This is a genomic window from Stenotrophomonas sp. 24(2023) (assembly GCF_030913365.1).
GTDB lineage: Bacteria > Pseudomonadota > Gammaproteobacteria > Xanthomonadales > Xanthomonadaceae > Stenotrophomonas.
Genome location: NZ_CP133160.1, coordinates 2,053,067 through 2,108,920, shown reverse-complemented (window position 1 = coordinate 2,108,920; position 55,854 = coordinate 2,053,067). Strand labels below are relative to the sequence as shown.

The window sequence follows — 55,854 nt, the reverse complement described above, 5'->3', positions numbered from 1 at the left end:
GTGTGGAGCGCCCGCGCTTGACCTGCGCGCGCTCGCGTTTGGCGTCCAGACGACGCAGTTTCGACCCGAAGGTCGGCTTGGTGGCCTTGCGTGCCTTGGGCACGCTCAGCCCGGCCTGGATGATGGCCGCCAACCGCTCGCGCGCGTCCTCGCGGTTGCGGTCCTGGGTACGGAAACGCTGCGCGTCGATGACCAGCACGCCTTCGCTGGTCATGCGCCGGTCGCGCCGCGCCAGCAGGCGCGCGCGCAACGGCTCGGGCAGCGAAGGCGAGTTGGCCACGTCGAAACGCAGCTCCACCGCCGTTGCCACCTTGTTGACGTTCTGGCCACCGGCACCACTGGCACGCACGAACCGCTCCACGAGTTCATCATCGGGGATCACAAGATGCGCGTTGATGGTGACTGGTCCATTACCCATGGGCGCATTGTAGCCGCTGGCGCGGTTGTCATCGCGCCCCGTATGCCGCCGAACACGCGGCCAACACGCCGCCTTCGCCTTGGGGGGAGGTATGCTGCGGCTTCCATGTACCGCAGGATGCCCGCATGATCCGCCGTGTTCCCCGTTTGCCTGCCCTGCTGCGCCGCAGCGCGCTGCTGCTCGTGCTGGCCCTGGCCAGCGCCCCCGCCCTGGCCGCCCCGCCGACCGATGGCGACATCAACCGCCTGCTCTCGGCTTCGCGTGCGCAGAGCATGCTCGACACCATGCTGCCGCAGATCGAAGCCATGCAGCGCCAACAGTTCGAGCAGATCGCCGCCCAGCGCAAGCTCGACGCCCAGCAGCAGGAGCAGCTGCAGCGCATCCAGGCACGTACCAGCCAGACCCTGCGCCAGGCGCTGTCCTGGCAGCAGCTGCGGCCGATGTACGTGGACCTGTACAAGAAGACCTTCAGCAAGGAAGACGTGCTGGCCATGGCCGAGTTCTACGAGAGCTCGGCCGGGCAGAGCCTGCTGGACAAGACCCCGGCGCTGATGCAGAACGTGATGGTGGCCATCCAGGCGCGCATGCAGCCGCTGTTCGCCGACCTGCAGAAGGACCTGGACGTGATCGTCAACGAACCGGAAAAGAAGTAATCCGGCGGCGCCGGGCATCGCCCGGCGCCACCTCAGGCCACCTGCCAGCCGAACAGGTCCAGCGCCTTCTGGAATTCGGCGTCCACCGGCGCGCGCACGTCCACCGTGCCGCCGTCGGGGTGCGGGAAGCGCAGGCGCTCGGCATGCAGCAGCATGCGGTGCACGCCCTGCATGCGGAAGTTGCGGTTGTGGCGGCCATCGCCGTGGCTGGTGTCGCCGATCAGGTGGTGCGAGAGATGCTTGAGGTGCCGGCGGATCTGGCGGAAGCGGCCGGTCTGCGGCTGGCAGCGCAGCAGCGCATAGCGCGAGGTTTCAAATTCCCCCACCGGCACGGCCAGTTCGCCGGTGGCCAGGCGCTGGAAATCGGTCACCGCCGGCTTCTTCACCGGCTTGCCGGGGCCACCGTCCAGCTCATGGTCGACCTGCCAGGCGTCCTCGGCCGGCCAGCCGCGGCAGATGGCCAGGTAATCCTTGGCCACTTCGCCCCCCATCAGGGCCTTGCCCAGCGCGCTGGCGGTATCGCGGTCGAAGGCCAGCAGCAGACAGCCGCTGGTGGCGCGGTCCAGCCGGTGGACCAGGAAGATCGGCCGTCCCAGCTGCTCGCGCAGGCGGTCGGCCAGGAAATCATCCTCGCCACGGGCCAGCTTGCTGTCATGGACCATCAGGCCGGCCGGCTTGTCGACCACGGCCAGGCGTTCATCCAGATGCAGCAGCTGCAGGGGAGGCAGTTCAATGGCGCTGTCGGTGGGAAGCGCGGTGTCAGGTTCGGTACTCACGGCGCGATTATCGGTGCCCACCGGGCATCAGGGATAGGGGCCAGGCACGGCCCGGTGGTCAACCGTTGCGCACGGCCAGCAGTTCACCGTTGCCTACCGGCACCAGGCTGCTGCTGAAGGCCGCATCGGCGTCCAGCAACGCACGCAGCGGTGCCAGCTGGGCGGCATGGGACGTCGCGTTGTCCACCACCAGCAGGCCCCCGGGCCGCAGCACGCGGCGCAGCTGCGGCCACCAGCCGGCGTACTGTTCGCGGTCCGAATCCAGGAACAACAGGTCCACGCTGGCATTGCCGGCCTGCGCCAGCCACGCACCGGCATCGGCGTGGACCAGGGTGATGCGTTCCTCCAGGCCGCTGCGGGCGAAGGTCGCCCGGGCCATCGCGGCCTTGTCCGCAGCGTATTCCAGGGTGGTCACGTGGCCATCGATGGCCGCGGCCGCCTCGGCCAGCCACAGCGTGGAATAGCCGTTGGAGGTACCGATTTCCAGCACGCGCCGGGCCTTGCCGAAGCGCACCAGCACCGACAGCAGTTCGCCGGTGTCGGCCGTGATGTTGAGCATCCGGCGCCCACGCGCGGTTTCATGCGCGTCATTGTCGGCGCCGAACCGCGCCAGCTCGGCCTTCAGCGCGGCCAGCGCGTCACTCATCGCCACCACGCCCGCAGCAAGGCGGCCGCGCCGGCCACGGCGGCGACCAGGCTCCACACCGGGGCGTCGCCCAGGTACCAGCCCGGCGGCTGCAGCACGTACATCAGCGCGGCGATGGCCAGCAGGCCCACGCCGGTGATCGCCCCGACCGTGTGCTTCTGCAGGCGCTGCACGCTGGCATCCAGTGCCGCCAGGTCGCGCGAGCGCATCGACAGTTCATGGCGGCCTTCCACCTGCTGGCTCAGCCAGGCATGCACCAGGCGCGGCATGTCCGGGGCATGGGTCATGATTTCCGGCAGGCGCTTGCCGATCTCGCGCACCACCCGGCGCGGGCTGTAGCGCTCGCGCAGGATCCTGGCCAGCACCGGCTTGGCCACGGCCCAGATGTCGATCTGCGGGTCCAGCTGGCGGCCCACGCCTTCGATGTTGAGCAGGGTCTTCTGCAGCAGGATCAGCTGCGGCTGCAGGGTCAGCTGGTAGCGCTGGGCGACCCGGAACAGCTTCAGCAGCACCTCGGCCAGCGAGATCTGCGACAGCGGGCGGGTGAAGTACGGTTCGCACACCGAGCGCACCGCCGCTTCCAGCTCATCGATGCGCACGTTGTCCGGCATCCAGCGCGCCTGCACGTGCAGTTCGGCGATGCGGCGGTAATCGCGGTTGAAGATGGCCATGAAGTTCTCGGCCAGGTAGTACTGATCTTCCTGCGAGAGCTGGCCCATGATGCCGAAATCCAGCGCGATGAAACGCGGGTCGTCGCGGCGCGCCGGATCGGTGTCGACCCAGATGTTGCCCGCGTGCGCATCGGCATGGAAGAAGTTGTCGCGGAACACCTGGGTGTAGAACACCCGCACGCCCTTGGCCGCCAGCGCCTTGCGGTCAATGCCGGCACGGTCGAGCGCGGCGATGTCGTCGGAAGGAATACCCCAGACCCGTTCCAGGGTCAGCGCGCGTTCGGCGGTATGGCTCCAGATCACTTCCGGCACATACAGGTTGTCGGAATCTTCCCAGAACCGGCGCAGCACGCTGGCATTGGCACCTTCGCGCTGCAGGTCCAGTTCGGCCGACAGCGTGTTCTCCACTTCGGCCACCACTTCGCGTGGCCGGATCTTGTCCGCGCGCGGGTGGGTGCGCTCGACCAGGGCGGCCAGCGAATTGAGCAGGGCGATATCCGCATCGATCTGCTTCTCGATGCCCGGGCGCAGCACCTTGACCACCACCTGCCGCCCATCGGCCAGCGTGGCCGCGTGCACCTGGGCGATCGATGCGGAGGCCAGCGGTTCGGTATCGAAGCTGGCGAAGGCCTCGCTGACCGGCAGGACCAGCGCTTCTTCGACGATGCGCCGGGCGGTGTCACCGTCGAACGGCTTGACCCGGTCCTGCAGCAGGGTCAGTTCGTTGGCCACGTCCGGCGGTACCAGGTCGCGGCGGGTGGACAGGATCTGCCCGAACTTGACGAAGATCGGGCCCAGGTCCTGCAGGGCCAGGCGCAGGCGCGCACCGCGCGACTGCGCGGCGACATCGGCCGATGCACGCGGCACGAACGGCTTGGCCAGGCGCAGCCAGCGTTCGGCGGCGGTACCCTGCAGCAGGTCGTCCAGGCGATAGCGCAGGATCACCCGGCCGATGCGGCTGGCCCGCAGCAGCGCCTTCATGCCGCACCCCGCAGGCGCTGCACGCGCGCGGCCAGGCGTTCGACATCGTCGCGCAGCACGTCCACATCATCGTGGAAGGCATCCAGCTCGCCACGCGGCACCACGTCGCGCGATTCCTCGGTCAGGAACTCGGCGGCGCTGTGGGCCAGGTCGCGCGCACCCTGCCGGGCATGCTGCAGGGCATTGCGCAGGGTGTTGGCCACCTGCACGCCCAGCACTTCACCGAACACGCGCACGAAGGGCTGCTGCCAGTCCGGGTCGAAGCCCTTGGCCAGCTGCTGCAGGCGCCGGGCCAGTTCGGCGTCGCCGGCCACGCGTACGCGGCCCTTGCCGCCGCTGTCGCGCCGGGCGTTGGCCAGCAGCGGCAGCTGTGCCAGCACGCCGGCCAGGCTGCTGCGCACGGCCAGGTCGGCCTCCTGCGCGTCCACCGGACCGACCCGCAGCTGTTCGCCATCCACGCTGATGCGCATGGCCAGCGCCGGTGCTTCCAGGGTCAGGTCGATATGCCGGCCGTCGAGGCTGGCCAGGGCCAGGCGGGTGTCCGGATCCAGCGCCAGTGCGCGGTTCAGGGCGATCTGCAGGGCGCGGCCGGCGACCGGCTTGAGGGACGAGAGCAGGGAAAGAGCCATGTGCGCATTCTACCTGCGCCGGTGCGGGGCTTGGGCCGCCGATGCCGGGTGGGGGCGGAGGGGGTGAGGGCGCGAGGGGTTCATCCACGCCTCATCCGGTGGGCCGATGAAGGTGCATGCTGTACGGCCCATCCCCACAGGACATCGCACTTTCCATGGCACGGACCCGGGTCGGCATCATTTTCGGCGGCATGTCTTCCGAACACGAAGTTTCGCTGCAGTCGGCGAAGAACATCCTCGATGCGCTCGATCGCGAACGCTTCGAGCCGGTGCTGGTGGGCATCGACAAGCAGGGCCAATGGCATCTGGGCCAGCCGGACACGTTCCTGCTGCATGCCGACGATCCGGCGCGCATCGCCCTGCACCGCTCCGGCACGCTGCTGAGCGTGCGCCCGGGGGCCGCACAGGCGCAGCTGTACCCGGTCGATACCGCCACCGCGCTGGGCCAGATCGATGTGGTACTGCCGATCGTGCACGGGCCGCTGGGCGAGGATGGCGCGCTGCAGGGCCTGCTGCGCATGGCCAACCTGCCCTTCGTCGGTTCCGGTGTGCTCGGCTCGGCGGTCGCCATGGACAAGGATGTGGCCAAGCGCCTGCTGCGTGATGCCGGCCTGCCGGTGGCGCCATGGGTCTGCATCCGTCGCCACGAAGCGGCCAGCGTGGACGTGCAGGCATTGGTGGTCGCGCTAGGCCTGCCGCTGTTCGTCAAGCCGGCCAACCAGGGCTCATCGGTGGGCGTGAGCAAGGTCGAGCAGCCCGCCGGCATGGCCGCTGCGCTGGAACAGGCGCTGCGCTATGACCACAAGGTGCTGGTGGAATCAGCCGTGGTCGGCCGCGAGATCGAATGCGCGGTGCTGGGCAACGCCCACCCCCAGGCCAGCGTCTGCGGCGAGGTGGTGGTGCACGACACCTTCTATGCCTACGACACCAAGTACATCAACGCAGGCGGTGCCGACGTGGTGGTGCCGGCGGCCATCGATGCGGGCACGCAGGCGCGCATCCAGCAGATCGCGCTGCAGGCTTACCAGGTCCTGGAATGCGCCGGCATGGCGCGGGTGGATGTGTTCCTGACCGCCGATGGGCAGGTGGTCATCAACGAAGTGAACACGCTGCCGGGCTTCACCCGCATCAGCATGTACCCCAAGCTGTGGGGGGCCAGCGGGCTGGGCTACACCGCGCTGATCACGCGGCTGATCGAACTGGCGCTGGAGCGTCATGCGGCCGATCGCGGCCTGCAGACAACGGTGCGCTGAAAGCACCGGCGGGGGATGCCGGCCCAGGACCGGCATCCCCCGTGTACGTCAGGTCCGCTTGCGGAACATCGAGATCACCGCCAGCACCAGAAACACGATGAACAGGATCCAGGCGATGTTGCTGGCCGCGCCGGCGATGCCGGAAAAGCCGAGCACGGCCGCGATGATGGCGATGACGAAGAAAATGACGGCGTAATGCAGCATGGCGCTCCTCGCAGATGGTCCAGCCGTGGATGGCGTGGGTCCATCCTCCGCCACCGACCGGTGTGCAGGTGGTGACGGCGGAATCTGCATGCGATGAAGGCTTCAGCGCGGTGATGCCACCGTCATGATGCCGCCTTCAGCCGGCGCATCCCTTCTTCGATGCTTACCTGCGGCACATAGCCGAAATCACGCCGGGCCGGTTCCATGCTGTACCAGTGCGGCGTGCACAGCTGCTCGGCCAGGAAGCGGGTAAGCGGCGGCTCGCCGCGCAGGCGCAGCAGCGGCCACAGGCGCTCGCACGCCGCACCGATGCGATAGGCGGTCTTGAAGCTGAGTGTCTTGTCCACGGCCGGCGCGCCCACCGCTGCGAGCAGTCTGTTGAGCAGCTCGCGCATCGGCAGCGGTTCGCCGTTGGAGATGAAGTACGCCTTGCCCGCGCAGGCGGCGCCGGGGGCGAGCGCATCGAAGGCCAGGAAATGCGCCAGCGCGGCATTGTCGATGTAGGTGGTGTCGACCTTGTTGCTGCCATCGCCCACCAGGCGCAGGCGCCCCTGTCGCGCACGCTCGGCCAGACGCGGCACCAGCTGCTGGTCGCCCGGGCCCCAGATCAGGCGCGGGCGCAGGGCCACGGTCGCCAGCGTGGCATCGTTGGCGGCCAGCACGCGCTGTTCGGCAATGGCCTTGGTGGCTGCATAGGGCGCCTGGAAATCCTCGCCGTAGGGCACCTCGTCCGCGCCCAGCCCTTCCACCGGGTGGGTGGCGCGGTGGGTCACGCTGGGCGTGGAGGTATAGACCAGCCGGCCGATGCCGTGGGCACGGCAGGCTGCGATCACGTTGTCGGTGCCGACCACGTTGGCCTGGTGGTAGCTGTCATAGCTGCCCCACGCACCGGCCTTGGCGGCGTTGTGGAACACCGCATCGACGCCCGCCACCGCATGCAGCACGGCCTGCGCATCGGCCAGGTCGCCACGGATCTGGCCGACCCCCAGCGCCTGCAGCGCCGGGTAGTGGCTGCGGTTGAACGCCAGCACCTGGTGCCCGCGCTCGACCAGGCCACGGCACAGCGCCTGGCCAAGGAAGCCACCGCCCCCGGTAACAAGGATCTTCATGCGCGCTTCTCCAGTTCGGCGCGGGCCCAGACGGCGAGCTTCTCGCGGCCGATCTTGGCGTTGTGACGGATATCCACCGGGAACCGCGGATGGACCAGGAACTGCTGCAGCCCCGCCTCGGGCAGGCTTGCCGCCGCCTTGGCCTGCAGGGCCTGGCGCAGCGCCGGACTGTCGGACTGGCCGGGCGCCAGTTCCACGCACAGCACCGGCACCTGCGCGCCAGCGGCACCGACGCCGACCAGCGCACTGCGCGCGACGCCGGGCACGGTGTTGAACACCGGCTCGACCTGTTCGGTGTACAGCGGGCCGTGCGCGGTTTCAACGCGCTGGGTCTTGCGCCCGCAGAACCACAGCCGGCCCTGCGCATCGAAGTAACCGACATCGCCCATGCGATGCACCACCCGCGTGCTGCCGTCGGCCAGCGTCTCGCGGATCTTCGCCGCGGCGGTCGCCTGCGGGCGGTTGAAGTAACTGTCGGTGGCGGTCGGCCCGGCCACGGTGATCTCGCCCACCTCGCCGGTCGCCAGCACGCGCGCCTGCGACCAGTCGGGCAGCGGCGCATCGTCGATGGCGATGATGCGTACCTCGTTCGGTGCCACGACGCTGCCCACGCAGGTACCGGCGCCAGCCTCGGTGGCCGCGCGCGTGCGCTCCAGCTCACGGCCCTCGACCACGGCCACCGGCAGGCATTCGGTGGCACCGTACGGTGTCCAGAACTGCGCGTTGTCCGGCAGCAGGCGGCGGATGGTGGCGACCACGTCCGGGGGGACCGGCGCGCCGGCCGAGGTCACCCGGGTCACCGTGCGCAACGGCCGGCCATGGTTGGCCAGCACGCGCATCAGCGCCGGCGAACCGAACAGCTGGGTCACGCCGAAGCGCTCGATGGCATCGTGCAGGCGGCGCGGATCGGCCTGTGCCGGGCGGGTGGGGTCCATGTCCGGAATCACCGAGGTCAGCCCCAGTGCCGGGTCGAACAGCGCAAACGGCGGGAAGGTCGGCAGGTCCACGCCACCGGCTTCCATGCCGAAGGCACTGCCCAGCAGCTGGATCTGGCCGACGAAGTGGCGGTGGCGGTAGACCACGCCCTTGGGCACGCCGGTGGAGCCGCTGGTGAACAGGATCGCGGCCATGTCCTCGCCGTCGGTATCGGCCAGCATCGGGCCGCCCGTGGCCCCGGCACGCTCCAGGGCCGCCAGCGTGGTACCGCCCCACCCCAGCCGGCGGCCGACCGTGACCAGGCGCGTGGCCGAGGGCGCCCAGCGCAGCACCAGCCGTGCCACATGGGCCAGCGGAATGCCGATGAACGCCTCCGGCCGGGCCTCGTCCAGGCATTGCTTCAGCGCGCGCCGGTCGATGCCCGGGTCGACCAGCACCGGCACCGCGCCCAGCTTGAACAGGGCGAACATCAGCAGGAAGAACTCCGGCGAGGGCCGCACCATCACCACCGTACGCACCCCGCGGCCGATGCCATGGCCTGCCAGGCCAGCGGCCATGGCGTCACTGCGGGCATCCAGCTGGCGGTAATCCAGGGTCACGTCGTAGGCGGCCATGCCGTTGCCGGCGCCACGGCGGCCGGGGCAGCGGATGGCCACCTGGTCGGGGCGTTCACACGCCAGCTCAGGCAGCCGTGCGGCGATGTTGCAGGGTCGGTTCATCCGTTCATTGTCGCCGCTTACGGAATTTCTTGCGCGGCGGCCTGCTTCGTGGAAAATCCGCACCCTCGATCCGATTCCGACTGCCGCCCGAGGCGGCTTGCCCATGCAACACCCCTGCATGACCTGCGGCGCCTGCTGCACCCAGTACCGCGTGGCCTTCCACTGGATGGAATCAGACGAGGTCACCCCCGGCGGCGTGCCGCACCAGCTGACCGAAGTGCTCGACCCGCACCGGCTGTGCATGCGTGGCACCCATTCCAAACCGGTTCGCTGCGTGGCGCTGGATGCGCAGATCGGCGTGTACTCGCGCTGCACGATCCACCCCAACCGGCCCAGCGTGTGCCGCGAGGTGGATGCCTCGTGGGAATACGGCAAGGCCAGCCCGCAGTGCGACAAGGCCCGCATCGCCTATGGGCTGGACCCGCTGACGCCGGCGGACTGGAAAGACAACGGCAGCAACCCGGCCACAGCGTGACGGGCAGGGCCAGCGCCCTGCCTGCGGAACGGATCCGACCCCGGATACGACAACGCCAGGCATGGCCTGGCGCTACCGATGGATGAACCGCGCTGCCAGGACGGGCTGGCCTGGACCGGGTTACAGCGGGTTCGCTTCAAGGAACGCGCGGATCTCCGGCACCAGCACCTCGTGCTTGTCTTCCAGCACGTAGTGCCCGGCGTCTTCGAAGGCATGCACCTGCGCCTGCGGCAATGCGGCCTGGAAACCCTTCAGGAAGTGGTGGTCGAACACGAAGTCGCGCAGGCCCCAGCCGATGAAGGCCGGGCGGTCGGCGAACGACGGCAGCGCCTGGCCGGCACGCTCCAGCAGCGACCAGGCCTTGTCGGCCGGTGACAGCGGGATGTCCTGCATGAAGCGGATGGTGCTGATGCGGTTGGCATAGCTGTTGTAGGGCGACACGTAGGCGCGGCGCACGTCGGCCGGCATCTTCCGCTCCACGCCCAGCCACGAGGCGCCGGACGAGAACGCGTTGAAGGTGCGGATGATCCACTCGCCGATCGTCCAGTGCCGGCCCAGCGCGATCTGCCACGGCATCTTCTTCGCCGCCGGCATCGGGAAGGCGGCGGTGTTGAGCACCACCAGGCGCTTGACCTGGTCGTGGTGCGACAGCGCCCAGCCGAAGCCGATCATGCCGCCCCAGTCGTGCACGGCCAGGGTCACCGGGCCGGTGATGCCCAGGTGCCTGAGCAGCGTATCAAGGTCGTCCACGCGCGACTGCAGCGTGTACTCGTAGCGGTTGTCATCGGGCTTGTCCGACAGGCCCATGCCGATGTGGTCGGGCACGATGCAGCGGTATGTGTCCGACAGGCCGGCCACCAGCGTGCGCCAGTAATAGCTCCACGACGGATTGCCGTGCACCATCACCACCACGTCGCCGTCGCGCGGGCCCTCGTCGAGATAGTTCATCGACAGGCCGGGACGCACCTCGAAACGCTGCGGGTGAGCGGGGTAACCGGGGAGCTTGGACATCGGATCGCACCTGTAGAAAGGGCCGGTAAACCGGCCCTTGGACACTTGGAAAAATCATCGCTGTCCGTCGCGCGCGATTGGCGATCGCGCGGCAGGTCAGCGGTGACTTTTTTACCAGACCACTTCAGCCATCGAGCAGTTCAGGCCCGAGCCGATGCCCAGAAGCGCGATGCGGTCGCCCTTCTTCAGCTTGCCCAGCTGCTTGAGCTTGCTCAGCACGATCGGCACCGAGGCCGGGCCGATGTTGCCGTGCTCGCCGAAGATGGTCATGACCTTCTTCGGGTCGATGCCGAAGTTCTTGATGAACGCGGCGGTGTGCGGCTGGCTGACCTGGTGGATCACGAACTGGTCCAGCTCTTCCACGGCCCAGCCCAGGGCGATCTTGGCGGCGGAGAAGGTCTTCTGCGCCAGCTTGATGCCTTCGATCAGCAGCATGCGGGTGTCGGTGACCATGCGGTCCAGGTTGCCCAGGCACAGCTGGTTCCATTCGGTGGCCGAACGGGTCACGCCCCCCTTGTAGCGCGGGGCGTCGGGCACCAGCTCCGACCGTGCCATCACCATCGCCGCCGCGCCCGAACCGGTGGTCAGCGCCGCCAGTTCGTTGCGGAAATCGTCGGCGGTGACGTCCGGGGCGGTCATGCGCTCCAGGGTCTTTTCATACACCAGGTTGGCGGTCTCGCCATCCACCACCAGCGCGTAGTCGATGTCGCCACGCTCGATCATGCGCGCGGCGATATCCATGCCGTTGATGAAGGCCAGGCAGGCATTGGCGACATCGAAGGTCATGCACTCGTCGCTGACGCCCAGGTTGCCGGACACGATCGAGGCGGTGGACGGCTCCAGGTAGTCGCGGCTGACCGAGGTGTTGACCAGCAGGCCCACCTGGGTCGCGGCGATGCCGGCGTCTTCCAGCGCCTTGCGGCCGGCCATGGTGGCCGCGTCGGAGGCCAGCACGCCGTTATCCCACAGGCGGCGGGCGTGCACGCCGGCGATATCGCCGAGCACATCGGTGCGGATGCCCAGGCGATCCAGCGTCGGCTGCAGGCGTTCGTTGATTTCCTTGGTCGTCAGCGTGTGCGGCGCATCGACGTGTGCCAGGCCGGCGATCGAGACATTCTTGAAGAGCATCGAGGTTAGCGCCAAGGCTCAGGCAAAAGGGGGCGCTATTCTATAACCCCCGGGCTTTCACCGCATCTTTACGAATTCAGCCTTGGCCGTATGGTCGCCGTTCAGCGCGGCGGGCACTGGAAGGCGTTGAAGCGCTGGCTGCCATCGGCCACCGGGGCCGCGGACTGCACCGCATTGGCGCCGGCACTGGGGGCCTCGTTGCGGGCCAGGGTTTCCAGCTCTTCCTGAACACGCAGCGGGTTGCGGTTGTAGAAGCCGACCTTGCTCTTCACGGTCACCACGATCTCGCCCTTGGTGATGCAGCCCGACGGGGCCGGGCCGGCCGGCAGCACGCGCACGGTCTTGCCCACCGGTTCGATCGGCACCCAGGTACAGGCGGTGACGGACAGCAGCAGGGTGGAAAGCAGCAGAACGCGCATGGGCAGATCCTGGAAGGGTATGGGGACGATTCTGCCTGAATGGCGTGAATGAGGGATAGCCGGGGGCCGCGCGCACCGGGCAGGGCCCGGCGCTCCCCCGCAGCCACCGGCCCGCCCGGAGGCGGACCGGTGTTCCCACCTTACTTCTTGACCGGGTTGCCTTCGGCGTCGATCACGGTCACCTCGCCCAGCTTCAGGGCGCGCACCGGGGCTTCGGTCTGCTTCAGGTCGCCGACCACCACCCAGGTCAGGGCCCCGGGCTGCAGGCGCTTGGCCGCTTCCTGCACCTGTGCCGGGGTCATCGCCTCGATCTCGGCCTTGCGCTTGAACACGTAGTCGTCCGGGCGCTGGTACTGGACCATCGAAGCGATGGTGCTCATCACCGCGCTGGCGGTCTCGTAGGCGCCGGGCAGGCTCAGGGTCTGGATGTTGCGGATGCGGGACACCTCGGCCTCGGACGCCGGCTTGCTGCCGGTGGCGAAGGCGGTGATGTCCTTGCGCAGCTCATCCAGCGCCGGGCCGGTCTTGTCGATCTGCACCGGTGCGCTGACGATCCACGGGCGCTGGCCCAGGGCGTTGGGGGCCGAGGAGCCGACGCCATAGGACCAGTGCTTGTCCTCGCGCAGGTTCATGTTCAGGCGCGAGGTGAAGTCACCACCGAGCACGCCGTTGGCGATGTCGAAGCGGGTGCTGCCGGCATCCTCGGTCGGCGGCACCAGCTGGCCGGCGAACAGGTTGGCCTGGATCGCGCCGGGCTGGTCGATCAGGAACACGCGCGGGGCGCTCGGCAGGGCGACGGTGCTGGCGGCCTTCACCTGCGGTGCCGGGCCGGTGCTCTTCCAGTCACCGAACTGCTTGTCCAGCAGCGGCACCACTTCCTTCAGGGTGGTGTCGCCGACCACGATCAGCGTGCCCTGCTCCGGGCGCAGCCAGTCGCGGTGGAAGTCCACCAGGTCCTGCCGGGTCAGCGCGGCAATGGCGTCTTCATCGCCGGTGCCGCTGAAGGGAATGGCATAGGGGTGGCCCTTGCCGTACAGCAGCGGCGGCAGCACACGCAGCGCCACGCGGCCCGGGTTGGCCTTCTCCTGCTTGATGCCGGCGATCCAGCTGGCCTTGACCCGGTCGATCTCGCTCTGGTCGAAGCGCGGCTGGCGCAGCATCTGGCTGTACAGGGCCAGCGACGGGGCCAGGTTCTCCTTCAGCGCCGACAGGTAGCCACTGGCGCTGTCCAGGCTGGCCCCGGCACCGAGCTCGGCGCCCAGGGCGTCGGCGGCATCGGCGAAGGCCAGGGCATTGAGCGCACCCGCACCTTCGTCCAGCACGCCCAGGGTGAAGGCGGCGGTACCCGGCTTGCGGCCCTGATCGGCGCTGTAGCCACCCGGGAAGGTGTAGCTGAACTGCACGACCGGAATGTCATGGCGTTCAGCCAGGATCACCTGGGTGCCGTTCTTCAGGGTGGCGCGGTGCAGCTGCGGGAACTTCAGTTCCGGGAAGCTGGCGGTCCTGGGCACACCGGTGCTGCGGTCGACCTGCTGCGGCAGGGTGCGGAACGCCGGGTCCACCGCCGGTACGTTGAACGGCTTGGGCACAACGCTGGGCTCTTCCTGCAGCGCTACGCGGGCACCGGGCTCGACCACCACGGTGTGGCTGCCCACGCCCAGCCATTCACTGCCGGCCTTGCGCAGGTCGGCGCCGCTGGCGTTGTCGATGTTCGCCAGCGAAGTACGGAAGCACCCCGGGTCGCCCTCGAACACGGTGCATTCGGCCAGTGCATCGGCCTTGCCACCGAAGCCGCCGATACGCTCGATGCCGCGGATGAAGCCGGCACGGAAAGCGGTCTTGGCGCGCGCCAGTTCGTCGGCGGTCGGGCCGTCGGCCAGCAGGCGGCGCAGTTCCTCATCGATGATCGCTTCCACCTTGGCCGGGTCAACGCCCTGCTTGACGGTGGCGGCGACCACGAACTTGGAGCCCAGCTGCGAGGAGAAGACATCGGAGCTGACCCAGTCCACCAGCTTGTCGTCGTGCTGCAGGCGCTTGCCCAGGCGCGAGGACTTGGCCCCGCCCAGCACCTGCGCCAGCAGCTGCAGCTGGTCGACATCGGTGGTGCCCACCTGGGCGACGTTCCAGGCGCGGTAGATGCGCGGCTGCGGCACCTTGTCACTCATCACTTCGCGGGTGGTTTCGCTGCGCTTGGCAACGTCCACCTTGGGCTGGGCCATGCTCGGGCCGGCCGGGATGGAACCGAAGTAGCGGGCGACCTTTTCCTTGGCGGTGGCCACGTCGATATCACCGGCCAGCACCAGCACGGCGTTGTTCGGGCCGTACCACGTGCGGAACCAGGTCTTCACGTCCTCCAGCGATGCCGCGTTGAGGTCGTTCATCGAGCCGATGACGCTGTGGTGGTACGGATGGCCCTTCGGGTACAGCGCGCGGTTCATGACCTCCCAGACCTGGCCGTAGGGCTGGTTCTCGCCCTGGCGCTTCTCGTTCTGCACCACGCCGCGCTGCTCATCCAGCGCCGCCTGGTCGATCGCACCGAGCAAGTGGCCCATGCGGTCCGATTCCATCCACAGCGCCATGTCCAGCGCGGTGGTCGGCACATTCTCGAAGTAGTTGGTGCGGTCGGTGTTGGTGGTGCCGTTCTGCCCGGTCACACCCACCTGCTTGAACGGTTCGAAGTACTCGCCGTCGTGGTTTTCGCTGCGCTGGAACATCAGGTGCTCGAACAGGTGCGCGAAACCGGTGCGGCCGGCCGGTTCGTCCTTGCTGCCCACGTGGTACCAGATGTTCACCGCCACGATCGGCGCCTTGCGGTCGGTGTGCACCACCACGCGCAGGCCGTTGGGCAGGGTGAACTGCTCGAAGGGAATGTCGACCTTGGCCGGCGCGGTGGCCGGCCTGGCCAGCAGCGGCGTGGGGGCAACACCGGCCAGGGCGGTGCTGAGGGCAACCGCCAGCAGCGCGGTACGGGGGCGCAGGGTGGCACGCATATCCAGATCCTTGGTCACGTAGATGAAGGCCGATCCTAGCGCGTGGCCCGGCGGGCCGCCTATGCGCCAACAGTCACTGGGGGCGTTGCGGTGGACAGGACGCAGGACACGGTCACGCCGGGCGTGTTCTGCCGTCCGGACAGTGTCCGCTGCCCATGGATCGGACAGGTGTCCGCCCGGCGGACACGCCGAGCGTCATTGAAATCCCTTTCAAATCAACAACTAAAAGTTGGCACGGGGATTGCTTGGTACTTCCTGCGCCAGGAAGGGCTTCAGACAAAAGCTGACTGAAGAATGAACAAATGCAGGAAATCGAAAATTTTCCTTGCATGCCCAGAATTGGTGTACTACCTTACTACCACACCACTGATCACCAACACTAAACAGGCCCCGTCATGAACGCCAAGACCATTGCCATCGCCATCGCCCTGATTGCCGGCACCGCGGTTGTTTCGTCGGTGCAGGCCTCCGAATCCATCAAGACCCTGTCCACCGTGCAGGTCCGTCCGGCCGCCGACCAGCTGGCCCAGCAGGCCTGGGAACAGGCCAGCGGCATCCCGACCCTGGCCACCGTGGAAGTGCGCCCGAGCGCCGACCAGCTGGCCGAGCGCAGCGGCTACCTGGCCGCCCCGGTTGCTGCCGCGATGCCGATCACCACCCTGGCCTCGGTGGAAGTGCGCCCGAGCCTGGAACAGCGCGTGGCCCTGGCCGCCGAACTGGAAGCCCAGCGTTACGCCGCCACCCTAGCCGCTGCCGCCACCAGCGTCGCCAACCAGGTGATCACCAACCTGCCGGCCCTGCAGGTGCGCCCGAGCGCTGCCGACCTGCAGGCCCTGGCCACCGAAACCGCCCAGGTCCTGCTGCGCCCGTAACCGGCGTTCGCCCTGCCCCGTGCAGGGCGTGCGCCGTATAGGCGGCGGCCGTCGCAGGTACACTGCGCCGATGAATGCCGCGCCCTTGTTCCACGTGATCCTGTTCCAACCGGAAATCCCGCCCAACACGGGCAATGTGATCCGGCTCTGCGCCAACACCGGCGCGCAGCTGCACCTGGTCGAGCCGCTCGGCTTCGTACTGGAAGACAAGCAGCTCAAGCGTGCCGGGCTGGACTACCACGAGTATTCGCGCCTGCAGGTGCACCCCGACCTGGACACCGCGCTGGCGCGGATCGCTCCGAAACGGTTGTTCGCACTCAGTACCCGGGCCAGCGTGCGCTACGACAGCGTGGCCTTTGAAGATGGCGATGCGTTCCTGTTCGGCCCCGAGAGCCGCGGCCTGCCGCAGGACCTGCTCGATGCCCTGCCCGAAGGCCGCCGCCTGCGCCTGCCGATGCGGCCGGGCAACCGCAGCCTCAATCTGTCCAACACCGTGGCCGTGGTGATGTATGAAGCCTGGCGCCAGCACGCGTTTGCCGGCGGCGCGTAATCCGCGCGCAACCGTTGTGCCAACCAAGGTTGGCAGCTACCAGAAGCCGGTCCCGGACCGCAGCCCGGTAGATCCACGCCATGCGTGGATGCCGTTCGCGCACTTTCGCCGTGCCAACCAAGGTTGGCAGCTACCCCAGAAGCCGGCCCCGGACCGCAGCCCGGTAGATCCACGCCATGCGTGGATGCCGTTCGCGCGCCTTCGCCGTGCCAACCAAGGTTGGCAGCTACCAGAAGCCGGCCCCGGACCGCAGCCCGGTAGATCCACGCCATGCGTGGATGCCGTTCACGCGCCTTCGCCGTGCCAACCAAGGTTGGCAGCTACCAGAAGCCGGTCACGGGTCGTGGCCCCCCGTAGATCCACGCCATGCGTGGATGGGGGTTCCGTACGCCGGTCAGAACGCGTTGATGCCGGTCAGTTCGCGGCCGATCACCAGCTGGTGCACGGTCTCGGTGCCTTCATAGGTGATCACCGATTCCAGGTTCAGCGCATGGCGGATCGCCACGTGTTCGGTGGTGATGCCGGCACCACCGAGCAGATCACGACACTCGCGGGCGATGTCGATGGCCATGCGGCAGTTGTTCCACTTGGCCAGGCTGACCTGCTGCGGCTGCAGCTGGCCGGCTTCCTTCAGGCGCCCCAGCTGCAGGGCCAGCAGCTGCGCGGTGGTGATGCGGCGGGCCATCTCGGCCAGCTTGATCTGCGCGCTCTGGGTGGCGGCCAGCGGGCGGCCGAACAGCACGCGCTCCTTGGCATAGCCCAGCGCTTCATCCAGGCAGGCAATCGCCGCCCCGATCGGACCCCAGCTGATGCCGAAGCGGGCCTGGGTCAGGCAGCCCAGCGGGCCCTTGAGCCCCTTCACGTTCGGCAGGCGATGGCTGTCGGGCACGCGCACGTCATCGAAGAACAGCGCGCCGGTCAGCGAGGCACGCAGGCTCATCTTGTGCTTGATCTCCTGTGCGGTGAAGCCGGGCATGCCCTTTTCCAGCACGAAACCCTGGATGCCATCCTCGGTCTGCGCCCAGACGATGGCCAGGTCGGCCACCGGGCCGCTGGTGATCCACATCTTGCTGCCATTGATGCGCCAGTCGCTGCCGTCGCGCACGGCGCGGGTCTTCATGCTGGCCGGGTCGGAGCCGCCATGCGCTTCGGTCAGGCCGAAGCAGCCGATCAGTTCGCCGCGCGCCATCGGCGGCAGCCACTGGCGGCGCTGTTCTTCGCTGCCATAGGCGAAGATCGGGTACATGCACAGCGAGCTCTGCACCGACACGAAGCTGCGCAGGCCCGAATCGCCGCGCTCCAGCTCCTGGCAGATCAGACCGTAGCTGACCGCGCCCAGGCCACCGCCGCCGTACTCGGCCGGCAGGGTCGGGCCGAGCAGGCCCAGCGCGGCGATGTCCGGCACCAGTTCCTGCGGGAAGCGGGCCTGATCGAAGGCATCGCCGATGATCGGCAGCACCCGCTGGTCGACGAAGCGGGCCACGCTGTCCTGCACCGCGCGCTCGTCCTCGCTGAGCAGGGAACGGACATCGAACAGGTCGTACGGATGCAAAGCCATGGCACTCACACGCAGTCAGGACATGGCCATTGTCGGTCATCCAGACGGGGTTGGTGCACGGGTAGAGGCCGACCTTGGTCGGCGCTGGTATTTCTGCAGGCGCCAACCAAGGTTGGCGGCTGCCGAAGCCACGTACGCTGCAATGCAGCAATCGCGACGTGAACATCGGCGATCTAGCTGGATCCGGCGCGGAACGGTACCCTGACACATTCAAACAACCGTTTCGCCGTGGCTGCACGCGCGATTCCCAGGCAACCGCCGGCGGCCTCCTGGCCGGCACTACCCACGAGTCATGCAATCGATGAGCGCTGAAGCCAACGCCCTGCCCCCGCGTGAAGTAATGGAATTCGACGTGGTGATCGTCGGTGCCGGTCCGGCCGGCCTGGCCACCGCGATCCGCCTGCGCCAGCGCGCGATCGACGCCGGTCGCGAACTGTCGGTGTGCGTGCTGGAAAAGGGCTCCGAGCCGGGCGCGCACATCCTGTCCGGGGCGGTGATGGACCCGCGTGCGCTGACCGAACTGTTCCCGGACTGGGCCGAGCGCGGCGCACCGCTGAAGCAGAAGGTCACCCGCGACGAGTTCCTGTTCCTGAATGAAACCGGCGCGCGCCGCACCCCGCATGCCTTCCTGCCGGAATGCTTCCACAACGAAGGCAACTACATCATCAGCCTGGGCGAGGTCACCCGCTGGCTGGCTCAGCAGGCCGAAGCACTGGAAGTGGCTATCTTCCCCGGCTTCCCGGCCGCCGAGGTGCTGTACGGCACCGACGGCGCGGTGATCGGCGTGGCCACCGGCGACATGGGCATCGAGAAGGATGGCAGCCCGGGCCCGGCCTTCGAGCGCGGCATGGCCCTGCATGCGAAGTACACCGTGTTCGCCGAAGGCGCGCGTGGCCACCTGGGCCGCCAGCTGATCGCCAACTACGCGCTGGACGCCGGCAAGGACCCGCAGGCCTATGGCATCGGCATCAAGGAACTGTGGCAGATCGATCCGGCAAAGCACGAGCCGGGCCTGGTGGTGCACGCCGCCGGCTGGCCGCTGGACAATGACACCTACGGCGGCGCGTTCCTGTACCACGCCGACGGCGGCAAGGTCGCCATCGGCTATGTGGTCGGCCTGGACTACAAGAACCCGTGGCTGAGCCCGTTCGAGGAATTCCAGCGCTTCAAGACCCACCCGGAGATCCGCAAGCACCTGGAGGGCGGCACCCGCATCGGCTACGGTGCCCGCGCGATCACCGCCGGTGGCCTGATGTCGCTGCCGAAGACGGTGTTCCCCGGCGGCGCGCTGGTGGGCTGCGAAGCCGGCTACCTCAACGTCAGCCGCATCAAGGGCAGCCACGCCGCCATCAAGACCGGCATGCTGTGCGCCGATGCCGCCTTCGATGCGATCGCCGCCGGCCGCCAGCACGATGAACTGAGTGCCTACCCGCAGGCATTCGAGGCCAGCTGGCTGCACGCCGAACTGCAGCTGGCCAAGAACTTCAAGCAGTGGTTCAAGAAGGGCCAGGCCGTGGCCACGGTGATGACCGGCATCGAGCAGTGGCTGCTGCCGAAGCTGGGCGTGCGCAACCCGCCGTGGACCCTGCGCCACAGCACGCCGGACCATGCCTGCCTGGAACCGGCGGCCAAGCACACGCGCATCGCCTACCCCAAGCCCGATGGCGTGCTGACCTTCGACCGCCTCAGCTCGGTGTTCCTGAGCAGCACCAACCACGAGGAAGACCAGCCCAGCCACCTGACGCTGAAGGATGCCAGCATCCCGGTGCAGGTGAACCTGGCCGAATACGCGGGCCCGGAAGCGCGTTACTGCCCGGCCGGCGTGTACGAATTCGTCGGCGATGCCGGCGAGCAGCGGCTGCAGATCAACGCGCAGAACTGCGTGCACTGCAAGACCTGCGACATCAAGGACCCGACCCAGAACATCGTCTGGGTGACTCCGCAGGGCGGCGGCGGCCCGAACTACTCGGGCATGTAAGCACGCGCGCTGCGACCGGGTGTCGCAGCGCCTGCCCGGTGCGTGGGCGCTATGCTGCGCCGATGCCTCCGATGATGACCCCCGTGCTGCTGGCTGCCCTCGCGCTGGCCAGCGGCTGCCAGCGCGCGCCGGCCCCATCCAGCCCGGAACAGGCCCGCCAGCAGGCGATGGCGCAGGCGTTCGAGATCTGCGCTGGCTGCCACACCACCACGGCCGGCGGCATTCACCGCTTCGGGCCGAACCTGCACGGCGTGCTCGGCCGCCGCGCCGGCAGCCTGCCCGATTACGGCTACTCGCCGGCCATGCGCCGCGCCGACATCACCTGGAGCGCCCAGACACTGGATGCGTTCCTGCAGTCACCGACCCGGATGGTGCCCGGCACGCGCATGTACAACGCCTTTCCCAGCCCGGAACGACGCGCGCTGGTGATCGCCTACCTGCAGCAGCTGCAGCAGCCGGCCGCTGCTGCCGATCATTGATCCAACGCCCGCAGCATCTGCTGCAGGTCATCGGCGAAGGCACGCAGTTCCGCATCCGGCCAGTCCTGCTGTGCACGCAGCGCCTCGATCAATGCCGTGGCATGGGTGACCCGCGCGGTGGCACCGATCGCGCCCAGCGCGCCGGCCTGGCGATGCAGCAGGCCGGCAACGGCATCGCGGTCACGGCGATCGATCGCATCGCGCAGGGCGGGCAGGTCCTGCGCACCGCTCTGCTGCAGGCTGTCGCACAGCTGCAGCGCCACCTGTGGGCCGAAGCGCTGTTCCAGCTGCGCGCGCAGCCCTTCATCGCCGCCGGCATCGGCCGGCGACGGGGCCGCCGCCGGCGCGGCCTGCAGCGGCACGGCCGGCAGCCAGCGCAGCAGGGCATGGCGCAGCGTGGCCAGCGTCAGCGGCTTGGCCAGCACATCGTCCATGCCGGCTTCGCGGCAGCGGCGGGTATCCTCGTCAAGCACGCTGGCGGTCAGTGCCAGCACCGGCAGCCGGGGCTGCCCGCTGCGGCCCTCGCGCTCGCGCAGCACGCGGGTAAAGGCAAAACCATCGAGCACCGGCATGCGGCAATCGGTGATGACCAGGTCGAACGGCTCGCTGGCCAACAGGTCCAGGGCCTGCTGGCCATCCTCCACCAGCACGTGCGGCACGCCCAGCTGCTGCAGCCGCCAGGCCATCATCGCCTGGTTGGTGGGGTGGTCTTCGGCCACCAGCACGCGGGCCTGCCGCAACGCGGCAGGCAGCAGCACCGACTGCGCCTGCTCGGCGGCCAGCAGTGCCACGTCTTCGCTGCGTGCCACGCCCAGCACCAGCATCACCTCCACGCGGGTCCCCTCGCCCAGGGCACTGTGCAGGGCCAGTTCGCCCCCCATCATGGTCACCAGCCGCTGGCAGATGCTCAGGCCCAGGCCGGTGCCGCCGAAATCGCGCTGCGTATAGGCGCCGGCCTGCTGGAACGGTTCGAACAGGCGTTCCATCTGTTCCGGTGCGATGCCCACACCGGTGTCCGATACGGTCAACCGCAGTGACTGCGTGCCCTGCTCGTGGTCTTCCTCCAGCACGTCCACCTGCAGCCGCACGCTGCCCTTGGGCGTGAACTTGATGGCGTTGCCCAGCAGGTTGAACACCACCTGGCGCAGGCGCACGCCATCCACTTCATGGGCCGCCGCCAGCTGCGGGTCGATATCGACCTGCAGGTCCAGGCCGCGCGTGCTGGCCTGGGCCGACAGCAGCCGCACCACGCCTTCCAGCAAGGGCCGCAGCTGCAGCGGTACCGGCTCCAGCCGCAATGCGCCGGCTTCGATGCGCGAGTAGTCCAGGATGTCATCGAGGATCTGCCGCAGCATCTCGGCCGAATCGCCGATGGTGCGCAGGATGCCCTGCTGGTGGCCATCGAGCGGGGAATGGGCCAGGACTTCCAGCATGCCCAGCACGCCGCCCATCGGCGTGCGGATTTCATGGCTCATGGTCGCCAGGAAGCGCGAACGTGCATCGGCGGCCTGTTCCGCCTCGACCTTGGCGGCCGCCAGGGCATCGGCCTGCTGGCGGGCGTCGGTGACATCAACCCAGTAGCCGCTCCAGGTCACCGCACCTGCTTCGGCTGCATAAGGGTGGGCCTGGGTGCGTACCCAGCGCGCCTGCTCGCCACCGGCCACGCGGAACTCGAAGGCCAGTGAATCAAAGCCGCGTGCCGCGCTGTCGATGGCCTGTTCCACTGCCGCCCGGTCACGCGGGTCGATGCGTGCCAGCAGGGCCTGCGCATCGTCCATTGCCTGCTGGCGGTCGATGCCGAACAGGCCGCGCGTGTCACCGGCAATGAAGGGAAAGCGCAGCACGCCCTCGGCATCACGGTGGGCCTGGTAGACGATCGCCGGCAGGTTCAGGGTGACATCGGCCAGGCGCTGTTCCACATGCCGGCGGTGGGCGACTTCGCGGCGCAGCCGCCAATGGCCCCAGGCGAACACCAGCAGGGCCGTGGCCAGCACCAGCAGCACGGGCAGCCCCCAGCCACGCGGGCGCCAGCTGAAGGGTTCCCGGGGCGGCGGCGCCTCCAGCCACGTGGCCCGCAGCGCATCGCGCTGCTGCGGGCTCTGCTGCGCCAGCAGACGGTCGAAGGTGGTGGCCAGTGCGGCATGGCGGCCATCCACGGCCAGTGCCAGCGCATCGTTGAAGCCGGCCGGCGCGGCAACCTGCAGGCGATGGGCGAAGCGTTCACGGATCAGCCGGTCCACGACCGCCAGGTTGCCAACCATCGCGTCGGCCTCACCGTCGGCCAGCCGTTCCAGCGCCTGTTCGAAGCTGCGCGCGGCCACCAGCCGCGCCTGCGGTGCCTGCCGCAGCACATAGCCGCGCACCCGCTGCGGGTCCGATACCAGTACCCGGCGCCCCTGCAGGTCGGCCAGGCCCAGCATCGGCGGACTGCCACGCCGGGTGACGATGACGTTGGGCACCGTGATGAACGGTTGGCTGAACACCCAGTCCGGCCCCAGGTAGGAGGCGTCGTTGGGAATGCCCATCAATGCATCGAGTTCGCCACGGCGCAGCTTCTCGCGCACGTCGAACCAGTCCACGCTGGCCTGCGGCCGCAGGTGCGCGCCGGCATCCTCCAGCAGCCGCAGGTAGCCGCTGACCAGCCCTGACGGCGCACCGTCCGCGCCGGTAAACGCCAGCGGCGCAGCATTGGGGGCGAAACCGATCCGCAGGGGCTGCCGCAGCACCTGGCGCTCGGCATCGCTGAGCGCGGCACCGGCCGGCGTGGACCAGCGCGGGACCGGCAGCCAGCGCGCGGCCAACGCATCCCGGCTGGACTGGCTCTGTGCCGCCAGTGCGCGATCGAACGCATCGGCCAGCAGCGGCCTGCCGGTGGCGATACCCAGGTGCAGGCGTTCCAGTGGCAGGTCGCTGGCCCGCATCAGTTCCAGGCGGGTCAGTGCCTGGGTGGCGATCAGGCGGTCAGCCACATAGGCATTGCCGATGAAGACGTCCGCCTTGTCGTCTTCAACCAGTTTCAAGGCCTGCAGCGTCGACGCCGCCACCTGCTGCCGTGCCCGCGGATACCGCGCCCGTACCTGGGGACCGGTAAGGAAATTCTGTTCGACCACCACGCGCAAGCCGTCAAGATCCGGATTCCGTGCGGCCTTCAGGTCACCGATGCGGCCGACAATGGCCAACGGCGACTGGACGTACGGCGCCGTATAGATCAGGCAACGGTTGCGCTCGCTGTTCTGCGACACATTCATCACCACGTCGATCTCGCCACGGCAGGCGGCATTGAGCACCTCGGCCCAGCTGTCCAGCCGCCGCAGGCGCAGCTGCAGCCCCAACCGATCTGCCAATTGCGACAGAATTTCCGGCCCCATGCCCTCCACGCGCTCCCCGCGCACCGCCTCGAACGGCGGCCAGCCGCTGTCGTAATAGCCGACAACGATGGTAGGGTGGGCCAGGAGGTATTCGCGCTGTGCACTGGTCAGGGGCAGCGGCCCGGCTGCCGGCTGGGCAGCGGCCGGCAGCACCAGGAAAGCCAGCAGCAGCAGCCAGGACAACGACCCGCTCCGCATTCGTCCAATCTCCCAGTAATGCCAGGAACGCAACCGTCGCGGGCCGGCCGAACCATACTAGTCCATGACTCTACGCATCATCATCGCCGACGATCATCCCGTGGTCCGCATCGGGACCCGTTCCGTGATCGAATCCAGCGGCGTAGGCCGGGTGGTGGCCGAAGCCGGCGACGCACAGGCCCTGATCCAGCTGCTGGCCAGCCAGCCCTGCGACCTGCTGGTCACCGACTATTCCATGCCCGGCAGCCCGCAGGCCGACGGCTTTGCGATGATCGGCATGATCCGCCGCCGCCACCCGGACCTGCCGATCGTGATGCTCAGCGTGTCGAGCAACCTGGCGATCCTGCGCATGGTGCGCGAGGCCGGCGTGCTGGGCCTGGTGGACAAGGGATCGTCGATGGACGAACTGCCCCAGGCGATCCAGAGCGTGCAGCGCGGCCAGTCCTACCTCAGCCGGACGCTGAAGGAGCGCGTGGACGCCGCCGGCAGCGAGCGCATCGCCGAGGAGGAAGGCCGGCCGTTGTCGCCACGCGAGGTGGAGGTGCTGCGCCTGCTGGGCACCGGGATGACGGTCAAGGAGATTTCGCTGCAGCTGCACAAGAGCGTGAGCACCATCAGCCGCCAGAAAGGCGATGCCATGCAGAAGCTGGGCCTGAAGGGCGACGCGGAACTGTTCGACTACCTGCGCGACGGCAAGCTGTAACGAAGCGGTAGTACAAGGGGCGGACCCGGCCCCTTCCCTGCGTGCCATGCCCCCGGCTGCCCCCGCCCTGCCCCGCCGGCTCCATGCCGCCGGCCATTTCGCCCGCACCCTGTCCTGGTCGTTCACCGATCTGGCGCTGGGCTATTACCTGCACGCCCGGTTGGGCCTGCCGGCGGCCCAGACCGGGCAACTGCTGTTTGTTTCGCTGGCCTACAGCGCCGTCCTGGACCTGCTGCTGGCCGCACTGTTCACCGCCGTGCGTGACCAGCGCCGCACCGCCCTGCGCCTGCAGCTGGCCGGGGGAGCAGGCACCGCGGCCAGCGCCTGCCTGCTGTTCCACCCCGCCCTGGCCAGCGGTGGCGAAGAGCGCCTGGCCTGGTTGCTGGCAGCATCGCTGTTGTTCCGCACCTGCTATGCCGTATTCGATGTCGCGCAGAACGCACTGACCTCGCTGCTGCCGGCCGACGACGCCGATGCCGAGCGCTACGTGACCAACCGGGCACGGGTCGTGCCGGCGTCCAAGCTGTGCATCGCGGCCGCCCTGTTTGCCGTGGTGGGCGATGCCGGGCCCGCACAGGCCGGCAACGAGTGGCGGATCAGCCTGGCGATCGGCGCACTGGTGCTGCTGGCAGCGGTTCCGCTGGCCTGCTGGCGCGCACCGCCACTGGCCATGGCCCGCGCGCATGGCCGCAGCGTCGCCCTGCCGATGGCCGCGCTGGGGCCGGTGCTGGTGGCCATCGCCGCCGAGACTGCGCTGACCGGCCTGGCCGGGCGTGTGTTCCCGTTCATCGCCAACGGCGCTGCGCTGACCTTCGCGATGGTCGCCGGCATGGTGCTGGCCCCGTGGATCACCACCGGCATGCAACGGTCGCTGGGCAGCGAACTGCGCACCATCATCGTGCAGACCGTGGCCGGCTGGGGCTGCGTCGGCCTGCTGCTGGCGCAGCCACCGGCCGCGCTGGCGATCACCTGCGCGGCCGGGTACGGGGTGTGCCTGGCCGGGGTCGGGCTGATCCTGTGGCGACGCACGGCGCTGATCGCCCGCCATCACGCCGCGCGGACCGGGCGCCATGACGACCTGACCTGCTTTGCGCTGCTGACCGGCACCATGAAGCTGTCCATTGCGCTGTCCTCGCTGCTGCTGGGGCAGGTGCTGGCCGCCGCCGAGGCCCGTCATGCCGGCGCACTGGACACGGTGCTGCTGCTCACCATCAGCGGCGGCATGCTGTCCATCGCCGCACTGGCACTGGACGCGCGGCGGGGGCAGGCGCGCGCGCCGTGGCTGCCCGGGGGACGGCCATGAGCGTTGCTTCCCCGCCCATCAGCGCCACGCGCCGCCCGCTGATCACCCTGGACACCGACCACAAGCGGATCATCTGGCTGCTGCGCACGCTGGGACCGACCCCGCGCATCACCATCGCCCAGCAGCTGGGCATGCACAACGGCGCGCTGACCCGGTTGACCCGCGAGCTGCTGATGCTGGACGTGGTGGAAGAACGCGGCCAGGTGCTGGCCGGCCAGCGCGGGCGTCCCTCGGTGCCACTGGCGCTGTCGGGCAAGGCCGGCTACGCCGCCGGCGCCACGGTGCACCCGGGCTGGCTGGAAATCGCCCTGGTCGATTTCGCCGGCCACATCGTCACCCGCGATGTGATGGCGTTCGACAGCCCGGACCCGAACGACTTCGTGCATGCGGTGGACCAGCGCCTGCGCGTACTGGCCACGCAGAGCGGGCTGATGCGCTCGCGCTTCCTCGGCCTGGGCGTTGCCGTGCCGGGCCCGGCAGTGCAGACCGGTCCTTCGCGCCGGCACACCGTGGACTGGCTGCATGGCTGGCGCGAGATCGACAACGACCATTTCTACGAGGACTACTTCGGCTTCCCGGTATGGGTGGAAAACGATGCCACCCTGGCCGCACTGGCCGAGTACTACGACAGCGGCCTGATCGGCGAGTGTGCCTCGGCCCTGCTGCTGTACCTGGGCCACGGCGTGGGCGGCGGGGTGATCCACCGCCGCGACGTGATGCGCGGTGAATTCGGCAATGCCGGCGATATCGGCCGCCTGTTCCGCATGGCCGCCCCGCGCCCATCCGGCATCGACCTGCTGGCCACCCTGCGTGAAGCCGGCGCGGACATCCATTCGCTGTTCGATCTGGAACACCACCTGGACCGCCATGCCGAGGTGGTCCAGGCGTGGGCCGCGCGCGCCGGCGAGCAGCTGGGGTTTGCCGCCAACACCGGCGTGGCCTGGCTGGACCCGGGTGCGGTGATCCTGTCCGGTTCGCTGCCACGGCCGGTGCTGGAAGCCGTCGGCCAGCACCTGCAGCCGGCGCGCTGGAGCAGTGCGCTGGACATCCTGCGCCACCCGGTGGTGCATGTTTCGCGGCTGGGCGGCTCAGCGGTGGCCGTCGGTGCCGCCCTGCTGCCGATCCACCAGCTGGGCGCGGACGGGATCGGGTAGGCCGCCCGCACCGTGCAGGATCTGGCGGGCCGCCGGCTTTAATTGTTTATTTCCGCAGAAGTAAACAATTCCGTCACGAACGGGGCCTACCGTGCGCCGTCAGCCCCTTCCACCCTCCGTACGGTAGCCCTCCCGATGAACATGAACCGCCTGGTGCTGGGGATCTCCCTGGCGCTCGCCTCCCTGCATGGCGCGGCCGCCGCCGCCGCAGAAGCCCCGGCCGCCGCGCCGGCCTCGTCCCGCCAGGACGCCAAGGGCAGCAGCGATGCCGCCACCCTGGACACCGTGGTCGTCACCGGCGCCGCACGCACCCAGCGCCGCTTCGATGCCTCCTACGCGGTCAACTCGCTGACCCGCGAGGACGTGCAGAAGCTGGCCCCGAAGAGCTATGCCGACCTGCTCGGCAGCGTGCCCGGCATCCACGTGGAAGCCACCGGCGGCGAAGTGCAGAACATCACCCGCCTGCGCGGTATCCCCACCGACCGCGGCTTCATCGCCTTCCAGCAGGATGGCCTGCCGCTGTACCACGAGCTGGACGGCAACTTCTTCAACTCCGGCGATGGCATGAACCGCATCGACGTGATGAACCAGCGCGTGGAAGTGGTGCGCGGTGGCCCGGCGCCGATCTATGCCAGCAGCGGCGGTGCGATCGTCAACAACATCCTGGCCGAAGGCTCCGAACAGACCCAGGGCAAGGCGCAGGTGACGGTGGGCGACACCGGCCTGTACCGCGGCGAGATGTACCAGTCCGGCGCACTGGGCAAGGACACCTTCTACGCGGTCGGCGGCTTCCTGCGCGAACACGACGGCTACCGCGACAACGGCTTCCCCAATGACAAGGGCGGGCAGATCCGCGGCAACATCAAGCACTACTTCGACGACACCAGCTGGTTCAAGGTCAGCGGCACCTTCGTCGATGACCACAACACGTTCTACCTGCCGATTCCGGTGGCCGACCCGCGTAACCCGAACGTGTCGCTGGACCCGTACATCAACTACTTCACCGGCACCCTCAATTCGCCCGCGCTGCGCAGCGTGAACCTGAAGTACCTCGACGGCGCCGGTGCGCTGCAGAGCATGAACCGCGACCTGGCCGATGGCCGCCACATGCGTTTCGGCAACGTCGGCTTCCAGTACGAGAACAGCGCCAGCGACTGGACCATCTCGTTCAAGTCCGGCTACACCAAGGGCCGCAACACCTTCGATGCGCTGTACTCGACCACCAACCCGGTCGATGGCACCACCTTTGCCAACAGCTACCTCAATGCAGCGCGCGCCGCCTTCGGTCCGGGCGTGGCAAGGATGGGCTACGCACTGGCCGGAAGCAACGGTGCGTCGGTATACAACCCCAATACCGATTCCGGGCTGGTGATGTCGGCGCAGTACCGCGCGGCCGATTCGGATTTCTATTCCGGCCAGGCCGACCTGAGCGCCACGCGCCTGTTCGAAACGGGCATGGGCACCCATGACCTCAACGTGGGCGTGTACACCGCCTTCTTCGGCAGCACCGCGCTGAACGTCTACCAGGACATGCTGCTGCAGGTGCGTGGCAAGCCGGACCTGCTGGACCTGGTGGCCTACGATGCCAACGGCAATCCGCTGGGCTATGTCACCGACAAGGGCACCCTGCGCTACACCACCACGCTCAACCGCGGCGAAGTGGATGCACGCATGTTCGCCGTGTACGCCAACGACACCTGGACGATCACCGACCGCCTGAAGATCGACGCCGGCATCCGCCATGAGCGCTACCACTACCAGGGCTATGCCGAGCAGACCGCGCAGGCCAACCTGGGCGATCCGACCACGCTGGCCGACAACACCACGCGCCGCTTCACCGGCGTGGTGCAGAACCACGAACTGAGCCCGAAGGCGACCAACTGGACGATCGGCGCCAACTACGACCTGACCAGCGCGATCGGTGCCTATGCACGCGCCTCGCACATGGAGGTGGTGCCCAACTCCTCGGTGGCACGCAGCATCGACCCAACCATCGTCACCACCAAGCTGGACCAGTACGAGCTGGGCCTGAAGGCCGCCTACGGCCGCTCCTACCTGTACCTGACCGCGTTCTACACCAAGTTCGATCCGCTCAATGCTTCGTTCGTGGCGTTCAACCCGGTCACCGGCCGCAACGACCAGTCGGTGCCGTTCATCGGCACCGCCGTGTCCAAGGGTGTCGAGCTGGATGGCATGTTCCGCGCCACCGACTGGTTCAGCGTGTCCGGTGCGGTCACCGCCAGCGACCCGCAGTACAAGGACCTGCAGAATGATTCCGGTGCCGACCCGGCAGCGGTCAACGGCAAGCAGATCGTGCGCGAGCCGAAGCTGTACGGCAACCTGCGCCCGAGCGTGAACTTCACCGTGGGCGACAACGCATTCGAGACCTGGCTGCGTTACGACTTCGTCGGCAAGTCCTACGTCGACCTGTTCAACCAGACCGCGCTGCCGGCCTACCAGACCCTGGGCCTGGGCGTGTCCTGGAAGCGCGGCAACTGGGGTGCGCAGCTGGTGGGCGACAACCTGACCAACGAAAAGGGCCTGACCGAAGGCAACACCCGCACCGATGCGCTGGCCGGCCAGGGGTCGGCCGAAGCCATCTACGGGCGCCCGCTGTTCGGCCGCAACTTCCGCCTGATGGTCAGCCGGAGCTGGTGATGCGGGTACCTGTGGCAACGATGCTCGCGCTGCTGCTGGGCAGCGCGCTTTCGCTGCAGGCCACCGCCCAGGACCGCAGCAGTGCGGCCCTGGCCGGGCGCCTGTTCCCCACGCTGCTGCAGCTGCAGCCGGACACGCTGCCGGCCGCCGCACGCGGGGTGCTGGCCCAGCGCCGGCAGCAGCTGGCCCGGTGTGGGCAGCAGGTGGCGTGCACGCTGGAGGCGGCCGCGTGGACACCGGCGCAGATCGACACGCTGGCGTCGGCTGCACCGGACCGCAGCGCGGCCATCGGCCGCGAACTGCGTGGCCTGAACGGCATCCTGGCGGTGTATGGGCATGGCGAGGCACCGCGCTATGCCGCCATCGACGGGCCCACGGGCACCGCCGGCAGCCCCCGGCTGGCGCAGGACGTGCTGGCCGCCGTGCAGATGAGCGATGTCGACCAGCAGGCTGCGTACACCGCGCTGGACCGCAGCATCGCGCTGGCCGTGGGCCTGCTCGATGCCAACGACCGGCTGGATGCGATCCGCTTCGAACCGATCAGCGAAGGGACGAACGCAGCCGCGTTCGCCCGTGCCCGCGGGCTGGACTGGAAGGCCTGCCGCTACACCGCGATCATCGTGCTCGGCCAGGGCCCGGATGAACTGACCACGCCGATCAGCGCGGGCAGCAAGCTGCGTCTGAAGGCGGCGGCGCAACGTTACCTCGCCGGTGATGCGCCCTACCTGATCGTGTCCGGTGGCGCGGTGCACCCGCGCGGTACGCGCAGCGTGGAAGCCCTGCAGATGCGGCAGGCGCTGATCGAGCGCTTCGGCATTCCCGAGGCGTCCATCCTGATCGAGCCCTACGCACGCCACACCACCACCAACCTGCGCAATGCCTCGCGCCTGCTGGCAGCGCTGCAGGCGCCGTCGCAGCAACCGGCACTGGTGGTCAGCAGCCCGGCGCACATCGATTCGGTGGCCAGTGCGCAGTTCAGCGAACGCAACCGCAGCGAGCTGGGCTATCTGCCGGGCACGGTGGGCGAGCGCGTGTCGCCCTATGCGATCCGCTTCGTACCGGCCGCGGCATCGCTGCGTATCGACCCGGCCGATCCGCTCGATCCCTGAGCGCGCCGGCGGCTCAGGCGTCGCCGCCGGCCTTGTGCGCGTGGCGGCGGCGCCAGGCGGCCGGTGTCACCCCGAACCGGCGCAGGAACGCCAGGCGCAGCGTATCCACGCTGGCGAAGGCCACGGCGGTGGCCACCTGCTTGGGGGCCTGCCCGGCCTCCAGCAGGTCGCGGGCCTGCTCCACGCGCAGCCGCTCCAGCCACGCCATCGGCGTGCTGGCCATTTCGGCCTGGAACACCCGCGCGAAACTGCGCGCGGACATGCCCGCCTGTGCGGCCAGGCTGGCCACGCTGTGCCGCTCATGCAGGCGCGTGGCCAGCCAGCGCTGCAGCTCCTGCAGGGCCGCACGGGGGGCCTGCGGGGCATCATCACCACGGGCGAACTGGCGTTGGCCCCCCTCGCGGCGGAAGAACAGCACCAGGTCATCGGCCACGGTGCGCGCGACGTCACGGCCCAGGTCCTCCTCCACCAGGGCCAGCGCCAGGTCCATGCCAGCGGTGACCCCGGCCGAGGTGCGCAGGCCACGGTCGGCCACGTAGATCGCATCGGCCTCCACCTGCACGGCCGGATGGCGCGCGGCCAGCTGCGCCGCATAGGCCCAGTGCGTGGTCAACCGGCACGGCTGGTCGAGCAGGCCCGCCTCACCCAGCGCGAACGCGCCGGTACAGACCGCACCATGGCGGCGCGCACGTGATGCCTGCTGCGCCAGCCAGCGCGCGGTACGGCCGTCCAGCGGCCGTTGCGCATGGTCGGGGCCACCGGCCACCAGCAGGGTATCCAGCGGCGCGCCCTCGGCATCGAGCACGCTGTGCTGGGCCAGCAGCTCGACGCCGGCCGAACTGCGCACCGGCCCACGGCCCGGCCCGACCACCGACAACGCGTAGTCCACGCGGCCACGGACCCGGTTGGCCTGGGCGAACACATCCAGCGGGCCGGCCACATCCAGCAGTTGGAAGCCCGGCAGGGCCAGCAGGTGGACTGCGCGGGGTGGGGGCGGAGAGGGGGTGCGCATTCTGGCAGTCTAGCGCGTATCACGATGAATCCCGCCATGCCCCTCCGGGCCCAGCATGGGGCTCCCCTCACCGGAGTGCCCCCATGTCCCTCGCCTTCGACAACGTCAGCGTCCCCGACAGCGCCCTGGCCCGGCAGATCACCGAACTGGTCCGCGATACCGCCTCGCCCCTGCTGTTCCATCACTCCAGCCGCGTGTACTGGTTCGGCGCGCTGGCCGGCCAGCGCCGGCAGCTGAACTTCGACCGCGAACTGCTGTATGCCGGCGCGATGTTCCATGACATGGGCCTGGTGCCGGCCCACCGCTCACCCGACCAGCGCTTCGAAGTGGACGGCGCCAACGTCGCGCGGGACTTCCTGCGTGCGCGTGGCATCGATGAAGCCGACATCACCCTGGTCTGGAACGCGATCGCCCTGCACACCACGCCGGGCATTCCCGAGCACATGCACCCGGTGGTGGCACTGGTGACCGCCGGCGTGGAAATGGACGTGCTGGGCCTGACCCATGCCGAGTACCCGGCGGCGCAGCGCGAGGCGATCGTCTCGCTGCACCCGCGCGGCCCGGATTTCAAGGAGCAGATCCTCCAGGCCTTCCACGATGGCATCTGCCACAAGCCCCACACCACCTTCGGCAACGTCAAGGCCGATGTGCTGGCCGACAAGGACCCGCACTTCCACCGTGGCAACTTCTGCAGCGTGATCCGCGGTTCCGCCTGGGCATAGGCGCTGCCCGGCAGCGCCACGGCCCGGCCTTGGCGCTACCGGGATGCGTCGCCGACATCGCCGGCACTGTCACAGGTGCGTGCCGGCGGGCACAGCCGATCCAGCAGGGCCAGGGTGACGCCATTGCTCCAGCCGAAGCCGTCCTGCAGCGGGTACTCACCCCCGCCCCCGCCCGTGGCCGATCCGTCCACGACGTACTTCTCCACCAGCTTGCCGTCGCGGTCGTACACCGCCTGCACCGTGCGCAGGAAACGCACGCCGATCTGCCGCGCCAGGCCCTGCTGGCCGTAGCGCTGCAGCCCCTCCACGGCAATCCACTGCAGCGGTGCCCAGCCATTGGGCGCATCCCACTGCTGGCCGGTGTTGACCGTGGTGGTCAGCAGGCCACCAGAGCGCAGCAGCTGTGCCCGCACCGCACCGGCCGTGGCGCGCGCCTGCGGGCGGCGGGCCACCTGCAACCACAGCGGATACAGCGCCGCCGCGGTCAGTGCTGGCCGCAGCTGGCCGCTGTCGCGGTCCAGATCGCCGTACCAGCCGTTGTGGCTGTCCCACAGCACGCGGTTGATCGCCTGCCGGCGCGCCTGTGCCAGCGCATCGAAGCGACGGGCCTGCGCCGTCTGGCCATCGGCGCGGCTGGCACGCGCCAGGGTGGTTTCCAGGTGGTACAGCAGGCTGTTCAGATCCACCGGCACGATCGCGGTGGTGTGGATGCTCGACAGTGCAGATGGATCGGCCAGCCAGCGCGAACTGAAATCCCAGCCCGATTCGGCACCGGCGCGCAGATCGCGATAGACCTGCGCGGGTGCACGTTGCGGTGCCTGCGCGGCAGTGGCCAGGTCATCGGTCCACGATTCGGTGCGCGGTACCGCGCGCGCGTCCCAGTAGCGGTTGAGCAGACTGCCATCGGCCAGCCGCACCACACGCTCGCTGGCGGCACCCGGCGCCAGCCCCTGCGCACCGCGCATCCAGAACGCATGCTCGGTCTGCAGCGGTGGCAGGTAGCGGCGGTAGGCGGCATCGCCTTCGTGGGTCGCCAGCAGGTCCACCATCAGGCTGAAGAACGGCGGCTGCGAACGGCTGAGGTAGTAGCTGCGGTTGCCGTTGGGGATGTGTCCGTAGGCGTCCAGCTGCCAGGCGAAGTTGTCGACCATGTCGCGCACCTGCTGCCAGCGGCCACTGGAGGCCAGGCCGAGCAGGGTGAAATAGCTGTCCCAGTAATACACCTCGCGGAAGCGCCCGCCCGGCACCACGTAGGGGTGTGGCAGCGGCAGCAGCGAGCCGTGCGCGGGAACATCCTCGCTGTGCCGGGTCAGCACCGGCCACAGGCCATCGATGTGCGCGCGCAGTGTCTGCCCGGCCGGCGGCACGTAGGCGACCGTCGCGGCCGGCAGTGTGAAGTGCGTGGCGACGAACTGCGGCAGGGCCTCGCCCGCGCCGGCCTGCGCCTGCTGCCAGGCCTGCAGCACCGATGCCGGCGCCGCGTTGGGCACGGCATCGGCGAAGGTCTTCTGGTCCTTGAACAGATGCGCGCCCTGCACCTGCTGGAACAGGGGCTGCAACTGCTGGTCCGGTGGTGCGGGAACCTCCGCCGCCGCAGTCGCGGTGGCCAGCAGCAGGCAGGTCAACAACCGGGTCGGATGCATCGGGTGGCTCTCGTGGGTGCGCTGGCCACACCATAGACGCCCCTGCGTGCAGAAGGGCTGCAAGCGCGCTGCACCGGGCCACGCCGAACCTGCCGCAGCGTGCGCGAACAGTGCAGAATGTGCAGGAAAAATTATCTCAAAACAACGACTTGCCTGTTATCGCAACGCGTTCACGTCTTGCATACTCTGCCGTTCCGGGCGACCGGGGAGGAGACGAATTGAACACGTATGGGCATCAGCGACGAGCTATGGAGACGGATTGAAGTACTGATTCCGCCGCCCTTGAGAACACAGGACAAGCCCTATGTCCGCCGCCAGGGGGGCGGGCGCAAATCGCGCAACCAACGTGCAGTGTTCGATGCGGTGCTGCATGTGCTGCGCACGCGCTGCGCCTGGCAGGCACTGCCCAGCGAACTGGGCAGCGTCAGCACCACGCACCGCCACTTCAAGCGCTGGGAGAAGGACGGCTTGTTCGACGCGATCTGGGCCCAGGGCCTGGCCGAGCACCCCGAACTGCGTGGCGTGCACTGGCAGTGCGAACCCCACAGCAGCAATGGCGCGGTACGTTGGCGCCCGGTCAGTGGGGCGCCGCGCGGGCGCCCGCGCAAGGGGGTGCGCGATGAGCGCGCGCGCTCCGTGGTGGCCGGCAAGGGGGATACGTCCATCGCACTGGTCAGCGCCCTGCAGCGGTTTATTTCGAGACAGGGATGAGTTCAAGGCGCCGCTGCCGCAGACGTTAACCCCGGGGATCATCGACACCCGCCAGCAAGGAGCTGCATGAACTTCCTCACGTCCACCAAGGTCGGCACGCGCCTGGCCCTGGGCTTCGGCCTGCTGCTGCTGATGCTGGCCCTGTCGTCCGCGCTTTCGCTCTACCAGCTGCACGTGGTCAACCGGCACGTGCAGGACATCACCCAGCTGCAGAACCACAAGACCCAGCTGTTCTGGCAGCTGCGCAGTCTCAACCTGCAGACCGAGCAGACCACCCGCGACCTGCTGCTGGCCGCACCGGAACAGCGCGATGGGTTGCTGGAAAAGGCTGCAGGACTGCGCAAGGACTACCAGCAGGTGCGCGATGAACTGGCCAGCCTGCGCTTCGATGCCCGTGGCGAGGTGGTGATGAAGGCGATCGCCGGCACCGATGCGGCTGCGCATGCCGCCAACTCGCGCATCCGCGCGCTGGTCCACGATGGCGACATCGCGCAGGCCACGGCCCTGCTGCATGGCGAAGCCGGCCCGTTCTTCGCCGCACGCGGCGCCGCCATCCAGGCCGGCATCGACCTGCAGCGCTCCAACACCGCCATTTCCAGCGAAGGCATCGATGCGGCGGTCAGCCTGGCCAACCGCGTGCTGCTCGCCTTCGGTGCGCTGGCGGCCATCGCCGGCCTGCTGCTGGCCTGGCTGATAACCCGCAGCCTGACCGGGCCGCTGGGCCGCGCCACCGCCGTGGCCGATGCGATCGCCCAGGGCCGCCTGGACAACAGCATTCCACCACAGCCCGGCGATGAAACCGGCCGCCTGCTGACCAGCATGCGCCACATGCAGGAACAGCTGCATGCGGTGCTGCGCGCGCAGTCGGCCATGCACCGCGAGCACGACGCCGGCCGCATCAGCCATCGCATGGATGAAGCGGCCTTCCCCGGCGCATTCGGGCAGATGGTGCGCGACACCAATGCGCTGGTGGATTCCCACCTGCAGCTGCTCGCCCGCGTGTCGGCGCTGATGGGCCGCTATGCGATCGGTGACCTGTCCGATGACATGGACGTGCTGCCGGAAGAAAAAGCGGTCATCACCGAATCCATGGCCACGGTCAAGCGCAACCTCGGGGCGGTCAACCAGGAAATCAGCCGCCTGGCCGGTGCCGCCGCACAGGGTGATTTCTCGCAGCGGGGCGACGCCACTGCCTTCCAGCATGCATTCGGCACCATGGTCGCGCGCCTGAACCAGCTCATGGCGACCGCCGACGACAACCTGGCCACCCTGTCCACCACGCTGCAGGCCATCGCTGCCGGTGACCTGACCGTGCGCATGGACGGCGAGTTCCACGGCGTGTTCGCCACCATGCGCGACGATGCCAACAGCACCGTCGCCCAGCTGACCCGTATCGTCTCGCGCATCCAGCACTCCAGCCTGGCCATCAATGCCGCCGCCAGCGAGATCGCCACCGGCAACAACGACCTGTCGCGGCGTACCGAGCAGCAGGCCGCGAACCTGGAGGAAACCGCCGCCTCGATCGAGGAGCTGACCTCCACCGTGCGCCACAATGCCGACCACGCGCGGCAGGCCAACCAGCTGTCGATCGGCGCGGCAGCGGTCGCGGGCGAGGGCGGCCAGGTCGTCGGCCAGGTGGTGGCGACGATGGCGCAGATCCAGGGCGCATCACACCGCATCGCCGACATCATCTCGGTCATCGACGGCATCGCGTTCCAGACCAACATCCTGGCGCTCAACGCCGCCGTCGAGGCCGCGCGTGCCGGCGAACAGGGCCGCGGCTTTGCCGTGGTCGCCGCCGAAGTGCGTGCGCTGGCCCAGCGCAGCGCCACGGCCGCCAAGGAGATCAAGGACCTCATCAACGATTCCACCAGCAAGGTCGAAACCGGTTCGGCACTGGCACAGCAGGCCGGTCGCACCATGGAGGAACTGGTGGAATCGGTGCAGCGCGTGACCGGCATCATGGCCGAGATTTCCGCGGCCTCCTCCGAGCAGGCCGCCGGCATCGAGCAGGTCAGCCAGACCGTGATGCAGATGGATGAAACCACCCAGCAGAATGCCGCGCTGGTGGAAGAAGCCTCCGCTGCCGCCTCGGCGATGGAATCGCAGGCGCGTGACCTGGCCCAGGCCGTGTCGGTGTTCCGCATCGCCGAGGCCGAGCGCGGCACGCCCACCGTGCGCCCCGCCCTGAGCCTGGTGCACTGAGCAACCGCCGCCCCGCCACCGGGACCTGGGCAGGGCGCCCGGTGGCGGGGTGTCAGCGGGACGCCGTCGGCTGCAACGCGTCCAGCACCCGGCAATCGGCCATGCGGCCGCCGGGGCAGTTACCGATCATCCGCTGCAGTTCCTCCTGCAATGCCTGCAGATCACGGATGCGGCGGCTGATGTCGGCGATGTGCAGGCGCACCACCTCGTCCACCTCGCGGCAGGCGTGTTCGCGCTGTTCGCTGAAGGCGATCAGTTCACGCACCTGTTCGATGGAGAACCCCAGTTCGCGCGCGCGGCGCACGAATGCCAGGCGGCGCTGGTCACCCACGTCGTAGCAGCGGTAATTGCCCTGCGAACGCAGCGGTGCCCGCAGCAGGCCGATCTTTTCGTAGTAGCGGATGGTTTCGGCCTTGGTGCCGGTCTGCCGGGCCAGCTGGCCGATGCTGAAGGAGGTGGACATGGCTTGACCTTGTAGGGGCTACAAGGTTGATAAAGGCGCCTGTTCCCCCTTTCAAGGCCGGGCCGGCCCCGGATGTGCCATGGACCACTGCTGCAGCCACAAACGTTCGGAACTGGAAGCGCTGGCCCTGCACGGGGCGCAGCGGCGCGTGCTGGTCGCCGTGCTGGTCATCAACCTGGCGATGTTCTTCATCGAGTTCGGCGCCGGGCTGGTGGCCCGCTCCAGCGCCCTGCAGGCCGACGCGGTGGACATGCTGGGCGATGCCATCGTCTACGGCCTGAGCCTGTGGGCGGTGAACCGCGGCGCACGCTGGGAGGCCGGCGCCGCGCTGGCCAAGGGCCTGATGATCCTGGCCTTCTTCGTCTTCATCGCGGTGGAAGTGGCGTATCGCGTGGTCAACGGGGTGCCGCCGGCGAGCGGGCTGATGCTGCTGTTCGGCGGCATCGCGCTGGTGGCCAACCTGGCCTGCCTGGCCCTGCTGTGGCGCTTCCGCGCACTGAACCTCAACATGAAGAGCACCTTCGAATGCTCGCGCAACGATGTGCTGGCCAACCTCGGCGTGCTGCTGGCCGGGGCCGGGGTGGCCCTGAGCGGGCGCGGCTGGCCGGACATCGTGGTCGGGGCGATCATCGCGCTGCTGTTCCTGGCCTCGGCCGTGCGGGTGATCGGCGAAGCGTGGCCGGCCTGGCGGCGGGCCGCCGCGCAGCCGCGCGCTTGACCTCAACAATGGTTGAGGCCGTAAACAGGACGGCCAGTGGGCGACCACCGGCTTTTCCCGTGAACGGAGCAGCATTGCATGGACATCATGATCATCGGCGCCAGCCGCGGGCTTGGCCGCGCGCTTGGCGAAGGCCTGTGCAAGCCCGGCGACACCCTGACCGGCGTGTCGCGCACCCGCCCGGCGCACCTCACCGCCGCCCGTGGCACGACGGTGCACTGGATCGAGGCCGACCTGTCACAGCCACAGGCCGCCGCCGCGCGGATCGATGCACAGGCACCGCCGGTGCTGGACGTGCTGGTCTGCAACCTCGGCATCTGGGAAGCGCAGGCCTTCAGCGATGCGTACGACTTCCTGGCCAGCCCGGACGAGGAACTGGCGCGCCTGGTGGACACCAACCTCACCGCACTGCTCCTGCTGCTGCGCCGGTTGCTGCCGCGGCTGCTGCGCAGCCGCCAGCCGCGCCTGGTCCTCACCGGCTCGACCTCGGCGCTGCGCCGCAGTGGTCGTCCGGAGGTGGCCTTCGGTGCCACCAAGGCCGCCCTGGACGGCATCGCCGATGCGCTGCGCGAACAGTTCCGCGCACAGCGCCTGGCGGTCACCACGCTGCACCTGGGCTATCTCAATACCGACGATGGCCTGCAGGTGCCACGTGAGGTGGCCGCCGCGCGCGGCGCCGGCACGCGGGTACCCGTGCACGACGTGGTGGCGGTGCTGCGCAGCCTGCTGTCGCTGTCCGATGCCAGCTTCGTGCGTGAACTGGTGATGCCCGCCATTGCCGATCCGCATTTCTGAGCCCGGCACGGCAGTGCCATGGCCCGGGCGGTACCATGGTCGCCCTTCCACCTGCCGCCATGCCGCTGCGCACCGCCCCATGTCCGTTTCCTCCCACCGCGTGCAGGGCCTGAACAACGATTCGGTGGCCGCTGACTGGCCACCGATCACCGCTGCGGAACTGGCCGGGCTGCAGGCGGACTACCCCCAGCTGGCCGGTAACTGCCGGCTGCTCTGGCACAGCCCGCGCCCGCTGTCGGCCGCTGCCATCGTCGAAGCGGCGGCGGGCCGTGTCTTCATCAAGCGCCACCACCAGCGGGTGCGCAGCGTGCAGACGCTGGGCGAAGAGCATCGCTTCATCGCCCACCTCGGCGCACAGGGCCTGCCAGTGGTGCGGGTGCTGCACGACGCGCATGGCGCCAGCGCCGTGGCCCACGGCGAATGGACCTACGAACTGCATGCGCTGGGCGAAGGCCACGACGTCTACCGCGATGCCCATTCGTGGACGCTGGTGGGCGACGTGGCGCAGGCACGCGAAGCCGGCCGCATGCTGGCCCGGCTACACCAGGCCGCTGCGGGCTACGACGCGCCACAGCGCACGACGCACATCCTGGTGGCGCGTGATGCGCTGATCCGCAGCGCCGACCCGCTGGCCCTGCTCGCCGCCAGCCTGCCCGCGCGCCCCGGCCTGGCCCGCTATCTGGCGCGCCAGCCCTGGCAGCAGCAGCTGCAGCGCACGGTGCTGCCCTGGCATGCCGCACTGGGTACACGCCTGCAGGCCGAACCCACGCTGTGGGCGCACAACGACTGGCACGTCTCCAACCTGCTGTGGCGACAGGACGGCGCAGTGCCCCAGGTGCAGACGGTGTTTGATTTCGGCCTGGCCTCGCCCACCAGCGCGCTGTTCGACCTGGCCACGGCCATCGAGCGCAACGCCATTGCCTGGCTGGAACTGGAGCGTGGCGATCAGGCCGTGCGCACGGACATTGCGCTGGCACTGGTCGAGGGCTACCAGCAGGTGCTGCCGCTGGCGCCGGAACGCGTGGCCCTACTGGCCGACCTGTTGCCGGTGGTCCATTTCGACTTCGCACTGTCCGAAGTGGAGTACTTCGAGGGCGTCACCGGCTCGACCGCCAATGCCGACGTGGCCTACCACACCTTCCTGCTGGGCCATGCGCAGTGGTTCGCGGGGGAGATCGGGCAGCGGCTGCTGGCCGCGCTGCGCGGGGCTGGCTGAACGCTTCAGAGGAGCATCCACGCATGGCGTGGATCTACGGGATGGGCGTTCATCCGCGCAGGGTGTGGATCTACAGGCCGCCGGCCGCCGGGGTGCGGCTCGCAAATCCGTACCATTTGTAGTGAAATGGTCACCGAAGCGGGGGTGCCTGGGTCTGCCAGGCTGAGAGAGTCCCTTGGAACCTGATCCGGTTTGCACCGGCGTAGGGAGCTTTGAGCAGTGGGCACACCGCCACCCCGGCCACGCCGGGCCGGTGCACGTTCGCGCCGTCGCTTCGTCTCCTTCTGCCTGATGACGAACCGAATGAACCGCTGCCTGCGTCCCTCCCTGCTTACCCTGGCCCTGTGCGTGGCCCTGCCCGCCCATGCCGATGCCCCCGCCGATGCCGGCGAACGCTCGCCGACCGATCTGGCGGCCGTGCGCGTGCAGGCCCGGCAGGACGGCAACCGTGCGGCGCAGTCCGGCAGCTTCGGCGGCGGCGACTGGAAGAACACGCCGGCATCGGTGAACGTGCTCGACCGCGCGCAGCTGGACACGCTGCAGGTGCGCACGCTGTCCGAGCTGGCCCGCAGCGATGCATCGCTGGGCGACAGCTACGCGCCGGTGGGCTACTACCAGAACATCGCCATCCGTGGCTTCGCGCTGGATACCGCCACCGGCTACCGCTTCAACGGCCTGTCCATGGCCGGCGAGCAGCGCCTGGCGCTGGAAAACCTCCAGCAGGTGGAGATCCTCAAGGGCGAAGCCGGCCTGGCCGCCGGCGTGATGGCCCCGGGCGGCATCATCAACTACGTGGGCAAGCGCCCGGCCGAGGTCCGCACCGTCACCCTGGGCACCGACTCGGAAGGCTCGCGCTACACCGCCGTGGACGTCGGCCATTGGCTGACCCCGCGCTTCGGCCTGCGCCTGAATGCCGCCTGGGAAGACACCCACGCCTACGTCGATCACGCCGATGGCCGCCGCAATTTCTACTCGCTGGCGGCCGACTGGCTGATCAGCGAGCACGGCAAGCTGGAAGTGGATGCCAACTACCAGACCAGCGCGCAGCGCTCGGTATCCGGCTACCAGCTGCTGGGCGGGGTGGCCCTGCCGCACGGCGTGGACCGCTCGCTGATGCTCGGCCACCAGCCCTGGCAGGCACCGGTCAGCATCGCCAGCAGCAACATCACCGCCGCCCATACCTACGATTTCAACGCGGACTGGCAGTCGCGCGTGGCCGTCGGCCACAGCCGTTCGGTCATCGATGACAACGTGGCCTTCGCCTATGGCTGCTTCTACGCCGCGCAGTGCGCCGATGGCAGCGTGCCGGGCAATTACTTCGCCCCCAACGGCGACTACGACATCTACGACTACCGCAGCCCGGACGACACCCGCCGCAATCTGGAAGCGCGCGCCGAACTCCGTGGCCACTTCAGCACCGGCCGCATCGGCCACCAGCTGACCCTGGGCCTGGACAGCTTCCAGCGCACCGTGGACAAGCGCCGCAACGTCAACGAGTACGTCGGTACCGCCAACATCCACGATGCCGACATTCCGGTGTTCGCGCCTTCGCCGCTGCAGCCGGGCGATGCGGTGCGGCGCCTGGACAGCCGCCAGAGGGCCGCCTTCGTGCTGGACCGCATCAGCATCGGTGATGACTGGCAGTGGCTGGCCGGTGGCCGTTTCGTGCGCCTGGACGAGCGGGCCTACGACAAGCGCGGTGCACTGGAACGCCGTGACCGCCTGTCGCGCTTCCTGCCGCAGACCGCCCTGGTGTGGAAGGCCACCGGCGCGCTCAGTGCCTACGCCAGCTACGTACGGGGCATCGCGCTCGGCCAGGAAGCCCCGTTCTGGACCAGCAATGCCGGCGATTTCCTGCCGGCGGTGGAGTCGCGCCAGCTCGAAGCAGGCGTGAAGTTCGCCGCCACCGATGCACTGGACCTGGGCGCGGCGCTGTTCCGCATCCGCCAGCCCTACCAGTACGCCATGCCCGATGGCAGCGCCGCCGGCTACAGCTTCGTCGAGGCCGGCCAGCAGACCCACACCGGGCTGGAACTGAGCGCCAACGGCCAGCTGACCGAGCGCCTGCACCTCAATGCCAGCGCCAGCGTGCTGCAGGCGCGCGTGCATGACACCGGCACGCCCACCTACGAAGGGCACCAGCTGATCAACGTGCCCAAGGCCCGTGCCTCGGTACACCTGGATTACCAGCTGCCGTTCGTGCCGACCCTGGCCGTCACCGGTGGCTGGCGCTATGCCGCGGCCAATGTGGCCACCGCCGATGGCCGCGTGCGTGCGCCGGCCTACCACGTGGTCGACCTGGGTCTGCGCCTGCAGCAGCAGCTGCGCGGCCAGCCGGTCACCTGGAACCTGTCGGTGGACAACGTGTTCAACCGCTTCTACTGGCGCGATACCGGCAGCAGCTCCGGTGACTACTACCTGTTCCCCGGTGCGCCGCGGCAGGCGCGCCTGTCGGTGACCTTCGCGCTATGAGCAGCGCCGTGCTCGAGTGGACCGCGGCGATCTTCAGCGTCGCCGGCGTGTGGCTGATGGCACGCCGGCTGCTGCTGGCCTGGCCGGTGGGCCTGGTGTCGGTCGCGCTGTACGGGCTGGTGTTCGCCGAAGCACGCCTGTATTCGGACACGCTGCTGCAGGTGGCGTTCGCCGCGTTCCTGGCCTATGGCTGGATGAACTGGCGACGCCATGCGCAGCAGGACGGCCAGATCCGCATCGTGCCACTGGCACGCCATCACCTGCTGCGCGATGTGGCCGTGGCGGTGACCGGCGGCGTGGCACTGGGGGCGGTGATGCACTTCCTTACCGATGCCGCGCTGCCCTGGCTGGATGCGATGCTGGCCGCACTGAGCCTGATGGCGCAGTGGTGGCAGGCCCGCCGCCATGTCGCGGCCTGGTGGGTGTGGATCCTGGTGGATGCGGTGTACGTGGGCACCTACCTGGTGAAATCCCTGCACGTCACCGCCGCGCTGTACCTGTTCTTCATCGGCCTGGCAGTGATGGGCCTGCGCGCATGGACGGCTGCGCGGCAGGCGCCACCACCGGTAGCGCAGCAGTCCTCGCCAATCGCCTGAGCCGCGCCCTAGCCGGCGCCGCGCAGCAACGGTGCCAATGGCTGCGTGCGCATGCTCTCGGCCGGTCCGACCAGCGCGAAGGCCACGCCATCGCGTGACCAGTACTGCGCCAGCAGGCGGCCGTCGCGGCGCTCGCCCACCGGCAGCGCGCGGGTGGTGCGCGGGCGCACGTACAGGCCGATGCGCCCGCCATCTTCGGCCTCGTAGACCAGCATCGCCGCCGCACCTTCCGCCGTGGACAGCAGGCGGCCGCCCTGCAGGCGGTAGCCCTGCGCGGACAGGTCCGGCACATCGGCGGCCGAGCCGAAATGGTCCCGCAGCCAGTCGTCCAGCTGCTGGCGGCCCCCGGCATTGAACTCCAGCGGCACGCCGCCGGCAGCGAACAGGCGATAGGCCGACACCGCATCGGCCATCGGCAGGTGGTCGGCCTCGCTGCCCGCGCGCAGCTGCCAGCCCAGGCCGGTGCCCACGCACAGGGTCAGCGCGCAGGCCGCCACCATGCCCAGCCGCTGCCGGCGCCGGGCGACGACACGGCGGCGCGTGGCCGCCAGGTCGAAGGCGGCGGGCAGCGAAGCACTCGCCTCGGTGCCCGCCCACGCCGCGCGCAGGCCGCGCACATCGCTCACCCAGTCATCGATGCGGGCCTGCTGCTCGGGATGGGCCTGCAGCCACGCCAGCACCTCGGCCTGGCGCGCCGGGTCCAGGCGGCCATCCACGTGGGCATGCAGTTCCTCGTCAGTGGGAGGGGTGATGTTCATGGGACTCTCCTCAGGGGCGTGGGGGTGCGCGACGGGCCTTCGTCCAGCTGCCGCAGGCGGTCGCGGGCGCGCGACAGGCGTGACATGACCGTTCCGATCGGAACGCCGAGCGCGTCGGCGGCCTCGCGGTAGCTCAGGCCCTCCACCGCCACCAGCATCAGCAGGGCGCGCTGCTCAGCCGGCAGCTGGTTGAACCGGGCCAGCGAGGCGCGGCCATCATGCACGCGCTCGGCCGACGGTTCGGCATCGCGTGCCGGGGCACCGAACAGCTGCACCAGGCGCTGCCAGCGCGTGCTGCGGCGCTGCTCGTCGATGAACTGGCGGTACAGGATCTGGAACAGCCAGGGCTTGAGCGCCTCTTCGTCACGGCGGCTGCGCCAGCGCGTCAACGCACGCTCCAGCGTGGCCTGCACCAGATCGTCGGCGCCGCTGGCGTCGTGGCACAGCGAACGCGCGAAGCGGCGCAGGGCGGGCAGCAGCTCGCGCAGGCGTTGGTCGTCAAGTTCGTCCATCACGGCATTCCGGGGGCAGGGCAAGGGGTCCATGGGTAGGACGACCACGGGCGGCCATTATTCCCCCGCATCCGGCCCGGGAATAGACAGCGCCCCCGCGCGTCCTACCCCTAGATCCCCCGCCCGGAGCCCGGAATGTCCCAGCCACCGCCACGCCGCCCTTCCCCCCTGCTGCGCCTTCGCCCCCTGCTGCCCCTGGCCGGCATCGGCGCGATCGTCGGCGCCGTCACCCTGGCCTTCGCCTGGAGCGGCGGCCACCTGCCTTCGCGCACGCTCGATGCCCCCACCCTGATCGGTGCCATCGAGCGCAGCAGCCCGCCCCAGCCCGGCTTCCGCCGCTCGCACAGCAAGGGCACCTGCGTGCTGGGCACGTTCACCGCCAGCGGTGACGGCGCGGCCTGGTCCTCGGCGCGGGTGTTCACCCAGCGCAGCGTGCCCGTGCTGGGCCGCCTGTCCTACCCCGGTACCGACCCGCACGCCGCCGATGCCAAGGCCCGCGTGCGCAGCCTGGCCCTGCTGCTGCGCACCGACGATGGCCAGCAGTGGCGCACGGCGATGAACAGCTCGCCCTTCTTCGCCGTCGCCACGCCGGAGGATTTCAAGGCGCAGGCCGAAGCAGCCACGCCCGACCCCGCCACCGGCAAGCCGGACCCGGCGCGGATGGCCGCGTTCCTGGCCGGCCACCCGCAGGCCAGGGCCTTCCAGGCCTGGGCCAAATCGGCACCGTGGTCCAACAGCTGGGCCAACACCCCCTACAACAGCCTCAACACCTTCATCGGCACGGCCGCCGATGGCAGCCGCCATGCCCTGCGCTGGACACTGCGCCCGCAAGCGCCGTTCGTGCCGCTCAGCCCCGAGCAGCGCGAGCAGGCCGACGCCAACTTCCTGGTGCAGGACCTGTCCGCGCGGCTGGCCGCCGGCCCGGTACGCTGGGACCTGGTGCTGACCGAAGCCGGCCCCGGCGACCGCATCGACGATGCCTCCTACGCCTGGCCGGCCGAGCGCGCACAGCGGGTGGCGGGCGTGCTGGAACTGAAATCGGCCACCCCGCAGGCCACCGGCGAATGCCGCGACATCAATTTCGATCCGCTGGTCCTGCCGCAGGGCCTGGCCGCCTCCGGCGATCCGCTGCTGGCAGCGCGCTCGGCGGTGTATTCGCAGTCCTTCAACCGCCGCGAACGCGAAATCGCCCGTGGCCAGGCCCATGACGCCATCGGCGAGGAGCGCCCGTGAACGCCCAGACACCGTCCACCTTCACCGCCCTGGCCCGTGCCCTGCATTGGCTGATGGCCGTGCTCATCGTCGCCATGCTGTTCATCGGCGTGGCCATGGTCAGCTCCATCGCGGCGCGGCCGGCGCTGATCGACCTGCACCGGCCCCTGGGCATCGCGATCCTGGTGCTGGCGATCCTGCGCTTGGCCTATCGCCTGCAGCACCGGCCACCGGCCCTGCCCGCCGACCTGCCCAGGTGGCAGGTGGCTGCCGCGCATGCCTCGCATGTGCTGCTGTACGCCCTGATGCTGGCGATGCCGCTGATCGGCTGGGCCATGCTGTCGGCCGGGGGCTATCCGATCGTGCTCAGCGCGGGCCTGCAGCTGCCGGCCATCGCGCCGCATGATGCCGCGCTGTACGCCTGGCTGCGCAGCGCGCACGGCTGGCTGGCCTACCTGCTGTTCGCCGTGGTCATGGCCCACCTCGGCGCTGCCCTGTTCCACCACTGGGTACGCCGCGATGGCGTGCTGCGCAGCATGCTGGGCACGGGCCGCACGCCAGCACACAGCCACGACGCCGGTGATCCTTCGCCCTGAGGCCCAGCGCACACAGTGCGGCCCTAGTCCTCGCTGACCGCGAACCCGGCCAGGGCCGCCGCATCGTCCACGCGCACGCTGCGGTAGGTGGTGGTCAACCAGCCCTGCGCGGCAAACCGGCGGAACGCAGCGGCCACCTGCCGGCGCGAGGCATTGGCCAGCCGCCCCAGTTCGGTCTGGCTGATCGGCAGCGCGTCGGCGCCGGGCACATGCAGGCGGGCCGTGGTCGAGGCGATGCGCTTGTCCACGTCCACGATCTGCAGGTCATGCACGATGCGCAGCAGCACGTAGACGTTGGCCATCATGATCTGTGCGAAGCACCCATGCGCCGCAGGGTCCTGCTGCACCAGTTCATCCATCGCGGCCAAGGGCAGGTGCACCACGCGCACCGGCCCACAGGCGCGCAGGTCCAGCCGCCGCGGCTGGCGGGTCAGGAAGCAGCCTTCGCCGGTCCACGCCCCGGGAATGCCGTACTGCACCAGCCGGCCGGGCTCGCCGGGCGGTGCGATGTCCACCGCCACCACGCCGGACACCAACCCGTAGATGCCGCCCAGCGGGTCACCGCGCCGGTAGATGAAATCGCCGGCCTGGAAATCCAGCACGCGCAGGCGTTCCACCACCCGCGCGCAGAACTGTGATGGCTGTTCCGAAAGCCAGCCATGCGCGCACACCCGCGCCACCGCCTCATCCACCTGCGTCATGCCTGTTCCCCTTCCGGCTGCCCAAGATTGTGCGATTTCGAACAATCGCCGTGTCCGCGCCTTTCTAGAATCCGCGCTCAAGTGCCTCCGGCCTTGATCCACCGTCCCCACCGGCGTTCTGCAAGGGCCCGTCATGCCAAAGGCTACCGCCTCCATTCTCCTCATCGCGCTGTTTTCATCAATCGCTACCGCCCGCGCCGCCGAAGGCTCCACCGGCGTCTACCTGCTGGGCATGAAGGGCCAGGGCGCGGCGCTGGCGCCACCGCCGGGGCTGTACTACCAGAACGACAGCTATTTCTATCGCGGTTCGCTCGGCGGCAGCCGCGTACTGCCTACCGGCGGTCGCTTCGCCTCGGGCGTGGACGCCGATGCGTTCGTCAACCTGTCCACGCTGCTGTGGTCCACGCCGTGGCAGTTCGGCGGCGGGCGGCTGGGCCTGAGCGCGACCCTGCCGGTCGGGCGCAAAAGCCTGGATGCCAGCCTCGTCACGGACTTCCCGCGCCTGGGTGGCGGCAGCACGCGCGGCCGCTCGGATGCACTGACCACCTACGGTGATCCATCGCTGGGCGCCAACCTGTCCTGGCGCTCGGGCCGCCTGTTCTGGCAGACCGGGCTGTCGGTGAACGTGCCGGTCGGCGACTACCGCCGTGACCGTCTGGCCAACGTGTCCTTCAACCGCTGGGGCACCGATCTCACCACCGCGGTGACCTGGCTGGATGTCGAAAAGGGCCGTGACCTGTCACTGGCCGCCGGTTACACCGTCAACGGCAGCAACCACGCCACCGACTACCGCAGCGGCGATGAGCTGCATCTGGAAGCCGCCGCCAGCCAGTACCTGTCACCGGCATGGTCGCTCAGCCTGCTGGGCTACCACTACCAGCAGGTCAGTGGCGATTCGGGCAGCGGCGCACTGCTGGGCCCGTTCAAGGGGCGCACCTCGGCGATCGGGGCCGGCGTGTCCTACAGCTTCCAGGCCGGTGGCCGGGCCATCTCCACCCGCCTGAAGTACTTCCATGAAACCGCGGTCGAGAACCGCGCACGCAGCAACAACCTGTTCCTGACCGTTTCCCTGCCCCTGTCGACCAAGGAGTGAGCCCATGACACCGCAGAAGATCCTCGCCCTCGCCCTCATGCTGGCCGCTGCCGGCGCCGCTGCGGCGCAGACCGCCACGCCCATTCCGGTCAACACGGACAACTTCGTGCGCGCCGAGAGCGATGTCTACATGGGCAACATCGTGGCCGACGGCGGCTTCGGAAAGTTCGAGCATGCGCGCAACTTCCCCGCGCTGGACAAGCAGCTGATCATCCGGCTCAACCGCGACACGCTGTACTCCTATGCCGTGGTGGACCTGGACGCCTCACCGGCCACGCTGGTGATGCCCAATGCGGGCACACGCTACATGGCCGCGCAGATCGTCAACCAGGACCACATCACCGTCGGCCTCTGGCATGACCCGGGTCGCCACGTGCTGACCCGCGAGGAGGCCGGCACGCGCTACGCGCTGATCATCATCCGCACCCTGGTGGATGAGACCAGCGCCGCCGACATGAAGCGCGCCCACCAGCTGCAGGACGCACTGGCCATCGAGCAGGCGAACACAGGCCGCTTCGAGATCCCGGCCTGGGACAAGACCTCCCATGACCAGGTCCGCAAGCTGCTGCTGGGCCTGGTCGCGCGCATTCCCGACTACAAGCGCATGTTCGGTAGCCGCGAGCAGATCGAGCCGGTGCGCCATCTGCTCGGCACCGCCGCCGGCTGGGGCGGCAATCCGGAAAGCGAGGCCATCTACGCCGGTGGCGCGGTGGCCAACAACGATGGCAAGGCGGTCTACCGCGTGCACGTGCAGGACGTGCCGATGAAGGCGTTCTGGTCGCTGTCGGTCTACAACGCCGACGGCTATTTCGAGCCGAACCCGCTCAAGCGCTATTCGGTGAACAGCGTGACCGCGCACCGGCAGGCCGATGGCAGCATCGACGTGCAGTTCGGCGGCTGCGCGCCGACCACGCCGAACTGCATCCCGACCATGGCCGGCTGGAACTACCTGGTGCGCATCTACCGTCCTGAAGCGTCGGTGCTGGACGGCCGCTGGACCTTCCCGGTGCCGGTGGCCGTCGCGACACCGTAAGCCCGGTACGCTGGTAGCGGCGGCGTCAGGCCGCCGCCCCCAGCGGGCGCTGGCGCGTGGCCGGGGTGCCTGCTTCCAGGGTGAACACGCTGACCGCGTCGCTCAGCTGCACCGCCTCTTCCTTCATCGACCGCGCGGCATCGGCAGCCACATCGGCCAACTGGCTGTTGAGGGTGTTCATTCCGGCCAGGCGGTCCAGTCCTTCATCCACCCGCGCGATATCACCGGACTGCGCCTGCGATGAGGTGGCGATATCGCCGATCATCGCCCGCACCCGGTCCACGCTGTCCACGATCTGTTCCATCGTCTGCCCGGCACGCTCCACCAGTGCCGACCCTTCGGCCACCTGGCCGTTGGCATCGACGATGAGCGTGCGGATCTCGCGCGCCGCCGCGGCCGAGCGCTGCGCCAACGTGCGCACCTCACCGGCCACCACCGCAAATCCCTGCCCATGCTCGCCCGCACGCGCCGCTTCCACCGCCGCGTTGAGCGCGAGGATGTTGGTCTGGAACGCGATGCCATCGATCACCGCGGTGATGTCGGCGATGCGCAGCGACGAGGCCTCGATACGCTGCATCATTTCCACCACGTCATGGGTGGCGCGGCGGCCGGCGGTGGCCACATCGGTGGCGGCCAGCGACAGGCCATTGGCCTGCTGGGCCAGGCGGGCGTTGTGCTGCACCGCGCTGGCCAGCGTGCGGATGGAGGCGGTGGTGTCATCCAGGCAGGCGGTCTGCGCCTCGGTGCGCGCGGACAGGTCACCGTTGCCCTGCGCGATGTCGGCGGCCGCTTCATCGATCCGCCGTGCGCCGCGCTGGATCTGCCCGATCATCTGCGTCAGCTGCGCCACCGTGGTGTTGGAATGGCGCGACATCTGCCCGAAGACACCGGCGGCGGCTTCGTCCATGCGGCCGGTCAGCTCGCCGCGGGCGATGGCCTGCAGCACGGTCGAGAGGGCGCCCAGGCTGGCATCGGCGGTGGCCATCATGCCGTTGAGGTTGTCGATGATGTCCTTGAAGGTGAACGCATAGCCCTCGGCCACGCCCCGGTGGGAGAAGTCGCCATCGCGGGCCGCCTGGCTCAGCTCGCCGATGTCGGCGCTGATCGACACCAGGTTCTGCTTGGCCTGCTGCACGGTCTGCGACAGGCGCGCCTTCTCGCCCGGGTAGCTGGGCATGTCCGGGCTGAGATCGCCGACCGCATAGCGGCCCATCACCTCGGCAATGGTCATTTCCGTGCGCACATGGGCATCGACCAGCGCATTGGTGTCGGCCACCATCTGCCCGAACTGGCCCGGCAGTGCGGTGGCATCCATGCGGTAGCTGATCTGCCCCTCGGCATGCCGCGCGGCCATGCCGGCCTGCGCCGCGATGACCTCGCGCAGGCGCTCCTGCATGGTGGCCATGGCCCGCAGCAGCTGCGCGCACTCGTCGCGGCCAGCGATGGCCACGTCCGCGCCCAGGTCGCCACCGCCGATGCGCTGGGCCAGCCGCAGCGACTGCTGCAGCGGCCGCACCACGCTGCGGGTCAGCAGCAGGGCGATGGCCGTGCCCAGCACCAGGGCCAGCACCGTGAGCACGATCATCAGGTAGGAGAACGCGCGCGCCGTGGACGCCGCCCTGTCGGCCGCCGCGCGGTTCTTCTGCTCTTCATGGTCGATCAGCGCGTTGATCGCGCCCAGCCACTGCACGAAGGCCGGGCGGGCCTTGCCCAGCAGCAGCGCCGTGGCCGCTTCGGCATCGTCCTGCGCGCGCAGCGCACGGACCTGCTGCACGGTCGGGGCGATGTCACGGGCGATCGCTTCGATGGCGGCGAACTGCCGCTTCTCTTCGGCATCGTCACTGCTGCGCAGCTGCGCGCGCAGGGCCACGGTGGCCTTGTCATAGTCGGCGGCCAGGCGGTCGATCAGCGCCAGCGCCTGCTCGCGCTCGGCACCGGCCGGCAGCAGCACCACATCGCGCAGCGCGATGGCGCGGTCGTGCACGCTGCCGCGCTGGTCGATGGCATGGCGCTGCTTGACGCTGTTGATGTCGTTGATCTGGGTGAGGTTGGCTTCGATGATCCGCACACGCTGCACGCCAACGGCGGTGAGCACCATCATCAACGCGATGAGCGTGGCGAAGGCCAGCATCAAGCGCCGACCGATGGACAGATTCTGCAGCCACGACATACCGGACATGGTTCCACCCTGCTTGCAGCGGCGTGCCTTACCCGGAATGGATGCAGGGTCGTCGCGTGAGCGGTATCGGCGGGGTGGGCGCCCGGTTGATGGCGTGATCGATTGATTGTTTCGATGGAATAAAACCGGATCGCAGCGCGTCGTTGCAGGTGGATCACAACGTTCCATGCGTGGCTTTCCAGCGGCCCGGCCGCAGGTGCCGCCTGGGGGAAGCGGCACCTGGGCACGATGGGCAGACGATCAGAGCTCGATGTCTTCCGCACCCGGCGTGGCGGTGGGGAAGGCCGGTTCCGGCTGCGCCGGCTGGAACGGGTCGCTGCTCTGCCCGGCCAGCGCCTTCAGCGCAGCGGCGACACCGGCGCCGTAGGCCGGATCGGCCTTGCTGCAGTTGTCGATATGGCGCTGCTTGATGAAGTCCGGCGCATCGCCCAGCGCGCGGGCGGTGTTGGCGAACAGGCGCTGCTGCTGCGCCTGGTCATAGCTGCGGAACAGCGCACCGGGCTGGCTGAAGTAGTCGGCATCGTCTTCGCGGAAATTCCAGAAATCCGCATCGCCCCGGATCTTCATCGGCGGCTCGCGGTAGGCCGGCTGTTCCTGCCACTGGCCGAAGCTGTTGGGTTCGTAATGCGGCAGGCCACCGTAGTTGCCATCCACGCGCATCGCGCCATCGCGGTGGTTGCTGTGCACCGGGCAGCGCGGGGCATTGACCGGAATCTGGTGATGGTTCACGCCCAGGCGGTAGCGCTGCGCATCGGAGTAGGCGAACAGCCGGGCCTGCAGCATCTTGTCCGGGGATGGGCCGATGCCCGGCACCAGGTTGCTCGGGGCGAACGCGGACTGCTCGACGTCCTGGTACCAGTTGTCCGGGTTGCGGTTCAGCTCGAACTGGCCGACTTCGATCAGCGGGTAATCGCTCTTGGGCCACACCTTGGTCAGGTCGAACGGATGGATGCGGTAGGTTTCCGCCTCCAGCTCCGGCATCACCTGCACGAACAGCGTCCACTTCGGGAAGTCGCCCTTCTCGATCGCCCCGAACAGATCGCGGCCGTGGCTCTCTCGGTCGTGGCCGACCAGGCTCTGCGCCTGCGCATCGGTCAGCGACTCAACGCCCTGCTGGGTGACGAAGTGGAACTTGACCCAGAAGCGCTCGCCATCGGCATTGATGAAGCTGTAGGTGTGCGAGCCGAAGCCGTTCATGTGGCGGAAGCTGCGCGGGATGCCGCGGTCGCTCATCACCACCGTCACCTGCAGCAGTGCCTCGGGCAGCAGGGTCCAGAAATCCCAGTTGTTGCGTGCGCTGCGCAGGTTGGTGTGCGGGTCGCGCTTGACCGCCTTGTTGAGGTCCGGGAACTTGCGCGGGTCGCGCAGGAAGAACACCGGCGTGTTGTTGCCCACCAGGTCCCAGTTGCCTTCTTCGGTATAGAACTTCAGCGCGAAGCCACGGATGTCGCGCTCGGCATCGGCCGCGCCACGCTCGCCGGCCACGGTGGTGAAGCGGGCAAACATCGGCGTCTGCTTGCCGACCTCGCCGAACAGCCTGGCACGCGTGTAGCGGGTGATGTCATGGGTCACGGTGAAGGTACCGAACGCACCGGAGCCCTTGGCATGCATGCGGCGTTCGGGAATCACCTCGCGGTTGAGGTTGGCAAGCTTTTCCAGCAGCCAGACATCCTCCATCAGCAGCGGGCCACGCGGGCCGGCGGTGCGGCTGTTCTGGTTGTCCACCACCGGCGCACCGAACGCCGTGGTCAGTGGCGTGACCGGGGCATCACCGTGCTGCTGCTTCGGCGTGGTGCTGAGATCGCGCTGCTGCTGCGCGCCCTGCTCGGGCGCCGGTGCGCTGTGGTAGGGGCACGTTGCGGTTTTTCCATCGGACTGGCTCATGGGCTGGCTCCTGTGGGTGATGGGGAAGGCGGAGAGTCGGCTGCCACTGTAGCCAGACCCGGATCGAATAAATAATTGAATGAAACTGCACCATTCATAGGTATTTCCTATGAATTCTCCGTGCAGCATCGCGGGTCGATTATTCCCTGCTGCCCCGCGCATGCGTTCACGACTGCATCACGCTGGCGCATGCCGGTATCGGTGTTCATCGCATTGCCCTGCACGATCACCGCCCGGCAGAAAGCAGCGCGCATGGCAGCCATGAGCGGGATGGAACGCAGATCGACGCTGCCCGGCAGCGCGTCCCCGGGCGCCCTCTCGTGGCGGTCGAGTTCAGCGTCCGTGACCTCGACCGGGCACCCGGCCATGTCGTGCTGCAGGGTGCCCCGCAGCGGCGTATCGTGCCGCCCGACGACGCACACGGGCTGACGCTGGTATTCACGACGGCGACATCGCCTTCCCGCACCGTCATGCCTCACGCGCGGCGATGACCTGCACATCCATCCGCTTGAACGCGGTGGGCACGTCACCACGGGCAACGCCGGTGCACGGAACGGCAACGCCATACGCGGGTAGCTGTCGGCGGCAGGCATCGTCGTTGTCACCGCGCAGCGCTCCACCGGCGGTCATCGACGCACCCTTCGCGCCCACGGCGGCAACCCGGCCAGCCGTTACTGCTGCTGCAGCGTGATGCTCGGAGGGCTGTGCACACGGCTGCGGGAGGACGACATGCACCCGCGTCGAGTTCCCTGAACGCGCGCCTTATTTATATACCAGTCAGTTCAAAATTCAGGGGCGATTTCACCAACAAACGGATAATTCACACCTGTCGACCGCGTCCTCCCTCCCCTCCCATGGACGCGGCCGACACATCAAAAAAATTAAAAGGTGTATCCCGATGAACAAGATGTCCCTGCTGGCCCTGGGTCTGGTTGCTGCCCTGCCGTTCGCGGCGTCGGCGGCCGATGGCCTGTCGTACAACTACGTTGAAGGCGGCTACGTGAACACCGATGCCCGCGGCGGCGATGCCGACGGTTGGGGCGTCAAGGGTTCGGTGGCGGTGCACCCGAACTTCCACATCTTCGGTGACTACAGCGCGCAGGAAACCGACCGCAGCAAGAACGACGTCGACCAGTGGCGCCTGGGCGTGGGCTACAACTACACCGTGGCCCCGAACACCGACCTGCTGGCCCGCGTGGCCTACCAGAAGTTCGACCCGAAGCACGGCTTGGACTTCAACGGCTACTCCACTGAAGTCGGCGTGCGCACCGCGTTCACCCCGAACTTCGAAGGCTACGTGCTGGCCGGCTACGAGGATTACAGCAAGAAGCACGGCGTCAACCCGGACGGCGAGTTCTACGGCCGCGTCGGTGCCACCGCCAAGTTCAACCAGAACTGGGGCCTGAGTGGCGAAGTGAAGCTGGCCAAGGCCGGTGACCGTGAATGGTTTGTCGGTCCGCGCTTCACTTGGTAACAAACGCACGTTAGCGTAGGCGTCTCCCGGCGTGTGACTCTCTCTCTCCCTCACGCCACTGAAGCCCGGCCTTGTGCCGGGCTTCTTTTATTTCAGCGATGGGTGGGAAACGCATCCACGCATGGCGTGGATCTACAGGTGGGCTCTGCGCGGGCTCATCCACGCGTGGCGTGGCTCTACCGGGGCTCGCGGCATGGGTCCATCGGGATACCGCGCGCACAAAAAAACCCCGGCACGGCGCCGGGGTTCTTCGTGGCGATCTGCCGATGGCAGCGTCAGCGGAACAGGGTGTCGGGGTATTCCGGTTTCTGTTCGCGGGCCAGCAGGGTCTGCAGGCCTTCGGCCGGCGTCTGTTCGCCGTGCAGCACGGCACGCACGCCTTCGGAAATCGGCAGGTCGATGCCGTGGCGGCGCGCCTGGCGCATCACCTCGTCAGCGGTCTGCACCGATTCGACCACCTGGCCGATCTCGCGCACGGCGTCCTGCAGGGTCTGCCCGCGGCCCAGGGCAAGGCCCAGGCGGCGGTTGCGCGACAGGTCGCCGGTGCAGGTCAGCACCAGATCGCCCAGGCCGGCCAGGCCCATCAGCGTTTCCGGCTTGGCGCCGATCGCCGCAGCCAGGCGCAGCATCTCGTTCAGGCCACGGGTGATCAGGCCGGCGCGGGCGTTCAGGCCAAGCTGCATGCCATCGGCCACGCCGGTGGCGACCGCCAGCACGTTCTTCATCGCCCCGCCCAGCTCAGCACCGACCATGTCGTCACCGGTATAGGCACGGAAGGCCGGGCCGTGCATCGCCTCGGCCACTACCTGCGCGAATTCCAGGTTGTCACCGTGCACGGTGATGGCCGTCGGCAGGCCCTGGGTCACTTCCTTGGCGAAGGACGGGCCGGTGACCACCGCCAGCGGCACGTC

General features: G+C 68.9%; 50 protein-coding genes and 1 riboswitch (2 of these 51 only partly in view). Of the genes, 25 read left to right on the top strand and 25 right to left on the bottom strand.

What is annotated here, in order from left to right:
- Positions 1-418: the 5' portion of an alternative ribosome rescue aminoacyl-tRNA hydrolase ArfB gene (gene arfB / locus Q9R17_RS09265; RefSeq protein ID WP_308158122.1), read on the bottom strand. Its footprint begins 14 nt before the window's first position; the window shows 418 of its 432 coding nt (coding positions 1-418); the start codon lies at positions 416-418; the stop codon falls past the left edge of the window.
- A 125-nt stretch (positions 419-543) separates the two neighbouring features.
- Between arfB and Q9R17_RS09260 the strand changes: the two genes are divergently transcribed.
- The gene (locus Q9R17_RS09260) at positions 544-1,071 is read left to right on the top strand and encodes a DUF2059 domain-containing protein (RefSeq protein ID WP_308158121.1); all 528 of its coding nucleotides are present in this window, start codon (positions 544-546) and stop codon (positions 1,069-1,071) included.
- A gap of 32 nt (positions 1,072-1,103) precedes the next feature.
- On the opposite strand, the gene Q9R17_RS09255 is transcribed toward Q9R17_RS09260, so the two are convergent.
- The 4 genes from Q9R17_RS09255 to Q9R17_RS09240 are packed head-to-tail and all read right to left on the bottom strand — an operon-like array spanning position 1,104 to position 4,774.
- Positions 1,104-1,847: a pseudouridine synthase gene (locus Q9R17_RS09255; RefSeq protein WP_308158120.1), complete on the bottom strand. Its 744-nt coding sequence runs from the start codon at positions 1,845-1,847 to the stop codon at positions 1,104-1,106.
- Positions 1,848-1,905: 58 nt separating this feature from the next.
- On the bottom strand, positions 1,906-2,493 hold the full coding sequence (locus Q9R17_RS09250; protein ID WP_308158119.1) for a class I SAM-dependent methyltransferase: 588 nt from the start codon (positions 2,491-2,493) through the stop codon (positions 1,906-1,908).
- A complete protein-coding gene (ubiB, locus tag Q9R17_RS09245) occupies positions 2,490-4,145 on the bottom strand; it encodes a ubiquinone biosynthesis regulatory protein kinase UbiB (RefSeq protein WP_308158118.1) in 1,656 nt (551 codons plus the stop codon). Before ubiB ends, Q9R17_RS09250 begins: the two co-directional genes overlap by 4 nt.
- Positions 4,142-4,774, bottom strand: coding sequence for an SCP2 sterol-binding domain-containing protein (locus Q9R17_RS09240; RefSeq protein WP_308158117.1), 633 nt, complete (start codon positions 4,772-4,774; stop codon positions 4,142-4,144). The genes ubiB and Q9R17_RS09240 overlap by 4 nt, the downstream gene beginning before the upstream one ends.
- Before the next feature lie 155 nt (positions 4,775-4,929).
- Here Q9R17_RS09240 and ddlA point away from each other — a divergent pair, with 155 nt between their 5' ends.
- A complete protein-coding gene (gene ddlA, locus Q9R17_RS09235; protein ID WP_308158116.1) occupies positions 4,930-6,027 on the top strand; it encodes a D-alanine--D-alanine ligase in 1,098 nt (365 codons plus the stop codon).
- A 48-nt stretch (positions 6,028-6,075) separates the two neighbouring features.
- On the opposite strand, the gene Q9R17_RS09230 is transcribed toward ddlA, so the two are convergent.
- The 3 genes from Q9R17_RS09230 to oleC all read right to left on the bottom strand — a co-directional run bounded on the left by Q9R17_RS09230 (position 6,076) and on the right by oleC (position 8,995).
- Positions 6,076-6,231 carry a DUF1328 domain-containing protein gene (locus Q9R17_RS09230; protein ID WP_308158115.1) on the bottom strand — a complete coding sequence of 52 codons (156 nt, stop codon included), beginning with the start codon at positions 6,229-6,231 and terminating at the stop codon, positions 6,076-6,078.
- A gap of 122 nt (positions 6,232-6,353) precedes the next feature.
- Entirely contained in the window at positions 6,354-7,340 is a 987-nt protein-coding gene (gene oleD / locus Q9R17_RS09225) for a 2-alkyl-3-oxoalkanoate reductase (protein WP_308158114.1), read from the bottom strand.
- The gene (gene oleC, locus Q9R17_RS09220) at positions 7,337-8,995 is read right to left on the bottom strand and encodes an olefin beta-lactone synthetase (RefSeq protein WP_308158113.1); all 1,659 of its coding nucleotides are present in this window, start codon (positions 8,993-8,995) and stop codon (positions 7,337-7,339) included. The genes oleD and oleC overlap by 4 nt, the downstream gene beginning before the upstream one ends.
- A gap of 103 nt (positions 8,996-9,098) precedes the next feature.
- Between oleC and Q9R17_RS09215 the strand changes: the two genes are divergently transcribed.
- Positions 9,099-9,470: a YkgJ family cysteine cluster protein gene (locus Q9R17_RS09215; RefSeq protein WP_308158112.1), complete on the top strand. Its 372-nt coding sequence runs from the start codon at positions 9,099-9,101 to the stop codon at positions 9,468-9,470.
- 120 nt (positions 9,471-9,590) lie between these two features.
- Here the strand turns inward: Q9R17_RS09215 and Q9R17_RS09210 are convergent, their stop codons facing one another.
- The 4 genes from Q9R17_RS09210 to Q9R17_RS09195 all read right to left on the bottom strand — a co-directional run bounded on the left by Q9R17_RS09210 (position 9,591) and on the right by Q9R17_RS09195 (position 15,018).
- Positions 9,591-10,481: an alpha/beta fold hydrolase gene (locus Q9R17_RS09210; RefSeq protein ID WP_308158111.1), complete on the bottom strand. Its 891-nt coding sequence runs from the start codon at positions 10,479-10,481 to the stop codon at positions 9,591-9,593.
- Positions 10,482-10,592: 111 nt separating this feature from the next.
- On the bottom strand, positions 10,593-11,609 hold the full coding sequence (locus tag Q9R17_RS09205; protein WP_308158110.1) for a 3-oxoacyl-ACP synthase III: 1,017 nt from the start codon (positions 11,607-11,609) through the stop codon (positions 10,593-10,595).
- 101 nt (positions 11,610-11,710) lie between these two features.
- Positions 11,711-12,028 (bottom strand): DUF4156 domain-containing protein, encoded by a 318-nt coding sequence (locus tag Q9R17_RS09200; RefSeq protein WP_308158109.1) that lies wholly within the window; start codon positions 12,026-12,028, stop codon positions 11,711-11,713.
- Between the two features lie 140 nt (positions 12,029-12,168).
- A complete protein-coding gene (locus Q9R17_RS09195; RefSeq protein ID WP_308158108.1) occupies positions 12,169-15,018 on the bottom strand; it encodes a pitrilysin family protein in 2,850 nt (949 codons plus the stop codon).
- Positions 15,019-15,413: 395 nt separating this feature from the next.
- On the opposite strand from Q9R17_RS09195, the gene Q9R17_RS09190 reads away from it, so the two are divergent.
- Positions 15,414-15,890 (top strand): hypothetical protein, encoded by a 477-nt coding sequence (locus Q9R17_RS09190; protein ID WP_308158107.1) that lies wholly within the window; start codon positions 15,414-15,416, stop codon positions 15,888-15,890.
- Positions 15,891-15,960: 70 nt separating this feature from the next.
- On the top strand, positions 15,961-16,440 hold the full coding sequence (locus Q9R17_RS09185; RefSeq protein WP_308158106.1) for a tRNA (cytidine(34)-2'-O)-methyltransferase: 480 nt from the start codon (positions 15,961-15,963) through the stop codon (positions 16,438-16,440).
- A gap of 394 nt (positions 16,441-16,834) precedes the next feature.
- Here Q9R17_RS09185 and Q9R17_RS09180 read toward each other — a convergent pair whose 3' ends face one another.
- The gene (locus tag Q9R17_RS09180) at positions 16,835-17,998 is read right to left on the bottom strand and encodes an acyl-CoA dehydrogenase family protein (protein ID WP_308158105.1); all 1,164 of its coding nucleotides are present in this window, start codon (positions 17,996-17,998) and stop codon (positions 16,835-16,837) included.
- A gap of 301 nt (positions 17,999-18,299) precedes the next feature.
- On the opposite strand from Q9R17_RS09180, the gene Q9R17_RS09175 reads away from it, so the two are divergent.
- The gene (locus Q9R17_RS09175; RefSeq protein WP_308158104.1) at positions 18,300-19,976 is read left to right on the top strand and encodes an electron transfer flavoprotein-ubiquinone oxidoreductase; all 1,677 of its coding nucleotides are present in this window, start codon (positions 18,300-18,302) and stop codon (positions 19,974-19,976) included.
- Between the two features lie 71 nt (positions 19,977-20,047).
- Positions 20,048-20,455: a c-type cytochrome gene (locus tag Q9R17_RS09170; protein WP_308158103.1), complete on the top strand. Its 408-nt coding sequence runs from the start codon at positions 20,048-20,050 to the stop codon at positions 20,453-20,455.
- On the opposite strand, the gene Q9R17_RS09165 is transcribed toward Q9R17_RS09170, so the two are convergent.
- Positions 20,449-24,021: a transporter substrate-binding domain-containing protein gene (locus Q9R17_RS09165; protein WP_308158102.1), complete on the bottom strand. Its 3,573-nt coding sequence runs from the start codon at positions 24,019-24,021 to the stop codon at positions 20,449-20,451. The two genes, Q9R17_RS09170 and Q9R17_RS09165, sit on opposite strands and share 7 nt — an antisense overlap.
- A gap of 64 nt (positions 24,022-24,085) precedes the next feature.
- Between Q9R17_RS09165 and Q9R17_RS09160 the strand changes: the two genes are divergently transcribed.
- The 5 genes from Q9R17_RS09160 to Q9R17_RS09140 all read left to right on the top strand — a co-directional run bounded on the left by Q9R17_RS09160 (position 24,086) and on the right by Q9R17_RS09140 (position 30,948).
- The gene (locus Q9R17_RS09160) at positions 24,086-24,724 is read left to right on the top strand and encodes a response regulator transcription factor (protein WP_308158101.1); all 639 of its coding nucleotides are present in this window, start codon (positions 24,086-24,088) and stop codon (positions 24,722-24,724) included.
- A 46-nt stretch (positions 24,725-24,770) separates the two neighbouring features.
- Positions 24,771-26,027 (top strand): MFS transporter, encoded by a 1,257-nt coding sequence (locus tag Q9R17_RS09155; RefSeq protein ID WP_308158100.1) that lies wholly within the window; start codon positions 24,771-24,773, stop codon positions 26,025-26,027.
- Positions 26,024-27,181: an ROK family protein gene (locus tag Q9R17_RS09150; protein ID WP_308158099.1), complete on the top strand. Its 1,158-nt coding sequence runs from the start codon at positions 26,024-26,026 to the stop codon at positions 27,179-27,181. Before Q9R17_RS09155 ends, Q9R17_RS09150 begins: the two co-directional genes overlap by 4 nt.
- A gap of 135 nt (positions 27,182-27,316) precedes the next feature.
- Positions 27,317-29,839 carry a TonB-dependent receptor gene (locus tag Q9R17_RS09145; RefSeq protein ID WP_308158098.1) on the top strand — a complete coding sequence of 841 codons (2,523 nt, stop codon included), beginning with the start codon at positions 27,317-27,319 and terminating at the stop codon, positions 29,837-29,839.
- Complete coding sequence (locus Q9R17_RS09140) at positions 29,839-30,948, top strand: YdcF family protein (protein WP_308158097.1); 1,110 nt, start codon at positions 29,839-29,841, stop codon at positions 30,946-30,948. Before Q9R17_RS09145 ends, Q9R17_RS09140 begins: the two co-directional genes overlap by 1 nt.
- A gap of 13 nt (positions 30,949-30,961) precedes the next feature.
- Here Q9R17_RS09140 and Q9R17_RS09135 read toward each other — a convergent pair whose 3' ends face one another.
- Entirely contained in the window at positions 30,962-31,960 is a 999-nt protein-coding gene (locus Q9R17_RS09135; RefSeq protein ID WP_308158096.1) for a DJ-1/PfpI family protein, read from the bottom strand.
- A gap of 83 nt (positions 31,961-32,043) precedes the next feature.
- Here Q9R17_RS09135 and Q9R17_RS09130 point away from each other — a divergent pair, with 83 nt between their 5' ends.
- Positions 32,044-32,682: an HD domain-containing protein gene (locus tag Q9R17_RS09130; RefSeq protein WP_308158095.1), complete on the top strand. Its 639-nt coding sequence runs from the start codon at positions 32,044-32,046 to the stop codon at positions 32,680-32,682.
- 35 nt (positions 32,683-32,717) lie between these two features.
- On the opposite strand, the gene treA is transcribed toward Q9R17_RS09130, so the two are convergent.
- Entirely contained in the window at positions 32,718-34,325 is a 1,608-nt protein-coding gene (gene treA / locus Q9R17_RS09125; protein WP_308158094.1) for an alpha,alpha-trehalase TreA, read from the bottom strand.
- A gap of 228 nt (positions 34,326-34,553) precedes the next feature.
- Between treA and Q9R17_RS09120 the strand changes: the two genes are divergently transcribed.
- Together Q9R17_RS09120 and Q9R17_RS09115 are read left to right on the top strand one after the other, a co-directional pair.
- Entirely contained in the window at positions 34,554-35,036 is a 483-nt protein-coding gene (locus Q9R17_RS09120) for a transposase (protein WP_308158093.1), read from the top strand.
- Positions 35,037-35,102: 66 nt separating this feature from the next.
- Positions 35,103-37,241 carry a methyl-accepting chemotaxis protein gene (locus Q9R17_RS09115; protein WP_308158092.1) on the top strand — a complete coding sequence of 713 codons (2,139 nt, stop codon included), beginning with the start codon at positions 35,103-35,105 and terminating at the stop codon, positions 37,239-37,241.
- Between the two features lie 52 nt (positions 37,242-37,293).
- Here Q9R17_RS09115 and Q9R17_RS09110 read toward each other — a convergent pair whose 3' ends face one another.
- The gene (locus Q9R17_RS09110; RefSeq protein ID WP_308158091.1) at positions 37,294-37,704 is read right to left on the bottom strand and encodes a helix-turn-helix domain-containing protein; all 411 of its coding nucleotides are present in this window, start codon (positions 37,702-37,704) and stop codon (positions 37,294-37,296) included.
- A gap of 79 nt (positions 37,705-37,783) precedes the next feature.
- On the opposite strand from Q9R17_RS09110, the gene Q9R17_RS09105 reads away from it, so the two are divergent.
- The 5 genes from Q9R17_RS09105 (at position 37,784) to pnuC (ending at position 43,501) form a co-directional block, all read left to right on the top strand.
- Positions 37,784-38,422 carry a cation transporter gene (locus tag Q9R17_RS09105; RefSeq protein ID WP_308158090.1) on the top strand — a complete coding sequence of 213 codons (639 nt, stop codon included), beginning with the start codon at positions 37,784-37,786 and terminating at the stop codon, positions 38,420-38,422.
- Positions 38,423-38,500: 78 nt separating this feature from the next.
- On the top strand, positions 38,501-39,217 hold the full coding sequence (locus Q9R17_RS09100; protein ID WP_308158089.1) for an SDR family oxidoreductase: 717 nt from the start codon (positions 38,501-38,503) through the stop codon (positions 39,215-39,217).
- 79 nt (positions 39,218-39,296) lie between these two features.
- A complete protein-coding gene (locus Q9R17_RS09095) occupies positions 39,297-40,433 on the top strand; it encodes a phosphotransferase (RefSeq protein ID WP_308158088.1) in 1,137 nt (378 codons plus the stop codon).
- Positions 40,434-40,563: 130 nt separating this feature from the next.
- Positions 40,564-40,659: riboswitch (TPP riboswitch) on the top strand.
- Between the two features lie 77 nt (positions 40,660-40,736).
- Positions 40,737-42,905 carry a TonB-dependent siderophore receptor gene (locus Q9R17_RS09090; protein ID WP_308158087.1) on the top strand — a complete coding sequence of 723 codons (2,169 nt, stop codon included), beginning with the start codon at positions 40,737-40,739 and terminating at the stop codon, positions 42,903-42,905.
- Positions 42,902-43,501 carry a nicotinamide riboside transporter PnuC gene (gene pnuC, locus Q9R17_RS09085; RefSeq protein ID WP_308158086.1) on the top strand — a complete coding sequence of 200 codons (600 nt, stop codon included), beginning with the start codon at positions 42,902-42,904 and terminating at the stop codon, positions 43,499-43,501. Before Q9R17_RS09090 ends, pnuC begins: the two co-directional genes overlap by 4 nt.
- 8 nt (positions 43,502-43,509) lie before the next feature.
- Here pnuC and Q9R17_RS09080 read toward each other — a convergent pair whose 3' ends face one another.
- Complete coding sequence (locus Q9R17_RS09080; protein ID WP_308158085.1) at positions 43,510-44,259, bottom strand: anti-sigma factor; 750 nt, start codon at positions 44,257-44,259, stop codon at positions 43,510-43,512.
- Positions 44,256-44,771, bottom strand: a complete 516-nt coding sequence (locus Q9R17_RS09075; RefSeq protein WP_308158084.1) for a sigma-70 family RNA polymerase sigma factor — start codon at positions 44,769-44,771, stop codon at positions 44,256-44,258. The genes Q9R17_RS09080 and Q9R17_RS09075 overlap by 4 nt, the downstream gene beginning before the upstream one ends.
- A 135-nt stretch (positions 44,772-44,906) precedes the next feature.
- Between Q9R17_RS09075 and Q9R17_RS09070 the strand changes: the two genes are divergently transcribed.
- Together Q9R17_RS09070 and Q9R17_RS09065 are read left to right on the top strand one after the other, a co-directional pair.
- Positions 44,907-46,004, top strand: coding sequence for a catalase family peroxidase (locus Q9R17_RS09070; RefSeq protein WP_308158083.1), 1,098 nt, complete (start codon positions 44,907-44,909; stop codon positions 46,002-46,004).
- The gene (locus Q9R17_RS09065) at positions 46,001-46,579 is read left to right on the top strand and encodes a cytochrome b (RefSeq protein ID WP_308158082.1); all 579 of its coding nucleotides are present in this window, start codon (positions 46,001-46,003) and stop codon (positions 46,577-46,579) included. Before Q9R17_RS09070 ends, Q9R17_RS09065 begins: the two co-directional genes overlap by 4 nt.
- Positions 46,580-46,602: 23 nt before the next feature.
- Here the strand turns inward: Q9R17_RS09065 and Q9R17_RS09060 are convergent, their stop codons facing one another.
- Positions 46,603-47,280, bottom strand: coding sequence for a Crp/Fnr family transcriptional regulator (locus tag Q9R17_RS09060; protein WP_308158081.1), 678 nt, complete (start codon positions 47,278-47,280; stop codon positions 46,603-46,605).
- Positions 47,281-47,413: 133 nt separating this feature from the next.
- Between Q9R17_RS09060 and Q9R17_RS09055 the strand changes: the two genes are divergently transcribed.
- Both Q9R17_RS09055 and Q9R17_RS09050 read left to right on the top strand, forming a co-directional pair.
- Entirely contained in the window at positions 47,414-48,373 is a 960-nt protein-coding gene (locus Q9R17_RS09055; RefSeq protein WP_308158080.1) for a transporter, read from the top strand.
- A gap of 4 nt (positions 48,374-48,377) precedes the next feature.
- Positions 48,378-49,406 (top strand): DUF1214 domain-containing protein, encoded by a 1,029-nt coding sequence (locus Q9R17_RS09050; protein WP_308158079.1) that lies wholly within the window; start codon positions 48,378-48,380, stop codon positions 49,404-49,406.
- 25 nt (positions 49,407-49,431) lie between these two features.
- Here Q9R17_RS09050 and Q9R17_RS09045 read toward each other — a convergent pair whose 3' ends face one another.
- The 4 genes from Q9R17_RS09045 to Q9R17_RS09030 form a co-directional block, all read right to left on the bottom strand.
- The gene (locus Q9R17_RS09045; RefSeq protein ID WP_308158316.1) at positions 49,432-51,576 is read right to left on the bottom strand and encodes a methyl-accepting chemotaxis protein; all 2,145 of its coding nucleotides are present in this window, start codon (positions 51,574-51,576) and stop codon (positions 49,432-49,434) included.
- Between the two features lie 249 nt (positions 51,577-51,825).
- On the bottom strand, positions 51,826-53,469 hold the full coding sequence (locus tag Q9R17_RS09040; protein WP_308158078.1) for a catalase: 1,644 nt from the start codon (positions 53,467-53,469) through the stop codon (positions 51,826-51,828).
- Positions 53,470-53,576: 107 nt separating this feature from the next.
- Entirely contained in the window at positions 53,577-53,837 is a 261-nt protein-coding gene (locus tag Q9R17_RS09035; RefSeq protein ID WP_308158077.1) for a hypothetical protein, read from the bottom strand.
- Positions 53,838-53,937: 100 nt separating this feature from the next.
- Positions 53,938-54,099, bottom strand: a complete 162-nt coding sequence (locus tag Q9R17_RS09030) for a hypothetical protein (protein ID WP_308158076.1) — start codon at positions 54,097-54,099, stop codon at positions 53,938-53,940.
- A gap of 268 nt (positions 54,100-54,367) precedes the next feature.
- On the opposite strand from Q9R17_RS09030, the gene Q9R17_RS09025 reads away from it, so the two are divergent.
- The gene (locus tag Q9R17_RS09025; protein ID WP_308158075.1) at positions 54,368-54,943 is read left to right on the top strand and encodes an Ax21 family protein; all 576 of its coding nucleotides are present in this window, start codon (positions 54,368-54,370) and stop codon (positions 54,941-54,943) included.
- Between the two features lie 275 nt (positions 54,944-55,218).
- On the opposite strand, the gene Q9R17_RS09020 is transcribed toward Q9R17_RS09025, so the two are convergent.
- A protein-coding gene (locus Q9R17_RS09020) for an NAD(P)H-dependent glycerol-3-phosphate dehydrogenase (RefSeq protein WP_308158074.1) crosses the window boundary here: on the bottom strand, positions 55,219-55,854 show its 3' portion. 390 nt of this gene lie beyond the right edge of the window; only the last 636 of its 1,026 coding nucleotides appear in the window; its start codon lies off the right edge, out of view — the gene reads right to left on this strand; it ends in the stop codon at positions 55,219-55,221.

Coding starts and splice junctions, on each gene's coding strand:
- Q9R17_RS09120 (WP_308158093.1), top strand. CDS start 34,554: ATGGGCATCAGCGACGAGCTATGGAGACGGATTGAAGTACTGATTCCG.
- Q9R17_RS09180 (WP_308158105.1), bottom strand. CDS start 17,998: ATGGCTTTGCATCCGTACGACCTGTTCGATGTCCGTTCCCTGCTCAGC.
- Q9R17_RS09130 (WP_308158095.1), top strand. CDS start 32,044: ATGTCCCTCGCCTTCGACAACGTCAGCGTCCCCGACAGCGCCCTGGCC.
- Q9R17_RS09080 (WP_308158085.1), bottom strand. CDS start 44,259: ATGAACATCACCCCTCCCACTGACGAGGAACTGCATGCCCACGTGGAT.
- Q9R17_RS09030 (WP_308158076.1), bottom strand. CDS start 54,099: ATGACCGCCGGTGGAGCGCTGCGCGGTGACAACGACGATGCCTGCCGC.
- Q9R17_RS09095 (WP_308158088.1), top strand. CDS start 39,297: ATGTCCGTTTCCTCCCACCGCGTGCAGGGCCTGAACAACGATTCGGTG.
- treA (WP_308158094.1), bottom strand. CDS start 34,325: ATGCATCCGACCCGGTTGTTGACCTGCCTGCTGCTGGCCACCGCGACT.
- Q9R17_RS09055 (WP_308158080.1), top strand. CDS start 47,414: ATGCCAAAGGCTACCGCCTCCATTCTCCTCATCGCGCTGTTTTCATCA.
- oleC (WP_308158113.1), bottom strand. CDS start 8,995: ATGAACCGACCCTGCAACATCGCCGCACGGCTGCCTGAGCTGGCGTGT.
- Q9R17_RS09205 (WP_308158110.1), bottom strand. CDS start 11,609: ATGCTCTTCAAGAATGTCTCGATCGCCGGCCTGGCACACGTCGATGCG.
- Q9R17_RS09175 (WP_308158104.1), top strand. CDS start 18,300: ATGAGCGCTGAAGCCAACGCCCTGCCCCCGCGTGAAGTAATGGAATTC.
- Q9R17_RS09195 (WP_308158108.1), bottom strand. CDS start 15,018: ATGCGTGCCACCCTGCGCCCCCGTACCGCGCTGCTGGCGGTTGCCCTC.
- ddlA (WP_308158116.1), top strand. CDS start 4,930: ATGGCACGGACCCGGGTCGGCATCATTTTCGGCGGCATGTCTTCCGAA.
- Q9R17_RS09105 (WP_308158090.1), top strand. CDS start 37,784: ATGGACCACTGCTGCAGCCACAAACGTTCGGAACTGGAAGCGCTGGCC.
- Q9R17_RS09190 (WP_308158107.1), top strand. CDS start 15,414: ATGAACGCCAAGACCATTGCCATCGCCATCGCCCTGATTGCCGGCACC.
- Q9R17_RS09165 (WP_308158102.1), bottom strand. CDS start 24,021: ATGCGGAGCGGGTCGTTGTCCTGGCTGCTGCTGCTGGCTTTCCTGGTG.
- Q9R17_RS09260 (WP_308158121.1), top strand. CDS start 544: ATGATCCGCCGTGTTCCCCGTTTGCCTGCCCTGCTGCGCCGCAGCGCG.
- Q9R17_RS09090 (WP_308158087.1), top strand. CDS start 40,737: ATGAACCGCTGCCTGCGTCCCTCCCTGCTTACCCTGGCCCTGTGCGTG.
- Q9R17_RS09230 (WP_308158115.1), bottom strand. CDS start 6,231: ATGCTGCATTACGCCGTCATTTTCTTCGTCATCGCCATCATCGCGGCC.
- Q9R17_RS09035 (WP_308158077.1), bottom strand. CDS start 53,837: ATGGCCGGGTGCCCGGTCGAGGTCACGGACGCTGAACTCGACCGCCAC.
- Q9R17_RS09155 (WP_308158100.1), top strand. CDS start 24,771: ATGCCCCCGGCTGCCCCCGCCCTGCCCCGCCGGCTCCATGCCGCCGGC.
- ubiB (WP_308158118.1), bottom strand. CDS start 4,145: ATGAAGGCGCTGCTGCGGGCCAGCCGCATCGGCCGGGTGATCCTGCGC.
- Q9R17_RS09250 (WP_308158119.1), bottom strand. CDS start 2,493: ATGAGTGACGCGCTGGCCGCGCTGAAGGCCGAGCTGGCGCGGTTCGGC.
- Q9R17_RS09050 (WP_308158079.1), top strand. CDS start 48,378: ATGACACCGCAGAAGATCCTCGCCCTCGCCCTCATGCTGGCCGCTGCC.
- Q9R17_RS09070 (WP_308158083.1), top strand. CDS start 44,907: ATGTCCCAGCCACCGCCACGCCGCCCTTCCCCCCTGCTGCGCCTTCGC.
- Q9R17_RS09140 (WP_308158097.1), top strand. CDS start 29,839: ATGCGGGTACCTGTGGCAACGATGCTCGCGCTGCTGCTGGGCAGCGCG.
- Q9R17_RS09040 (WP_308158078.1), bottom strand. CDS start 53,469: ATGAGCCAGTCCGATGGAAAAACCGCAACGTGCCCCTACCACAGCGCA.
- Q9R17_RS09060 (WP_308158081.1), bottom strand. CDS start 47,280: ATGACGCAGGTGGATGAGGCGGTGGCGCGGGTGTGCGCGCATGGCTGG.
- Q9R17_RS09210 (WP_308158111.1), bottom strand. CDS start 10,481: ATGTCCAAGCTCCCCGGTTACCCCGCTCACCCGCAGCGTTTCGAGGTG.
- Q9R17_RS09110 (WP_308158091.1), bottom strand. CDS start 37,704: ATGTCCACCTCCTTCAGCATCGGCCAGCTGGCCCGGCAGACCGGCACC.
- Q9R17_RS09100 (WP_308158089.1), top strand. CDS start 38,501: ATGGACATCATGATCATCGGCGCCAGCCGCGGGCTTGGCCGCGCGCTT.
- Q9R17_RS09170 (WP_308158103.1), top strand. CDS start 20,048: ATGATGACCCCCGTGCTGCTGGCTGCCCTCGCGCTGGCCAGCGGCTGC.
- Q9R17_RS09075 (WP_308158084.1), bottom strand. CDS start 44,771: ATGGACGAACTTGACGACCAACGCCTGCGCGAGCTGCTGCCCGCCCTG.
- oleD (WP_308158114.1), bottom strand. CDS start 7,340: ATGAAGATCCTTGTTACCGGGGGCGGTGGCTTCCTTGGCCAGGCGCTG.
- Q9R17_RS09150 (WP_308158099.1), top strand. CDS start 26,024: ATGAGCGTTGCTTCCCCGCCCATCAGCGCCACGCGCCGCCCGCTGATC.
- Q9R17_RS09145 (WP_308158098.1), top strand. CDS start 27,317: ATGAACATGAACCGCCTGGTGCTGGGGATCTCCCTGGCGCTCGCCTCC.
- Q9R17_RS09025 (WP_308158075.1), top strand. CDS start 54,368: ATGAACAAGATGTCCCTGCTGGCCCTGGGTCTGGTTGCTGCCCTGCCG.
- Q9R17_RS09200 (WP_308158109.1), bottom strand. CDS start 12,028: ATGCGCGTTCTGCTGCTTTCCACCCTGCTGCTGTCCGTCACCGCCTGT.
- Q9R17_RS09185 (WP_308158106.1), top strand. CDS start 15,961: ATGAATGCCGCGCCCTTGTTCCACGTGATCCTGTTCCAACCGGAAATC.
- Q9R17_RS09240 (WP_308158117.1), bottom strand. CDS start 4,774: ATGGCTCTTTCCCTGCTCTCGTCCCTCAAGCCGGTCGCCGGCCGCGCC.
- Q9R17_RS09215 (WP_308158112.1), top strand. CDS start 9,099: ATGCAACACCCCTGCATGACCTGCGGCGCCTGCTGCACCCAGTACCGC.
- Q9R17_RS09045 (WP_308158316.1), bottom strand. CDS start 51,576: ATGTCGTGGCTGCAGAATCTGTCCATCGGTCGGCGCTTGATGCTGGCC.
- Q9R17_RS09135 (WP_308158096.1), bottom strand. CDS start 31,960: ATGCGCACCCCCTCTCCGCCCCCACCCCGCGCAGTCCACCTGCTGGCC.
- Q9R17_RS09160 (WP_308158101.1), top strand. CDS start 24,086: ATGACTCTACGCATCATCATCGCCGACGATCATCCCGTGGTCCGCATC.
- Q9R17_RS09115 (WP_308158092.1), top strand. CDS start 35,103: ATGAACTTCCTCACGTCCACCAAGGTCGGCACGCGCCTGGCCCTGGGC.
- pnuC (WP_308158086.1), top strand. CDS start 42,902: ATGAGCAGCGCCGTGCTCGAGTGGACCGCGGCGATCTTCAGCGTCGCC.